55 protein-coding genes (1 of these 55 cut by a window edge) are annotated in these 56021 nt (G+C 71.9%); 10 read left to right on the forward strand and 45 right to left on the reverse strand.

Annotated elements, in window-relative coordinates:
• Nucleotides 1-150: 150 nt before the first annotated feature.
• The 5 genes from ACIRSU_RS13525 to rpsB form a co-directional block, all read right to left on the reverse strand.
• Nucleotides 151-1206 (reverse strand): phosphatidate cytidylyltransferase, encoded by a 1056-nt coding sequence (locus ACIRSU_RS13525; protein WP_403791661.1) that lies wholly within the window; start codon nucleotides 1204-1206, stop codon nucleotides 151-153.
• Between the two features lie 113 nt (nucleotides 1207-1319).
• Nucleotides 1320-1877 (reverse strand): ribosome recycling factor, encoded by a 558-nt coding sequence (gene frr, locus ACIRSU_RS13530; protein ID WP_403791663.1) that lies wholly within the window; start codon nucleotides 1875-1877, stop codon nucleotides 1320-1322.
• A 107-nt stretch (nucleotides 1878-1984) separates the two neighbouring features.
• Complete coding sequence (gene pyrH, locus ACIRSU_RS13535) at nucleotides 1985-2749, reverse strand: UMP kinase (protein ID WP_403791665.1); 765 nt, start codon at nucleotides 2747-2749, stop codon at nucleotides 1985-1987.
• Nucleotides 2750-2906: 157 nt separating this feature from the next.
• Complete coding sequence (tsf, locus tag ACIRSU_RS13540; RefSeq protein WP_403791667.1) at nucleotides 2907-3743, reverse strand: translation elongation factor Ts; 837 nt, start codon at nucleotides 3741-3743, stop codon at nucleotides 2907-2909.
• A gap of 111 nt (nucleotides 3744-3854) precedes the next feature.
• Complete coding sequence (rpsB, locus tag ACIRSU_RS13545; RefSeq protein ID WP_403791669.1) at nucleotides 3855-4742, reverse strand: 30S ribosomal protein S2; 888 nt, start codon at nucleotides 4740-4742, stop codon at nucleotides 3855-3857.
• Between the two features lie 253 nt (nucleotides 4743-4995).
• Here rpsB and ACIRSU_RS13550 point away from each other — a divergent pair, with 253 nt between their 5' ends.
• Nucleotides 4996-5469 (forward strand): peptidoglycan DD-metalloendopeptidase family protein, encoded by a 474-nt coding sequence (locus tag ACIRSU_RS13550; RefSeq protein WP_403791671.1) that lies wholly within the window; start codon nucleotides 4996-4998, stop codon nucleotides 5467-5469.
• A 71-nt stretch (nucleotides 5470-5540) separates the two neighbouring features.
• Here ACIRSU_RS13550 and ACIRSU_RS13555 read toward each other — a convergent pair whose 3' ends face one another.
• The 17 genes from ACIRSU_RS13555 to ACIRSU_RS13635 all read right to left on the reverse strand — a co-directional run bounded on the left by ACIRSU_RS13555 (nucleotide 5541) and on the right by ACIRSU_RS13635 (nucleotide 19121).
• The gene (locus ACIRSU_RS13555) at nucleotides 5541-6101 is read right to left on the reverse strand and encodes a TetR/AcrR family transcriptional regulator (protein ID WP_403792541.1); all 561 of its coding nucleotides are present in this window, start codon (nucleotides 6099-6101) and stop codon (nucleotides 5541-5543) included.
• 65 nt (nucleotides 6102-6166) lie between these two features.
• Entirely contained in the window at nucleotides 6167-7003 is an 837-nt protein-coding gene (gene whiG / locus ACIRSU_RS13560) for an RNA polymerase sigma factor WhiG (RefSeq protein WP_403791673.1), read from the reverse strand.
• 245 nt (nucleotides 7004-7248) lie between these two features.
• Nucleotides 7249-8544, reverse strand: coding sequence for a DNA-processing protein DprA (dprA, locus tag ACIRSU_RS13565; protein ID WP_403791675.1), 1296 nt, complete (start codon nucleotides 8542-8544; stop codon nucleotides 7249-7251).
• Nucleotides 8541-10169, reverse strand: coding sequence for a YifB family Mg chelatase-like AAA ATPase (locus ACIRSU_RS13570; RefSeq protein ID WP_403791677.1), 1629 nt, complete (start codon nucleotides 10167-10169; stop codon nucleotides 8541-8543). The genes dprA and ACIRSU_RS13570 overlap by 4 nt, the downstream gene beginning before the upstream one ends.
• The gene (locus ACIRSU_RS13575; protein ID WP_403791678.1) at nucleotides 10169-10678 is read right to left on the reverse strand and encodes a YraN family protein; all 510 of its coding nucleotides are present in this window, start codon (nucleotides 10676-10678) and stop codon (nucleotides 10169-10171) included. The genes ACIRSU_RS13570 and ACIRSU_RS13575 overlap by 1 nt, the downstream gene beginning before the upstream one ends.
• 146 nt (nucleotides 10679-10824) lie before the next feature.
• Complete coding sequence (locus tag ACIRSU_RS13580; RefSeq protein WP_005311352.1) at nucleotides 10825-11133, reverse strand: DUF2469 domain-containing protein; 309 nt, start codon at nucleotides 11131-11133, stop codon at nucleotides 10825-10827.
• A 56-nt stretch (nucleotides 11134-11189) separates the two neighbouring features.
• Nucleotides 11190-11690 (reverse strand): NUDIX hydrolase, encoded by a 501-nt coding sequence (locus ACIRSU_RS13585; protein ID WP_403791680.1) that lies wholly within the window; start codon nucleotides 11688-11690, stop codon nucleotides 11190-11192.
• 152 nt (nucleotides 11691-11842) lie between these two features.
• Nucleotides 11843-12592: a signal peptidase I gene (gene lepB / locus ACIRSU_RS13590; protein ID WP_403791681.1), complete on the reverse strand. Its 750-nt coding sequence runs from the start codon at nucleotides 12590-12592 to the stop codon at nucleotides 11843-11845.
• A 138-nt stretch (nucleotides 12593-12730) separates the two neighbouring features.
• On the reverse strand, nucleotides 12731-13714 hold the full coding sequence (gene lepB, locus ACIRSU_RS13595) for a signal peptidase I (protein WP_403791683.1): 984 nt from the start codon (nucleotides 13712-13714) through the stop codon (nucleotides 12731-12733).
• Nucleotides 13629-14690, reverse strand: coding sequence for a signal peptidase I (gene lepB / locus ACIRSU_RS13600; RefSeq protein WP_403791684.1), 1062 nt, complete (start codon nucleotides 14688-14690; stop codon nucleotides 13629-13631). The genes lepB (ACIRSU_RS13595) and lepB (ACIRSU_RS13600) overlap by 86 nt, the downstream gene beginning before the upstream one ends.
• The gene (lepB, locus tag ACIRSU_RS13605; RefSeq protein WP_403791686.1) at nucleotides 14683-15603 is read right to left on the reverse strand and encodes a signal peptidase I; all 921 of its coding nucleotides are present in this window, start codon (nucleotides 15601-15603) and stop codon (nucleotides 14683-14685) included. Before lepB (ACIRSU_RS13605) ends, lepB (ACIRSU_RS13600) begins: the two co-directional genes overlap by 8 nt.
• A gap of 39 nt (nucleotides 15604-15642) precedes the next feature.
• Nucleotides 15643-15993: a 50S ribosomal protein L19 gene (gene rplS, locus ACIRSU_RS13610; protein WP_362533729.1), complete on the reverse strand. Its 351-nt coding sequence runs from the start codon at nucleotides 15991-15993 to the stop codon at nucleotides 15643-15645.
• A gap of 128 nt (nucleotides 15994-16121) precedes the next feature.
• Entirely contained in the window at nucleotides 16122-16943 is an 822-nt protein-coding gene (gene trmD / locus ACIRSU_RS13615) for a tRNA (guanosine(37)-N1)-methyltransferase TrmD (RefSeq protein WP_403791688.1), read from the reverse strand.
• Nucleotides 16943-17530, reverse strand: a complete 588-nt coding sequence (gene rimM, locus ACIRSU_RS13620; protein ID WP_403791690.1) for a ribosome maturation factor RimM — start codon at nucleotides 17528-17530, stop codon at nucleotides 16943-16945. The genes trmD and rimM overlap by 1 nt, the downstream gene beginning before the upstream one ends.
• A gap of 163 nt (nucleotides 17531-17693) precedes the next feature.
• A complete protein-coding gene (locus ACIRSU_RS13625) occupies nucleotides 17694-17933 on the reverse strand; it encodes an RNA-binding protein (protein WP_056566048.1) in 240 nt (79 codons plus the stop codon).
• 2 nt (nucleotides 17934-17935) lie between these two features.
• Nucleotides 17936-18373 carry a 30S ribosomal protein S16 gene (rpsP, locus tag ACIRSU_RS13630; protein WP_403791692.1) on the reverse strand — a complete coding sequence of 146 codons (438 nt, stop codon included), beginning with the start codon at nucleotides 18371-18373 and terminating at the stop codon, nucleotides 17936-17938.
• 154 nt (nucleotides 18374-18527) lie between these two features.
• A complete protein-coding gene (locus ACIRSU_RS13635; RefSeq protein WP_403791694.1) occupies nucleotides 18528-19121 on the reverse strand; it encodes a hypothetical protein in 594 nt (197 codons plus the stop codon).
• 386 nt (nucleotides 19122-19507) lie between these two features.
• Between ACIRSU_RS13635 and ACIRSU_RS13640 the strand changes: the two genes are divergently transcribed.
• Nucleotides 19508-20245 (forward strand): class I SAM-dependent methyltransferase, encoded by a 738-nt coding sequence (locus tag ACIRSU_RS13640; RefSeq protein ID WP_403791696.1) that lies wholly within the window; start codon nucleotides 19508-19510, stop codon nucleotides 20243-20245.
• A gap of 169 nt (nucleotides 20246-20414) precedes the next feature.
• Here the strand turns inward: ACIRSU_RS13640 and ftsH are convergent, their stop codons facing one another.
• From ftsH to ACIRSU_RS13670, 6 genes are all read right to left on the reverse strand, one after another.
• Nucleotides 20415-22337 carry an ATP-dependent zinc metalloprotease FtsH gene (gene ftsH / locus ACIRSU_RS13645; protein ID WP_403791697.1) on the reverse strand — a complete coding sequence of 641 codons (1923 nt, stop codon included), beginning with the start codon at nucleotides 22335-22337 and terminating at the stop codon, nucleotides 20415-20417.
• Between the two features lie 206 nt (nucleotides 22338-22543).
• Nucleotides 22544-24097 carry a signal recognition particle protein gene (gene ffh, locus ACIRSU_RS13650; protein WP_403791699.1) on the reverse strand — a complete coding sequence of 518 codons (1554 nt, stop codon included), beginning with the start codon at nucleotides 24095-24097 and terminating at the stop codon, nucleotides 22544-22546.
• 78 nt (nucleotides 24098-24175) lie between these two features.
• On the reverse strand, nucleotides 24176-26620 hold the full coding sequence (locus ACIRSU_RS13655) for a [protein-PII] uridylyltransferase (RefSeq protein ID WP_403791700.1): 2445 nt from the start codon (nucleotides 26618-26620) through the stop codon (nucleotides 24176-24178).
• Nucleotides 26621-26707: 87 nt separating this feature from the next.
• Nucleotides 26708-27046: a P-II family nitrogen regulator gene (locus ACIRSU_RS13660; protein ID WP_128977495.1), complete on the reverse strand. Its 339-nt coding sequence runs from the start codon at nucleotides 27044-27046 to the stop codon at nucleotides 26708-26710.
• Nucleotides 27043-28401 carry an ammonium transporter gene (locus tag ACIRSU_RS13665; RefSeq protein ID WP_403791701.1) on the reverse strand — a complete coding sequence of 453 codons (1359 nt, stop codon included), beginning with the start codon at nucleotides 28399-28401 and terminating at the stop codon, nucleotides 27043-27045. The genes ACIRSU_RS13660 and ACIRSU_RS13665 overlap by 4 nt, the downstream gene beginning before the upstream one ends.
• 411 nt (nucleotides 28402-28812) lie before the next feature.
• The gene (locus tag ACIRSU_RS13670; protein WP_403791703.1) at nucleotides 28813-30282 is read right to left on the reverse strand and encodes a hypothetical protein; all 1470 of its coding nucleotides are present in this window, start codon (nucleotides 30280-30282) and stop codon (nucleotides 28813-28815) included.
• Between the two features lie 432 nt (nucleotides 30283-30714).
• Here ACIRSU_RS13670 and ACIRSU_RS13675 point away from each other — a divergent pair, with 432 nt between their 5' ends.
• On the forward strand, nucleotides 30715-31368 hold the full coding sequence (locus tag ACIRSU_RS13675) for a bifunctional DNA primase/polymerase (protein ID WP_403791705.1): 654 nt from the start codon (nucleotides 30715-30717) through the stop codon (nucleotides 31366-31368).
• A gap of 91 nt (nucleotides 31369-31459) precedes the next feature.
• On the opposite strand, the gene ftsY is transcribed toward ACIRSU_RS13675, so the two are convergent.
• Nucleotides 31460-32701 (reverse strand): signal recognition particle-docking protein FtsY, encoded by a 1242-nt coding sequence (gene ftsY / locus ACIRSU_RS13680; RefSeq protein WP_403791706.1) that lies wholly within the window; start codon nucleotides 32699-32701, stop codon nucleotides 31460-31462.
• An 87-nt stretch (nucleotides 32702-32788) separates the two neighbouring features.
• Between ftsY and ACIRSU_RS13685 the strand changes: the two genes are divergently transcribed.
• Entirely contained in the window at nucleotides 32789-34243 is a 1455-nt protein-coding gene (locus tag ACIRSU_RS13685; RefSeq protein WP_403791708.1) for a cytosine permease, read from the forward strand.
• 51 nt (nucleotides 34244-34294) lie between these two features.
• The gene (locus tag ACIRSU_RS13690; protein WP_403791710.1) at nucleotides 34295-35320 is read left to right on the forward strand and encodes an LLM class flavin-dependent oxidoreductase; all 1026 of its coding nucleotides are present in this window, start codon (nucleotides 34295-34297) and stop codon (nucleotides 35318-35320) included.
• A gap of 76 nt (nucleotides 35321-35396) precedes the next feature.
• Here the strand turns inward: ACIRSU_RS13690 and ACIRSU_RS13695 are convergent, their stop codons facing one another.
• The 4 genes from ACIRSU_RS13695 to ACIRSU_RS13710 form a co-directional block, all read right to left on the reverse strand.
• Nucleotides 35397-36830 (reverse strand): sugar porter family MFS transporter, encoded by a 1434-nt coding sequence (locus tag ACIRSU_RS13695; RefSeq protein ID WP_403791712.1) that lies wholly within the window; start codon nucleotides 36828-36830, stop codon nucleotides 35397-35399.
• 227 nt (nucleotides 36831-37057) lie between these two features.
• Complete coding sequence (smc, locus tag ACIRSU_RS13700) at nucleotides 37058-40621, reverse strand: chromosome segregation protein SMC (RefSeq protein ID WP_403791714.1); 3564 nt, start codon at nucleotides 40619-40621, stop codon at nucleotides 37058-37060.
• Between the two features lie 249 nt (nucleotides 40622-40870).
• On the reverse strand, nucleotides 40871-41086 hold the full coding sequence (locus ACIRSU_RS13705) for a hypothetical protein (RefSeq protein ID WP_352190317.1): 216 nt from the start codon (nucleotides 41084-41086) through the stop codon (nucleotides 40871-40873).
• Between the two features lie 405 nt (nucleotides 41087-41491).
• Nucleotides 41492-41773 (reverse strand): acylphosphatase, encoded by a 282-nt coding sequence (locus tag ACIRSU_RS13710; protein WP_403791716.1) that lies wholly within the window; start codon nucleotides 41771-41773, stop codon nucleotides 41492-41494.
• A gap of 154 nt (nucleotides 41774-41927) precedes the next feature.
• Between ACIRSU_RS13710 and ACIRSU_RS13715 the strand changes: the two genes are divergently transcribed.
• Complete coding sequence (locus tag ACIRSU_RS13715) at nucleotides 41928-42782, forward strand: CAP domain-containing protein (RefSeq protein ID WP_403791717.1); 855 nt, start codon at nucleotides 41928-41930, stop codon at nucleotides 42780-42782.
• A 134-nt stretch (nucleotides 42783-42916) separates the two neighbouring features.
• Here the strand turns inward: ACIRSU_RS13715 and ACIRSU_RS13720 are convergent, their stop codons facing one another.
• Nucleotides 42917-43501: a flavodoxin family protein gene (locus ACIRSU_RS13720; protein WP_403791719.1), complete on the reverse strand. Its 585-nt coding sequence runs from the start codon at nucleotides 43499-43501 to the stop codon at nucleotides 42917-42919.
• A gap of 153 nt (nucleotides 43502-43654) precedes the next feature.
• On the opposite strand from ACIRSU_RS13720, the gene ACIRSU_RS13725 reads away from it, so the two are divergent.
• Nucleotides 43655-44089, forward strand: a complete 435-nt coding sequence (locus ACIRSU_RS13725) for a winged helix-turn-helix transcriptional regulator (protein ID WP_403791720.1) — start codon at nucleotides 43655-43657, stop codon at nucleotides 44087-44089.
• Here the strand turns inward: ACIRSU_RS13725 and mutM are convergent.
• From mutM to ACIRSU_RS13770, 9 genes are all read right to left on the reverse strand, one after another.
• A complete protein-coding gene (gene mutM, locus ACIRSU_RS13730) occupies nucleotides 44079-44972 on the reverse strand; it encodes a bifunctional DNA-formamidopyrimidine glycosylase/DNA-(apurinic or apyrimidinic site) lyase (RefSeq protein ID WP_403791722.1) in 894 nt (297 codons plus the stop codon). The genes ACIRSU_RS13725 and mutM overlap by 11 nt on opposite strands.
• Before the next feature lie 124 nt (nucleotides 44973-45096).
• Entirely contained in the window at nucleotides 45097-45882 is a 786-nt protein-coding gene (gene rnc / locus ACIRSU_RS13735) for a ribonuclease III (RefSeq protein ID WP_403791723.1), read from the reverse strand.
• Between the two features lie 19 nt (nucleotides 45883-45901).
• Nucleotides 45902-46075, reverse strand: a complete 174-nt coding sequence (gene rpmF / locus ACIRSU_RS13740) for a 50S ribosomal protein L32 (protein ID WP_030195083.1) — start codon at nucleotides 46073-46075, stop codon at nucleotides 45902-45904.
• Between the two features lie 2 nt (nucleotides 46076-46077).
• Nucleotides 46078-46776 (reverse strand): YceD family protein, encoded by a 699-nt coding sequence (locus tag ACIRSU_RS13745; protein ID WP_403791725.1) that lies wholly within the window; start codon nucleotides 46774-46776, stop codon nucleotides 46078-46080.
• A gap of 123 nt (nucleotides 46777-46899) precedes the next feature.
• Complete coding sequence (locus ACIRSU_RS13750; RefSeq protein ID WP_403791726.1) at nucleotides 46900-47958, reverse strand: ATP synthase F0 subunit B; 1059 nt, start codon at nucleotides 47956-47958, stop codon at nucleotides 46900-46902.
• Between the two features lie 120 nt (nucleotides 47959-48078).
• Nucleotides 48079-48558 (reverse strand): pantetheine-phosphate adenylyltransferase, encoded by a 480-nt coding sequence (gene coaD / locus ACIRSU_RS13755; RefSeq protein WP_403792543.1) that lies wholly within the window; start codon nucleotides 48556-48558, stop codon nucleotides 48079-48081.
• Nucleotides 48559-48584: 26 nt separating this feature from the next.
• Nucleotides 48585-49211: a 16S rRNA (guanine(966)-N(2))-methyltransferase RsmD gene (gene rsmD, locus ACIRSU_RS13760; protein ID WP_403792545.1), complete on the reverse strand. Its 627-nt coding sequence runs from the start codon at nucleotides 49209-49211 to the stop codon at nucleotides 48585-48587.
• Nucleotides 49212-49232: 21 nt separating this feature from the next.
• On the reverse strand, nucleotides 49233-51386 hold the full coding sequence (gene recG, locus ACIRSU_RS13765; RefSeq protein ID WP_403792547.1) for an ATP-dependent DNA helicase RecG: 2154 nt from the start codon (nucleotides 51384-51386) through the stop codon (nucleotides 49233-49235).
• A gap of 152 nt (nucleotides 51387-51538) precedes the next feature.
• The gene (locus ACIRSU_RS13770) at nucleotides 51539-53146 is read right to left on the reverse strand and encodes a DAK2 domain-containing protein (RefSeq protein WP_403791727.1); all 1608 of its coding nucleotides are present in this window, start codon (nucleotides 53144-53146) and stop codon (nucleotides 51539-51541) included.
• A 232-nt stretch (nucleotides 53147-53378) separates the two neighbouring features.
• Here ACIRSU_RS13770 and rpmB point away from each other — a divergent pair, with 232 nt between their 5' ends.
• Nucleotides 53379-53564, forward strand: coding sequence for a 50S ribosomal protein L28 (rpmB, locus tag ACIRSU_RS13775; RefSeq protein ID WP_003957616.1), 186 nt, complete (start codon nucleotides 53379-53381; stop codon nucleotides 53562-53564).
• Between the two features lie 120 nt (nucleotides 53565-53684).
• On the opposite strand, the gene thiD is transcribed toward rpmB, so the two are convergent.
• Together thiD and ACIRSU_RS13785 are read right to left on the reverse strand one after the other, a co-directional pair.
• Nucleotides 53685-54506, reverse strand: a complete 822-nt coding sequence (gene thiD, locus ACIRSU_RS13780) for a bifunctional hydroxymethylpyrimidine kinase/phosphomethylpyrimidine kinase (protein WP_403791728.1) — start codon at nucleotides 54504-54506, stop codon at nucleotides 53685-53687.
• Complete coding sequence (locus tag ACIRSU_RS13785) at nucleotides 54503-55465, reverse strand: thiamine-phosphate kinase (protein WP_389208922.1); 963 nt, start codon at nucleotides 55463-55465, stop codon at nucleotides 54503-54505. Before ACIRSU_RS13785 ends, thiD begins: the two co-directional genes overlap by 4 nt.
• Nucleotides 55466-55710: 245 nt before the next feature.
• Between ACIRSU_RS13785 and ACIRSU_RS13790 the strand changes: the two genes are divergently transcribed.
• Complete coding sequence (locus ACIRSU_RS13790; protein ID WP_389208920.1) at nucleotides 55711-55944, forward strand: Lrp/AsnC ligand binding domain-containing protein; 234 nt, start codon at nucleotides 55711-55713, stop codon at nucleotides 55942-55944.
• A gap of 23 nt (nucleotides 55945-55967) precedes the next feature.
• Nucleotides 55968-56021, forward strand: partial view of a DUF3515 domain-containing protein gene (locus ACIRSU_RS13795; protein WP_403792549.1) — the start only. Its footprint extends 429 nt past the window's final position; only the first 54 of its 483 coding nucleotides appear in the window; it begins with the start codon at nucleotides 55968-55970; its stop codon lies beyond the right edge, outside the window.

The following is a 56021-nucleotide window of genomic DNA, read 5'->3' on the forward strand; positions in this document are numbered from 1 at the left end:
TGCGGCTCCGCCGCGTGGCGCCGCTCCCGGTCAGCCCGACCCGACGAACAACACCATCAGCAGCCACACCACCGGCGCCGTCGGCAGCAGCGAGTCCAGCCGATCCATACTGCGTCCATATGCGGCTCCGCCGCGTGGCGCCGCTCCCGGTCAGCCCGACCCGACGAACAACACCATCAGCAGCCACACCACCGGCGCCGTCGGCAGCAGCGAGTCGAGCCGGTCCATGATGCCGCCGTGACCGGGCAGCAGCGTGCCCATGTCCTTGATGCCGAGGTCACGCTTGATCATCGACTCGCCCAGGTCGCCCAGGGTCGCGCTGGCCGCCACCGCGAGGCCCAGGATCAGGCCCTGCCACCAGGCGCCGTCGTCGATCAGGAACTCCATGCACAGCGCGCCCGCCGCCATCGCGAACGTCACCGCGCCGACCAGGCCCTCACGGGTCTTGCCGGGACTGATGCGCGGCGCCAGCTTGTGCTTGCCGAAGCGCCAGCCGACCGCGTACGCGCCGGTGTCGCTGACCACCGTCAGGAGCAGGAAGGTCAGCACCCGCTGCGGCCCGTCGTCGGCGGTCAGCAGCATCGCCACGAACGTCGCCAGGAACGGCACGTAGAACGCGGCGAAGACGCCCGCCGTGACGTCCTTCAGATAGCCCTCGGGCGGCTCCGTCATCCGCCACACGAGGACGGCGAGCGCCGTGAGCGCCATCGCCACCCACGCGCCCTCCGCGCCCCGTACGTACCCGGCGACGACCATCGCCGCGCCGCCGACCGCGAGCGGGACCAGCGGGGCCTTGATGGCCTTCTTCTCCTGGAGGCGGGAGGTCAGCTCCCACAGGCCGACCACGACGGCGACCGCGATCACACCGACGAACGCCGGCTTCCAGATGAACAGCGAGGCGATGATCACCGCGCCGAGGCCCAGGCCGACCCCTATGGCCGCGCCCAGGTCACGGCCTGCGCTCTTCTTCTGCCGCGGCTGCTGCCGGGGCGAGGGCGCGGGCTGGGAGGGGCTGGACATGGGCTCCTGCGGGTGCTCGTGCGGTGTCTGGTCGTGGAACGCGGGTCCGGAGGACGCGGGGTCCCCGTACCCATGGTCCCCGTGGTCCCCGTGGTCGTGGAACGGGGGACCGCTCGGCTGAGCGGCCCCCCGACCGTGATCGTCCTGGTTGTCGCCGGCGGGAACGTCGTCGGACACGATGGGCATGGGCCGAGTCTGCGCCGCCGGGAGCCCTTCGTAGGCGGGACCCGCCGGGGCAGGCCCCTGGTCGGGCCCGCCGAAGCCGGCTGTGGCCGGGGCCCTCCAGGATGAGTCGTTCATCAGACCTCGAGGAGCTCGGCTTCCTTGTGCTTCAGCAGCTCGTCGACCTGCGCGACGAACTTTGCGGTGAGGTCGTCGAGCTCCTTCTCGGCGCGACGGCCCTCGTCCTCGCCGACCTCGCCGTCCTTGACGAACTTGTCGATGGTCTCCTTGGCCTTGCGGCGCACGGAGCGGATCGAGATCTTGGAGTCCTCGGCCTTGGTCTTCGCGACCTTGATGTAGTCGCGGCGGCGCTCCTCCGTCAGCTCCGGGAACGTCACCCGGATGATGCTGCCGTCGTTGCTCGGGTTGACACCCAGGTCCGAGTCGCGGATGGCCTGCTCGATGTTGCGCAGGGCGCTCTTGTCGAACGGGGTCACCACGGCCATGCGCGGCTCCGGCACCGAGAACGACGCCAGCTGGTTGATGGGGGTGAGAGCGCCGTAGTAGTCGGCCACGATCTTGTTGAACATCGCCGGGTGGGCGCGGCCGGTACGGATCGCCGCGAAGTCCTCCTTGGCGACCACGACGGCCTTCTCCATCTTCTCCTCGGCCTCGAGGAGGGTCTCTTCGATCACCACTAGCTCCTGCGTGTCGTCGCGTTGTGTCCTGCACGGTGTCGGCAGGGCTCTGTCCATCCCCCGCGCGGTGTCCCTCACCCGCGCGGGTCGGTTCCCGGTTCGGGTCAGGCCCGGGTGCCCTGGTCGCTCACGAGCGTGCCGATCTTCTCACCCTTCACCGCGCGCGCGATATTGCCCTCGGTGAGCAGTTCGAAGACACGGATCGGCAGCTTGTTGTCACGGCAGAGGGTGATGGCGGTGGCGTCGGCGACCTTGAGGTCGCGGGAGAGCACCTCGCCGTACTCCAGCGCGTCGAACTTCACCGCGTCCGGGTTGGTCTTCGGGTCCGAGTCGTAGACCCCGTCGACACCGTTCTTGCCCATGAGCAGGGCCTCGGCGTCGATCTCCAGGGCACGCTGCGCGGCGGTCGTGTCGGTGGAGAAGTAGGGCATGCCCATGCCCGCGCCGAAGATCACGACGCGGCCCTTCTCCAGGTGGCGCACGGCGCGCAGCGGGATGTACGGCTCGGCGACCTGGCCCATGGTGATGGCGGTCTGGACGCGGGAGACGATGCCCTCCTTCTCCAGGAAGTCCTGGAGGGCGAGGCAGTTCATCACGGTGCCGAGCATGCCCATGTAGTCGGAACGGGCCCGGTCCATGCCGCGCTGCTGGAGCTCGGCGCCGCGGAAGAAGTTGCCGCCGCCGATCACGACCGCGATCTCCGCGCCGTCACGGACGACGGCGGCGATCTCGCGCGCGATGGCATGGACGACGTCCGGGTCGACCCCGAGGCCGTGGCCCCCCGAGAAAGCCTCGCCGGACAGCTTCAGCATGAAGCGGCCGGCCTTTTTGCCGTTGTTGTCGTCGCCCTGTTCGGCGCGCTGATTCATGGAGATCTCCTCGTGCACATACCAAGAAGGCCATTGCCTGGGTTCCTTGCGGTTTCCCCTACGGCAATGGCCTCCTCGTCAGATCTGCGGCCGCCCGGCGCGAACGCGGCCGGCTGCTTCAGACCCTACCCGGGTCCGGTGTCCGTCGCGTACGGACTCAGATGCCGACCTTGATGCGGGTGAAGCGCTTCAGGGTGACACCGGCCTCGTCCAGGACCTTCTGGACGGTCTTCTTGTTGTCAAGGGCGTACGGCTGGCCGAGCAGCGTGGCGTCCTTGAAGAAGCCGTTGACGCGACCCTCGACGATCTTGGCGATCGCGGCCTCGGGCTTGCCCTCGGCGCGGGTGGTCTCCTCGGCGATGCGACGCTCGGACTCGACGACGTCGGCCGGGACGTCGTCCTTGTCGAGGTACTTCGGGGCGAACGCGGCGATGTGCTGCGCGATACCCTTCGCGACCTCGGCGTTCTCCTTGTCGAGCTCGACCAGGACACCGATCTGCGGCGGCAGGTCGGGCATCGTGCGGTGCATGTACGCGGAGACGTAGCCGTCGGCGTACTGCGCGAAGCGGTCGAGGACGATCTTCTCGCCGAGGTTGGCGTTGGCCTCGTCGACGTACGCCTGGACGGTCTTGCCGGCCTCGATCTCGGAGGCGAGCAGGGCGTCGATGTCGGCCGGCGAGGTGGCGGCGACGTGCGCGGCCAGCGCGTTGGCGACGGCGAGGAACTTCTCACCCTTGGCGACGAAGTCCGTCTCGCACTTCAGCTCGACCAGGACACCGGAGGTGTTGTCGTCGGCGATGATGGAGACCACGGCGCCGTTCTCGGCGGAGCGGCCCTCGCGCTTGGCGACGCCCTTCTGGCCCTTGATGCGCAGGGCCTCGACGGCCTTGTCGACGTCGCCTTCGGCCTCGTCCAGGGCCTTCTTGCAGTCCATCATGCCGGCGCCGGTGAGCTCGCGGAGCTTCTTGACGTCAGCGGCGGTGTAGTTCGCCATGAGTCTGTTTCTCTCTCGAAGTCTGAAAGATCGGGCGGGTCCACGGGTGGACGGCGGGGGCTTTTTGGGCCCCCGCCGTCGTCACCCGAAGGTCCTCAGGGACCGGAAGGGTCAGGCCTGCTCGGCGTCGGCGGCCGGCGCCTCGGTGGCCTCGGCGGCCGGAGCCTCGGCAGCCGGAGCCTCGGTCGCCTCGGCGGCGGCCGGAGCCTCGTCAGCCTTCTTCTCGCCCTCGAGCAGGTCGCGCTCCCACTCGGCGAGCGGCTCGCCGGCGGCCTTCTCGCCCGGCTTCGAGTCGCCGGTCGCGGCGCCGGAACGGGCGATGAGGCCCTCGGCGACGGCGTCGGCGATCACGCGGGTGAGCAGGGTGACGGAGCGGATCGCGTCGTCGTTGCCCGGGATCTTGTAGTCGACCTCGTCGGGGTCACAGTTGGTGTCGAGGATCGCGACGACCGGGATGTTGAGCTTGCGAGCCTCGCCGACGGCGATGTGCTCCTTCTTGGTGTCGACGATCCAGACGGCGCTCGGCACCTTCTGCATCTCGCGGATACCACCAAGGGTCTTCTCCAGCTTGGCCTTCTCGCGGGAGAGGACCAGGAGCTCCTTCTTGGTGAGGCCCGACGCGGCCACGTCCTCGAAGTCGATCTGCTCGAGCTCCTTGAGGCGCTGCAGACGCTTGTAGACGGTGGAGAAGTTGGTGAGCATGCCGCCCAGCCAGCGCTGGTTGACGTACGGCATGCCGACGCGGGTCGCCTGCTCGGCGATGGCCTCCTGCGCCTGCTTCTTCGTACCGACGAACATGATGGAGCCGCCGTGCGCGACGGTCTCCTTGACGAACTCGTAGGCGCGGTCGATGTACGACAGCGACTGGAGCAGGTCGATGATGTAGATGCCGTTGCGCTCGGTGAAGATGAAGCGCTTCATCTTCGGGTTCCAGCGACGGGTCTGGTGACCGAAGTGGACGCCGCTCTCCAGCAGCTCCCGCATCGTGACGACGGCCATGGCCATCTCCTTGGTTTTCTCGGTTGTTTTCCTGACGCCCCGACGCGCCGTGCCACAAGGGACCGAAAGGCGCTGCCACCCGTCACGAGGACCGGTGGCGGGGCGTGCGAAGTCGACCCAGTGACCCGGGTCGCCATGGAAAGTGTACGGGACCCCGGGAGCGCCGGGTGACGGCGTTGTCCACAACCGGCAGGTTGTCCACAGATTCCGGCACCGCCGGTCACCCGAGATCCGCGCCGGGCACTCTGCCGTCATGAACCTCTACGCGACCAGCCTCTTACTCGCCGTGGCCACCACGGTCTGGCCCGTCGGCCCACCCCGCCCCGAGATCCTCCGCGGCTGGGAACCCCCACCGGGCCCCTACGCCGCCGGCCACCGCGGCCTCGACCTCGCCGCCCCACCGGGCACCGCGGTCCGCGCCCCGGCCCCCGCCACGGTCACCTTCGCGGGCCCGGTCGCCGGCCACGGCGTCCTCACCCTCACCCTGACGGGCACCGGACTACCGCCCCTGCGCACGACCTACGGCCCGGTGGAACCGCTCGTGCGCGTGGGCACGGTGGTACGGACGGGCGACATCGTCGCCCGGGTCGCCCCGGATGGCGACCACTGCGAGGTGAGCTGCCTCCACTGGGGCCTGCTGCGCGGCGAGACGTACCTGAACCCGCTGGGACTCCTGGGCGGAGGCCCGTCGAGGCTGCTACCGGTGTGGGGACGCGCGCCTGAGTGACGCACGGGGACGGGGGAGGAGGGGAGGGGGGGTGGGGGGTGGGGGGGAGGGAGGGGGCCCCGGGAAGCGGTTCAAGTGCCGTGGATGCCGCCGAGGGCCATCGAGACCGCCGCTTCCGCGATCGTGGCGGGATCTTCGGCGGCGCCGAGTTCGAGGCGGCGGACGGCGGCGTCGACGATGCCCTGGAGGAGCATGGCTTCCAGGCGGGGCTGGGGGCGGGCGAGAGCGGTGAGGGCGTCGACGATCATGGTGACGAGGGTGCCGTGGGCGGCGCGGATCTTCTCGCGGGCGCCGTCGTCGAGTTCGCTGGCGGAGATGGCGACGACGGCTCGGTGGCGGCGGTCGCCGACGAGTTCCAGCTGGGTGCGGACGTACGCCTCGACCTTGCCCGCGGCGGTGTCGGCGGCGGCCATGGCGGCTTCGACCTCGGCGGCCCAGACGGGGAAGTCGACGGCGCAGAGTTCCTCGACGACGGCGGCGCGGGAGCGGAAGTACTCGTAGACCGAGGAGCGGGCGAGGCCCGTGCGCTCGGCGAGGGCGGGGAAGGTCAGCGCTTCCGTGCCGCCTTCGGACAGCAGGGAACGCGCGGCGTCCAGCAGGGCGCCGCGCTGCATGGTCCGGTGCTCGGCCACCGAGGCCGCTCGAATCCTTGGCACGGCTCCACTGTACGGCGGCGGGGCCCGTGCGGTCAGTGGGGTCAGCGGCCCACGTCGGCGAGCTTGGCGCGCAGCTGGAGGACGGATTTGGTGTGGATCTGGCTGACGCGGCTCTCGGTGACGCCGAGGACGTGGCCGATCTCGGCGAGCGTGAGGCCTTCGTAGTAGTAGAGCGTGACGACGGTCTTCTCGCGTTCGGGCAGGGTGTTGATGGCCCGGGCGAGGAGCCGGCGCAGCTCGCGGTCCTCGGCGACCTCGACGGGGTTGTCGGCGGCGGTGTCCTCCAGGGTGTCCATGAGGGAGAGCCGGTCCCCGCCCTCGCCGCCGACGTGCAGCAGTTCTTCGAGGGCGACGACGTTGGCGAGCGACAACTGGCTGAAGACGGAGTGGAGTTCTTCGAGGGTGACGCCCATCTCCGCGGCGACCTCGGCCTCGGAGGGGGTACGGCGGAGTTGCGCTTCGAGGGTGGCGTAGGCGCGCTCGACGTTGCGGGCTTTCTGGCGGACGGAGCGCGGGATCCAGTCGAGGGCGCGGAGTTCGTCGATCATCGCGCCGCGGATGCGGGTGATGGCGTAGGTCTCGAACTTGATGGACCGCTCGACGTCGAACTTCTCGATGGCGTCGATGAGTCCGAAGACCCCGGAGGAGACGAAGTCGGCCTGCTCGACGTTGGAGGGCAGGCCGACGCTGACACGTCCGGCGACGTATTTGACCAGCGGCGAGTAGTGCAGGATCAGCTGTTCCCGCAGTCGCTCGTCGCCGGTGTCCTTGTACGAGCGCCACAGCTCGTCGAGCGTGGTCGGTGCGGGTGGTCGCACGGTGCCCCGGGCTGCTGGGGGCACCACAGCGCGGTCAGACCCGGAGGTGTGCTGGGGCATACGTCGCCTTGAGCCGTTCTGCCGTCGGGTGCGTAGGGGTCGGTCCGGTTGTCGGGCGGGGGATCCTCGTGAGCGTAGCGTGAGTGGGCTGTCGCGGTGCGCGAACGTCTGTGGATCGCGCCGGTCCGGGTGGCTGCTCTCGCCCGCATCTTCGAACGGGGGTCGTGGCGCGGGTCGACCCCTCGGGTGTGGCCGAGAGCACTCGGTTCCTCATCTGCTTCACCATTTCACCCGAATGCTCCGGGTCAAGTACCGCCATGCCGGGCGTTCGAGGGTTTGGTGCGTCTGTTCGTCAACTGCCAGTCGTCCTGTCGGCGTTCGACGAACCCGAGGGAGTGGAGTTCGTACAGCTTGGCGAGGGTGTGGTCGGGGTGGGTGCCGGCGCGGGCGGCGATGTCGGTGAGGGGCGCGGGGCCGTGGCCGGGGAGGGCTTCGAGGACGCGGGCGGTGTCGGGGGCGAGGAGGTCGCGGGGCAGTACGGGGCCGCGGCGTGGCGGGGCGAGCTGGCCGATGTCTCCGACGAGTTCGATGATCTCGGCCGCGTCGGTGACGAGGGTGGCCTCGCCGCGCAGGAGTTCGTGGACGCCGGCGGAGAGTCCGCTCGTGACGGGGCCGGGGACGCCCATGGTGTGGCGGCCTAGGCGGGTGGCGGCGCGGGCGGTGACGAGGGAGCCGCTGCGGTGTTCGGCTTCGACGACGACGGTGCCGCGGGTGAGTGCGGCGATGACGCGGTTGCGGAGGACGAAGCGGCTGCGGGTGGGGTGGCCGCCGGGTGGGAGTTCGCCGAGGACGAGGCCCTGTTCGGCGATGCGCGTGATGAGGCGGGCGTGGCCGCGGGGGTAGGGGACGTCGACTCCGCAGGCGAGGACGGCGATGGTGGCACCGCCGTTGCCGAGGGCGCCGCGGTGGGCGGCGCCGTCGATGCCGTAGGCGGCTCCGGAGACGACGACCCAGCCTTGTTCGGCGAGGCCGGCGGCGAGGGCGCCGGCGGTGTGGGCGCCGTAGGGGGTGCAGGCGCGGGCGCCGACGACGGCGACGGAGCGCAGGGCCCAGGCCCGGAGGTCGGCGGGGCCGCGGGCCCAGAGGCCGATCGGGCGGGCGTCGCCGAGGTCGTCGAGTTGCCGGGGCCATTCGGCGTCGCCGGGGACGATGAAGCGGCCGCCGATCCGGGCGAGGTGGTCGAGGTCGCGTCGGGGTTCGGCGGTGGCGGCGCGCCGTCGCCAGCTCGCGAGGCGCTGCTCGCCGATGCCGGGGAACGCCTCGGCGTCCCGGGGCCCGGGCCGGGGTTCGGGGCTGCCGCCGGAGCGGAGACCGGGTCCCGGTTCGAGGCCAGGAGCGGGGCCGCGGACGGCGCCGGCGGTGGCGGGGGCCCACAGGGTGGGTTGTGCCGCCCCGCCGCCGGCGTGGAGGAGGCGGAGGAATCCGATGGCGCCGTGTTGTCGGAGGACGTGGCCGGCGTGTTCGTCGCCGGGTTCGACGATGTGGCAGAGGGCGGCGCGGGCGAGGCGTTCGTCGTCGGGCCCGGAGTCGTACCGGCTCATGTCCACTCCCCCGCGGCGACCGGGACGCCTCGGGCGATGCCGGTGCGCAGTTCGAGGGCGAGGGCGAGGTCGTCGGCCTGGGGGCGGTCGTGTCCGGCGAGGTCGGCGATGGTCCAGCCGACGCGGAGGACGCGGTCGAGGCCGCGGGCGGTGAGCAGGCCGCGTTCGATGTCGCGTTCGGCGGCGGCGAGGGCGCCGGGTGCGGCGTGGAAGCGGGTGCGCAGCTCGTGGCCCGGGATCTCGCTGTTGACGGTCCAGGGGGTGTCGGCGAGGCGGGCGGCGGCGCGGGCTCTGGCTTCGCGGACGCGGTCGGCGACGGTGGCGCTGGGTTCTCCGCGGCCGCCTTGGCCGAGGAGGTCGGAGCGGGTGACGGGTTCGACCTCGATGCGGAGGTCGACGCGGTCGAGGAGGGGGCCGGAGAGTCGGGCCTGGTAGCGGCGGATGACGGCGGCGGGGCATTCGCAGCCGGTGCCGAGGAGGGTGTGGCGGCCGCAGGGGCAGGGGTTGGCGGCGAGGGTGAGGAGGAAGCGGGCGGGGAGCCGGACGACGCCGGCGGCGCGGGCGATGACGACTTGGCCGGATTCGAGGGGCTGGCGCAGTGCGTCGAGGGATTTGGTGGAGAACTCGGGCGCTTCGTCCAGGAACAGAACTCCTCGGTGGGCGAGGGAGACGGCGCCGGGCCGGGGCAGTCCGTTGCCGCCGCCGACGAGGGACTGCATGGTCGCGGAGTGGTGGGGTGCGCAGTAGGGCGGGTGGTGGACGAGGGGTTCGCCCGGCGGGAGGATGCCGGCGACGGAGTGGACGGCGGTGACTTCGAGGGATTCCTGGCGGGTGAGGGGCGGGAGGATGCCGGGGAGCCGTTCGGCGAGCATGGTCTTTCCGGCGCCTGGTGGGCCGGTCAGCAGGAGGTGGTGGCTGCCTGCGGCGGCGATTTCGAGGGCGCGGCGGGCGGTGTGCTGTCCGGCGACGTCGGCGAGGTCGGGGCGGCCGTCGGTGGGTTCTCCGGCGGGTGCGGCGGCGAGGCCGGTGCCGACTCCGGCGCCGGGGACGAGGAGTCCGGCGAGCATGGGGTCGGGGCGGCCGTCCTCGTGTGGTTCTTCCTCGGGGACGGGTTCGTCGGCGAGGACGGCGATGAGCTGGCGCAGGGTGCGGACGCCGAGGACGGAGATGCCGGGGACGAGGGCGGCTTCGCCGGCGGTCTGTTCGGGGACGACGACCTGTTTGTATCCGGCGTCGGCGGCGGCGAGGACGGCGGGCAGGACGCCGCGGACGGGTCGGACGCGGCCGTCGAGGCCGAGTTCGCCGATGAGGACGAGGTCGGCGATGGTGCGGGGGTCGATGCGTTCGGCGGCGCCGAGGACGGCCGCGGCTACGGCGAGGTCGAAACCGGATCCGCCTTTGGGGACGGAGGCGGGGCTGAGTCCGACGGTGAGTTTCTTTTGGGGCCATTCGGCGCCGGAGTTGACGATGGCGGCGCGGACCCGGTCGCGGCTTTCGACGAGGCTCTTGTCGGGGAGGCCGACGAGGGTGAAGGCGGCGACGCCGGCTTCGAGGTCGGCCTGGACCTCGACGACGACGCCTTCGACGCCGACGAGGGCGACGGAGCAGGTGCGGGCGAATCCCATCACGCCACCCCCTGGGCGTGGGTGACGACGGGGGCGCCGCGGCGGGGCAGGACGATGCCGACGAGGTCGATGCGGACGCCGCCGAAGCCGGGCGGCAGGCCGGGTGGTCCGGCCGAGGGTCCGCCGGGTTGGTCGGCCGACGGTCCGCCCCCGGGCCCGGCCGAGGTGCCGCCCGAGGAGCCGCCCGAAGGCCCGCCCGCGGGGGCGCCGAGCGGCCGGCCCGGAGGCCCGCCGGCTGGTCCGCCGTGGCGGTCGAGCCAGCAGGCGGCTAGGCGGCGCAGGCGCTCGGCCTTGCGTGGGGTGACGGCGGCCATGGGGTGCTCGAAGGCGCCCTCACGGCGGGTCTTGACCTCGCAGATGACGAGGGTGTCGCCGTCGCGGGCGACGATGTCGATCTCTCCGGTGCGGCCGCAGCGCCAATTCCTGGCGAGGACGTGCAGGCCGGTCGCGGTGAGGGTGCGGACGGCGAGCTCTTCCCCGTACCGCCCGAGTGCTCGTGTGGCGTTCATTCGGTACCACCTCCGGCACCGACTGTGACGCACCGTGACCCCGCGTGTGCGGGGCTGTGGACAGGCGGGCGGTTGTGGAAAACCGGGCCACCCTCACGGGTGGTTTCACACGGGTGGTTTCACACAGCTGGTCTACACAGGTGGTATCAGCTGCCGGGAAGCTCCAGGTCGCTCTTGTTGAGCTCCTCGATGTTCACGTCCTTGAAGGTGAGGACGCGGACCTGCTTCACGAAGCGGGCCGGCCGGTACATGTCCCAGACCCAGGCGTCGGCCATGGAGACCTCGAAGAACACCTCGCCCTGGACGGAGTGCACCTGCATCTCGTAGTCGTTGGTGAGATAGAAGCGCCGCTCGGTCTCGATGACGTATTTGAACAGCCCGACGACGTCGCGGTACTCCCGGTAGAGCTTCAGCTCCATCTCGGTCTCGTACTTCTCGAGGTCCTCGGCGCTCATGGCATGTTCCCCTATCAGCCGTGCGTCCCCCTATTGTGCGCCAGTCACCCTGGCCCCTAAACGATTTCGGGGGCGAGAACGAGCGGCGTGCTCGGGGGTCCTTCGTCGAGCAGCCGGTGCAGCAGCTCGGCGAGTCTGTTGGGGTACACCGTCTCACGGGCCGCCGACAGTTCGGCGGAGGTCCACCATCTGAGGCCGGCGACGCTGCGGGCCTCGAGTTCGGTGAGGGCCGCCGGGGCGGCGACGGTCTGGGTGGTGCGGGCCAGGTAGTACCACTCGTCCTGGTCCCAGCGGCGCCCGTCGAAGGGGAAGGAGCAGTAGCGCTGCCAGACCACGGGCCCGAGTTCGACGTCGGTGATCCCGGTCTCCTCGACGAGTTCGCGCAGCGCGGCCTGTTCCCGGGTCTCGTCGCCCTCCAGGCCGCCGCCGGGCGTGAACCACCAGGTCTGGGCCGGGTCGTCGGGCTCGTAGCCGTGGATGAGCAGGATGCGGTCGGCGGGGTCGAGCAGGATCACCCGCGCCACCTTCCGGGCCTCCGCAGCCTCCGAGACCTCCAAGACCTCCGAAGCAGCCGAGGCCCCCACGGCCCCCGAGTTCTCCGAAGCCCCCAAGGCCCCCACGGCCCCCGAGTTCTCCGAAGCCCCCAAGGGCCCCGAAACCCCCGAGATCTCCGAAGCCTCCGCGGCCTTCGAGGCCTCCGCACCCTGCGTCACGCGCTCACCCGCTCCCTCGCCGCCGTCGGTGCCGCCGCCGCGGCCTTCGGGCGCAGCAGCCGGGCCAGCGGCCCGTACGCGGCGCCGGCCAGGATCAGTACACACCCTGCGCCGATCGCGTAGAAGAGGGGCATGACGGGGCCGGGCCGGGAGATGCCGCCGGGAAGGGCGGCGAAGCCGGTCGGCCGGGCGAGGAGGCCCTTGGCGGGCCAGACGACGGCGTCGACGCGGCCGATGACGGAGGAGCGCGGCACGGAGCCGTGGGCGGCTTCCTGGAGGTGGGCGCGGGAGTCCAGGGAGGTGTGCCGGTCGTCGCCGAGGAGGAAGAGGTTCCCGGCGGGCACGGTGGCGGAGAACCGCTCGCCGGGGACGGGCTGCCCGGCCGGCAGATACGGTTCCTCGACCGGCCGGCCGTTGATGGTGAGGCGGCCGTCGGTGCCGCCTGTGACGGTGTCTCCGCCGATGGCCACGACCCGCTTGACCATGGTCACGTTGCCCCAGGCCGGGTCCTGGAAGACGACGACGTCGCCGCGCTTGACGTCGGCGCCGTCGACGCGCTGGGCGAGGACCTTGGAGCCGACGTCGAGCGTCGGGGTCATCGAGTCGGTCGGAACGGAGAACGGCTGGTAAAGCACCGCCCCGACGACGAAGCCGCCGAGGAAGAGCACACAGCCGACGGCCACGGCCAGCCCCGACAGGACACTGCCGAGGCGGCCGCGGCCGTCCTTCGTACGAGCGCTCGACATGCTCGACGTCGTGCTCGATGCGCTCGATTTACCCGATGCGCTCGACGCGCTCGATGTGACGCTCATGGGCATGGCACCTCGGAAGTTCCGCCTGGCCGTCCGTGCGACGGTCCGGGACGGCACCCTACCCGCGGGTCGCTACTCGGCGGTATGGCGCGCGGCGCGCTTCTTGCGCCGCCACAGCACGAGCGGGAGCGCACCGGCGACGCCCATGGCGCCGGGGGCCACGGCCAGCGCCTGGTTGAGGCCGGGCTGGTCGAAGGTGTCGGGCACGGGCAGGGTGGACCAGCGGGTCACCGGCCAGGCGATGACGACGGCCCGGCCGACGACCTCGTCGTTGGAGACGGTGCCGCCGCCCGCGAGCTCCATGTGGAAGCGCGAGTCGAGCGAGTTCTGCCGGTTGTCGCCCATGACCCAGATGCGGCCCTTGGGGACCTTGACCGGACCGAAGGCCGGGTCGCAGGGCACCGAGCCGGGGCGGAGGTAGGTCTCGTCGAGCTCCTTGCCGTTGACGACGACCTTGCCGCCCTCCTTGCAGGAGACGGTGTCGCCGCCGACCGCGATGACCCGCTTGATCAGGTCCTTCTCCTCGGCGGACGGCATCAGGCCGATGAAGCTGAGGACCTTCTGCAGCACGTTCGGCTGCGGGGTCGGCTCGCCCTCCAGCCAGCCGCCCGGGTCGTGGAAGACGACGACCTCTCCACGCTCGGGCTCGGAGCCGAACCACGGGGTGAGCTTGTCGACGAGGACCCGGTCGCCGCGCTGCAGGGTGTTCATCATCGAGTCCGAGGGGATCGAGAACGCCTGCACCAGGAAGGTCTTGATCAGCAGCGCGAGGACGAGCGCGATGCCGATGAGGAGCGGCAGTTCCTTCCAGAAGGAGCGCTGCTGCCGCGGGCGGCGGCCGTCGCCGGCGCTCTCCTCGCCGGACTCGCTGTCGCCGTCGCCGCCTCCGGTGCCCTGGGCGCCCGCGGGGCCATCGCCGTCCCCGGCGCCCGCGTCGCGGGGCGCGCCGGGCTCCGGCCGGTCCGTGGAGTCATCGGTCATGGCCGCCGCCGGCGGGTGGGGCCGCTGGGGCCTCTCCTCGGGCTCGCCGTGTCCGGAACGTGCGCCGACGGCCACATCCCCCACATCCACTCCTCAGTCCGTGCGCTCGCCCGTCCCGGAACAGGGACAGGCCCACCACTCCCATAACGAGCAGAAGTTCCGCCGGGGTCGGGAGCGGGGGCATTCCGTTCAGATTCCGCTGGGACACACTATGCGACGGACCTGTGGCCGCCGACTGCGCCACGGCCTGCGGCACGGACGCGAACGTCGACCGTTCCTCCAGCCGCCGCCAGTGGCCGAACGGCCAGGCGATGACGACGGCGCGGCCCACGATCTGCTCCTCGGAGACGGTGCCGTGGTCCGGTTCGTCGAGGTGGTAGCGCGAGTCGGCCGAGTTCGACCGGTGGTCGCCCATGACGAAGATCCGCCCCTGCGGGACCTTCACCTCGAACGGGATCTTCGAGGGCGGGTTCCCCGGGTGCAGGTACGGCTCGTCCAGCGGCACTCCGTTGACCGTGATCCGGCCGTCCTCGCCGCAGCACTTCACCGTGTCGCCGCCGACCGCGATGACCCGCTTGATCAGGTCCCGTTCGTCGGCCGAGGGCATCAGGCCGATGAAGGTCAGGGCCTGCTTGAGCTGTTTGACGCCCACCGGGTCGTCGGCGGGCGGCGCGGTCTCCTGCTGGAGCCAGTTGCCGGGGTCCTGGAACACGACCACGTCGCCGCGCTGCGGCTGCGCGCCGAACCACGGCGTCAGCTTGTCGACCAGGACCCGGTCGTCGATCCGGATCGTCTGCTCCATGGAGCCGGACGGGATGACGAACGCCTGGACCAGGAAGGTCTTCAGGACCAGGGCGATGAGGACGGCGACGCCGATGAGGACCGGGATCTCGCGGACGGCGGAGCGCTGCCGGCGCCGCTTGACCTTGCGGGCCAGCTTGCGCCGCTCGGCCCGCCCCGGCAGCGGTGCACGCGACTCGTCGTCCGGCCCCGTGCCCGTACCCGCACCCGAAGCGCCCCGGCCGGCGGGGGCCTTGCCGCGCCTACCCATGGGCGTGCCCGCTCCCCGAACTCACGGGCCCGACCCCGTGCCCGCTCCCCGGACCCGCGGACCCAACCCCGTGGCCGCTCCCCGAACCCGCGGGCCCGACCCCGTGGCCGCTCGCCGTCCACTCCGGTACGGCGTCGAAGGCGTCGGTGTCGGCCACCGTGGACCAGCGGCCGAACGGCCAGCCGATCCAGTCGGCGCGGCCGATGACCTTGTCGACGGGGACCATCCCGCCGCCGGGCTGGCCCAGGTGGTCGCGGGAGTCGGAGGACTGGCTGCGGTGGTCGCCCATCACCCACAGGGTGCCGTCGGGGACGACGATGTCGAAGGGCACGCGGGACGGCTGGTCGCCCAGCATCACGTACGTCTCCTTCACCGGCACGCCGTTGACGCTGATCCGGCCGTTCTTGTCGCAGCAGACGACCCGGTCGCCGCCGGTGCCGACGACCCGCTTCACGAAGTCGGTCTCGTCGGGCTCGGCGAGACCGAGGGCCGCGGCGGCGGCGTGCAGGGCGCCGGTGATCGGGTTGCCCGCGGGCTGCTCCTCGACGAAGGAGCCGGTGCCGTCGAAGACGATCACGTCGCCGCGGCGCGGCTCGCTGCCGAAACGGTACGCCAGCTTGTTGACCAGGATGCGGTCGCCGACCTGGAGGGTGGGCTCCATCGAGCTGCTCGGCACCAGGAAGGGCTGCAGCACGAAGTGGCTGAACAGCAGCAGGAAGACCATGCAGGCCACACCGAGCAGCCCGGTGCGCCGCCAGGTCAGGGTGCGCTCCGGAGCGGCCGCTTCACCCTCGGACTCGGTGTCCCCGGAAACCCCGTCGGGCTTGGTGTGCCCGGAAACGCGCGCGGAGCGCGACCGCTCCTCCTCGCCGGAGGAGCGATCGCGCTCCGTGTGCTGTGCTTCGGTGTCCATCGGGGGCAGAGCTTATCCCGCCACCCTGTGGGACCGAGCTCAGTTGTCGCGCTTCTCCTTGATCTTGGCAGCCTTGCCGCGCAGCTCACGCAGGTAGTAGAGCTTGGCGCGACGGACGTCACCGCGGGAGACGAGCTCGATCTTCTCGAAGATCGGGCTGTGCACCGGGAAGGTGCGCTCGACGCCGACCGAGAACGAGACCTTGCGGACCGTGAAGGTCTCGGAGACGCCCGAGCCCTGACGGCGGATGACGACACCCTTGAACTGCTGGATACGGGAGCGGTTGCCCTCGATGACGCGAACGTGGACGTTCACGGTGTCGCCGGGGCGGAAGGCCGGAACGTCGGAGCGCAGCGAACCGGCGTTGACCTGGTCGAGCAGGGAGGCCATGGAGGTCTCTTTCCTCGCTGATGCCACAGGTCATCAGCGGTACGTACGAATAGATGGAGATCGTCGTGCGTCTGAGGCGGGCGTCCTCCCCCTGTGGCAGGGGCGCGCGCCGGACGTACGACAGCGGCCTATTCTTCCACGGCCTCGGGCCCGCGCCAAAATCGGCCGCCGGGCTCGGGGGCCCAGCCCAGCATGGAGAGGATCTCCCGGTCCTTCTTGTCGAAGGCCGCCGGGTCGGTGCGCTCGATCAGGTCGGGCCGGTTGGCGACGGTACGCCGCAGGGCCTCGTCCCGGCGCCAGCGCGCGATCTTGCCGTGGTGCCCGCTGAGCAGCACGTCCGGGATGTCGCGGCCGCGCCACACCGGGGGCTTGGTGTAGACGGGGCCCTCCAGGAGGTTGGCCATGGCGCCCGGGGCGAAGGAGTCGTCCTGGTGGGACTCGGCGTTGCCGAGGACGCCGGGCAGCAGCCGGGCGACGGCCTCGGTGATGACGAGGACGGCGGCCTCGCCGCCGGCGAGCACGTAGTCGCCGATGGACACCTCGTACACGGGCATCCGGGTGGCGTACTCGTCCATCACGCGCCGGTCGATGCCCTCGTAGCGGGCCGGCGTGAAGATCAGCCAGGGCCGCTCGGAGAGTTCGACGGCGAGTTCCTGGGTGAAGGGGCGGCCGCTGGGCGTGGGCACGACGAGGACCGGGCCGTGGGCGCCGGCCTCGAAGCCGTCGGCGATGGTCTGGTCGAGGGCGTCGCCCCAGGGGTCGGTCTTCATGACCATGCCGGGGCCGCCGCCGTACGGGGTGTCGTCGACGGTGTTGTGCCGGTCGTAGGTCCAGTCGCGCAGGTGGTGCACGTGGACGTCGAGCTGTCCGCGGGCGCGGGCCTTGCCGACGAGCGAGACGTTCAGCGGTTCGAGGTACTCGGGGAAGATCGTGACGACGTCGAGGCGCATCAGACGGCGTCCTCGCCCGCGTCCCCGGAGGCTTCCGCTTCCGCCTCGGCGTCCCGCGCGGAGGCGACGACGGCCTGGCTGTCGTCGATCAGGCCCGGCGGCGGGGTGATGACCGCGCGCTGGTTCTCCAGGTCGATCTCGGTGACGATCTCCGAGACGAAGGGGATCATGACCTCGCTGCCGTCCGGCCGCTCGACGATGAACAGGTCCTGGGACGGCAGGTGGGAGATCTCGGAGATCACGCCGATCTCGGTGCCGTCGGCGAGGACCACGTCGAGGTCGACCAGCTGGTGGTCATAGTACTCGTCCTCCTCCTCGGGCAGCTCGTCGGGGTCGACGTCGGCGATGAGGAGGGTGTTGCGCAGGGCCTCGGCGCCGTTGCGGTCGCGGACGCCCTCGAAACGCAGCAGCAGCCGGCCGCTGTGCACCCGGCCGGACTCGATGGTGAGGGGCCCGGCGGAGGCCGGGTCCGTGTGCAGGACGGCGCCGGGTCCGAGCCGCAGCTCGGGCTCGTCGGTCCGCACCTCGACGGTGACCTCGCCCTTGATCCCGTGGGCCCGGCCGATCCGCGCGACTACCAACTGCACTGGTGAACTCTCCCCTTTTTGCGGCTAAACCGCCGCCGCTCTCGCGGAGGTGGTACCTCTCCGTCGTGGTTGCTCAATTAATGGTTGCTCTTGCCGGCGGGCGAAACGACTCAGGCCGGGGCGGGCGCGTGCGCCCTCCCCGGCCCGTGCCGGTGTCAAACTTTCAGCGGACCTGGTCCACGTCGACGAGGTCGACGCGGATGCCGCGGCCGCCGATGGCACCCACGACGGTGCGCAGCGCACGCGCGGTGCGGCCGTTGCGGCCGATCACCTTGCCGAGGTCGTCGGGGTGGACCCGGACCTCGAGAACGCGGCCGCGACGCAGGTTGCGCGAGGCGACCTGCACGTCGTCGGGGTTTTCGACGATGCCCTTCACGAGGTGCTCGAGAGCCTCCTCGAGCATGATCAGGCCTCGGTCGACTCGGTGGACTCGGCCTCAGCCTCGTCCGCCTTGGCCTTCTTGGCCTTCGGGGTGATGGCCTCACCCTTGGCGTCGTCGCCCTCGAGAGCCTTGGCGAACTCGTCGAAGGTGGCGCGCTTGGCTTCCTTGGTCGCCGGGGCGAGCAGCGGCTTCTCCGGGGCCGGGAGGCCCTTGTGCTTCTGCCAGTCACCGGTGAGCTTCAGGATGGCGAGAACCGGCTCGGTCGGCTGGGCGCCGACGGACAGCCAGTACTGCGCACGCTCGGAGTCGACCTCGATACGCGACGGGTTGTACGTCGGGTGGTAGATGCCGATCTCTTCGATCGCGCGACCGTCACGGCGGGTGCGGGCGTCGGCGACGACGATGCGGTAGTGCGGCTGGCGGATCTTGCCGAGACGCTTGAGCTTGATCTTGACTGCCACTGGAGTGGTGTCTCCTGAACTTGACGTGGTTGGGCACTTGAGATGCCACGTGGGGTTGCGGTACTCGGGTGCCCGATGGACGCGTCAGCCGGAGGAGAGAGGGGTCCTGTGCGACTGTCGAGTACAGCTAGCCATTGTGCCACACGCCTGGGCCTCAGCTTGCGGCGCCCACCGTCTCCGGGATCCGGAAGGGCTTGCCGCAGCCGCCGCAGACGATCGGCGCCTGGGCGAGCACGGACGGGACGACGCGCACGTTCCGCCCGCAGTCGCAGACGGCCTTGACCCGCACGCCGCCTCCGGAGGAGCCGTGCCGGGCGGCCGGTCCGCGGAAGGTGCGCTTGGTGTCGGCGGCGGTCGCGACCGTGTGGGCCTTGAGAGCGCGCTGCAGCCGCTCGATGGTGGGCCGGTAGCGGCGCCTGGCCTCCGCGTTCAGGGTGACCAGGGAGAAGCCGCTGCTGGCGTGCGGTTCCTCGGGATGGTCCAGGCCCAGCTCCTCGGCGATCGCCAGGAATCTGCGGTTGTGGTAGCGGCCGGCGCGGGAGGTGTCGCGGACGCCTCGGGCGGCGGCGATGCCATGGACTGCCTCGTGGAGCAGTCGCTCGAAGGAGAGCTCGGCGCCACAGGCGGACGAGGACTCTCCGATCAGGGACTCGGGCGCGGCAAGGTCCGGCAGCTCGGGGTGGTGCCGCTGAATGTCGGCCCACGCCTGCGCCAGTTCTGCGGCGAGGACAGGTGGTGTCGTGCTCACGTCGGGTACAACGACGCGGATCCCCTCCGGGTTCCATTCCGGGGCAACTCAAATATTTTGCACGTACCCGTCAGTCGGTGCGGAGGTGTGGGGAGCCGGTACGTCTCGTACGTACGGCGCATACGCCCCGGCGCGCGGGATGGTCACGCACGCGGGGGGCGGTGCGGAGGGACGGGCGTGGGAGGGACAGTACCGGGTCGTGCGCCCGTTCCGGACCGTGGCCCCCGTCTCCGGGCGGCCCGCGCGCGGAGGTTGGCCGGGGGCCGTACGAAGGTTGGCCGGGGTCCGTCGGCCGCGAGCACTGGACGGGGGCCGCGATGCGCAGTTCCCTGGCTACGGGGGGCTGTCCAGGGGGTTGTCGTCAGGCACGGATTGGGGCGCTTTCCATGACACCTACGCTCGTCCCGCACCACCCCGCGCGCGACTGGGCCGAGATCCAGGAACGCATGCTCGTCCCGCTGTACGAGGCGGTGTACGACCGGCTCGGCGTGGGCGCCGGGTCGCGGGTGCTCGGCCTGGGCTGCGGCTCCGGCCTCGCCCTGCTCATGGCGGCGGCGCGGGGGGCGCGGGTGGCCGGCGTCGACCGGGACCGCGCGCGCCTGGCGCTGGCCGCGGAGCGGCTGCCCGGGACGCCGCTGGGCACGGACCCGGCGGACACGGGGGTACGGGAGGCCGGCCCGTACGACGTGATCACCGCGTTCCACGGGGCGGCGGGGCTGGCCGACGTCACCCGTCTGGCCGAACCCGGCGCGGCTGTCGTGGTGGCCGGCTGGGGACCGCCCGAGCGCTGCGCGACGGCGTCGGTGCGGCGGGTCGCGGCGCGGCTCGCGGGCTGGCACGCGGCGGAGCACGACGCGCTGCGGGACCGCCTGGCGGAGGCGGTCGGCGGGGCGGGGCTGCGGCCGTCCGGCTCGGGCCGGGTGGCGTGCCCGTTCGGCTACGCGGACCGGGACAGCGCGGTGCGCGGGCTGCTGTCGACGGGCGAGTTCGACGCGGCGGTCCGGGTGACCGACCCGGACCAGGTCGAGAAGGAGCTCCTGGAGGCCCTGGAGCCGTACGCGCGCCGGGACGGCACGGTGTGGATGCCGAACGTGTTCCGGTACGTGGTGGCGCGGGTGCCGTAGGCCGGTGAACCGGGTCGCGTGAACCGGGCTCCCGTGAACCGGGTTCGCGCGAACCGGGCCGCGGGCCCCCGTGAACCGCGTTTGCCTGAACCGGGTGCGGGAACGGCGGTAGTACGTCAGCTCCGCGCGGGTTTCCCCGCAGTACGTCAGCTCTGCGCGGGTTTCGGCGTCAGCTCTCCTTGTCGAGCCGCGGGATGCCCGCCACCCGGTACGCCTCCGCCTCCTCCAGGGTCTCGTTCTCCAGGAGGGCGTCGGCGAGGGCGTCGAGCTTGTCGCGGTGCTCGCGCAGCTGCCGCAGCGCGCTCTCGTAGCACTCGTCGACGATCCGGCGCATCTCCGCGTCGACGCGGTCGAGGGTGGCGGGCGCGGCGGAGAGTCCGTACGCCTGCTGGGCGTCGCCGGGGATGGCGGTGAGGCGGCCGACGTGTTCGCTCATGCCCCAGCGGCCGGCCATGCCGCGGGCGATGTTGGTGACCTGTTCCAGGTCGTTCTCGGCGCCCGTGGTGATGACGCCGAAGACGACCTGCTCGGCCGCCATGCCGCCGAGGGCGCCGATGATCCGGCCGCGCAGATAATCCTCCGTATAGGCATATTTATCGGACTCGGGTGTGGACAACGTGACGCCGAGGGCGCGGCCGCGCGGCACGATGGTGATCTTGCGGACGGGGTCGGCGCCGGGCTGGAGCATGCCGAGCAGGGCGTGGCCGCTCTCGTGGTAGGCGGTGCGGCGGCGTTCCTCGGCGGGCATGACGAGGGGGCGTTCGGCGCCGAGCTGGACCTTTTCCAGGGCGTCGGAGAGGTCGGACCGGGTGACGGCCGGCTGCTGGCGCTTGACGGCGAGGAGGGCGGCCTCGTTGGCGAGGTTGGCGAGTTCGGCGCCGGTCATGCCGGGGGTGGTCTTGGCGACGTGCTGGAGGTCGACGTCGTGGGCGAGCGGGATCTCCCGGGTGTGGATCCTGAGGATGGCCTCGCGGCCGCCGCGGTCGGGCGGGTTGACGTGGACGATCCGGTCGAAGCGGCCGGGCCGGGTGAGGGCGGGGTCGAGGACGTCGGCGCGGTTGGTGGCGGCGAGCACGATGACGCCCTCGGAGCCGGTGAAGCCGTCCATCTCGGTGAGGATCTGGTTGAGGGTCTGTTCGCGTTCGTCGTGGCCGCCCATGCCGGCGCCGCCGCCGCGGGCCCGGCCGATGGTGTCGATCTCGTCGATGAAGATGATCGCGGGGGCGACCTTGCGGGCCTCGGCGAAGAGTTCGCGGACCCGGGAGGCGCCGACGCCGACGATCATCTCGATGAACTCGGAGGCGGAGGCGGAGAAGAAGGGCACGCCCGCCTCCCCCGCCACCGCGCGGGCGAGCAGCGTCTTGCCGGTGCCGGGCGGGCCGGCGAGCAGCACGCCGCGGGGCATCTTGGCGCCCATGGCGCGGTAGGCGCCGGGGTTCTTCAGGAAGTCGACGACGTCGTTGAGCTCGCCCTCGACCTCGTCGATGCCGGCGACGTCGGCGAAGGTGGTGCGCTTGCCGCCCTCGGCCAGTTCGACGGGCTTGGGCGGGGCCTTGCGGCCGAGCATGCCGCCGGCGCCGCCCATGCCGGCGCTCATCCGTCGGGCGATGAACACCCACAGGAGGACGAGCAGCAGCATCGGGGCGAGGGAGATCAGCAGGTTGGCGAGGAAGCTGCGTTCCTGGACGACGGGTTCGGCGGTGACGACGACGTTGTTCTTGGTGAGCTGCGTCCACAGCTGGTCGTCGGCGAAGGCGGGCCGCTGGGTCTTGAACTTGGTGTAGTCGCGGTCGCCGTTCGGGACGGGTTGTTTGTTCTTGAGCTGGCCCTGGATGGCGTCGCCCTTGGAGTAGATCTTGGTGACGTTGCCGGCCGCGACCTGCTTGTCGAACTCGGTGTACGAGATGGTCGCCTCGTCGCCCTTGTTGAAGAAGGACAGGAAGAGGTTGGCGATCAGGTAGACGACGAGCGCCGTGAGGATGAGCCCGCCCCAGCCGCCGGGCATCTTCTTCTTCGGCGGCGGGGGCGGCGGGGCCCCTTCCGAGCGCCAGGGCTGGTCGGTCCGCTCGCGCGGGGGCACGGAGTTGGCCACGGGCTCTCCTCGGGGGCTGGCAGTGGCCCCAGTATCGAAGAGCGGGACGATCACGGCATTACGGGCGGGCCGACCTGATGAAAAGGGGCCCGCGGCGGTTTCGTACCGCCGCGGGCCCCTGAGGAACTCCGGGGACTCCGAGGCTCCGGGGACTCCGAGAACTCCGGAGACTCCACGGACTCCGGGGCTCCGGGATTTCCGGGGACTCAGCCCATGAACTTCTTGAACTCGTCCGGGAGCTCGAACTCGCCCGGGCCCTCGCCCGCCGCCGGCAGTCCGAACGCGCCGCCGGCCTGCGCCTGCTCGCGGCGCTCGGCCGCGGCCTGCTCCTCGGCCTTCCGCTTCATCGGGTTGCCGCTCTTGCGCTTGCCCTTGGCCTGCTTGACCTGCTTCTTCTGCCGGCCGGGGCCGCCGCCCATGCCCGGGATCCCCGGCATGCCCGGCATGCCGCCGCCCTGCGCCATGCGCGACATCATCTTGCGCGCCTCGAAGAACCGCTCGACCAGGCCCTTGACGGCGCTGACCTCGACACCGGAACCCTTGGCGATACGGGCGCGGCGCGAGCCGTTGATGATCGTCGGGTCCTGGCGCTCGGCCGGGGTCATCGACTTGATGATGGCGCCGACGCGGTCGACCTCGCGCTCGTCGATGTTGTTGATCTGCTCCTTCATCTGCGCCATGCCGGGCAGCATGCCGAGGAGCTTGGAGATGGAGCCCATCCGACGGACCTGCTCCATCTGGGCCAGGAAGTCGTCGAGGGTGAAGTCCTGGCCCTTCTTGGAGGCCAGCTTGGAGGCGACCTTGGCGGCCTCCTCCTGGCTGAAGGTCTGCTCGGCCTTCTCGATGAGGGACAGGATGTCGCCCATGCCGAGGATGCGGGACGCCATGCGGTCCGGGTGGAACGCGTCGAAGTCGTCCAGCTTCTCGCCGTTGGAGGCGAACATGATCTGCTTGCCGGTGACGTGCGCGATGGAGAGCGCGGCACCACCGCGGGCGTCGCCGTCGAGCTTGGAGAGGACGACGCCGTCGAAGCCGACGCCGTCGCGGAAGGCCTCGGCGGTGTTGACCGCGTCCTGACCGATCATGGCGTCGACGACGAAGAGGACCTCGTCGGGGCTGACGGCGTCGCGGATGTCCGCGGCCTGCTGCATCAGCTCCTGGTCGATGCCGAGGCGGCCGGCGGTGTCGACGATGACGACGTCGAAGAGCTTGGTGCGCGCGTACTCGATCGAGTCCTTGGCGACCTGGACCGGGTCGCCGACGCCGTTGCCCGGCTGCGGCCCGTAGAAGCCGACGCCGGCGCGGTCGGCGACGACCGAGAGCTGGGTGACGGCGTTGGGGCGCTGGAGGTCACAGGCGACGAGCAGCGGGGTGTGGCCCTGGGCCTTGAGCCAGACGCCGAGCTTTCCGGCGAGGGTGGTCTTACCGGCACCCTGGAGACCGGCGAGCATGATCACGGTCGGCGCGGTCTTGGCGAACCGCAGGCGGCGGGTCTCGCCGCCCAGGATGCTCACCAGCTCGTCGTTGACGATCTTGATGACCTGCTGCGAGGGGTTCAGCGCCTTGGAGACCTCGGCGCCGAGGGCCCGCTCCTTGACGTTCTTGATGAACGCCCGGACGACCGGCAGGGCGACGTCGGCCTCGAGGAGGGCGATACGGATTTCCCGAGCCGCGGTATCGATGTCCTGCTCGGAGAGGCGACCTTTACCCCGGAGGGACTTGAAAGTCGCGCTGAGGCGGTCGGAAAGCGTATCGAACACGGTGGTCGCGATTCCTCGGGTCGGGGTGGGCAGTCACCCAAGGGTATCCGGCCCGTACGGGACCGGGTGGGCGCCCGGTCACCGCAGCGCCTCCTCCAGCGTCTTCGCCAGCCCCGCCGCCTCCTCCGATCCGAGCAGCGAGCCGTCCGGCCGCGTCACGTACAGCGTGTCGACGGCGTTCGCGCCGAGCGTCGAGACGTGGGCGCTGCGCACCCTGACCTCGGCGCCCTCCAGCGCGCGGCCGATGCGGTGCAGCAGGCCGGGGGCGTCCTGGGCGCGGACCTCCAGGACGGTGGCGAGGCGGGATTCGGCGGCGGCGACGGTGACGCGGGGCGGCGGGGCGGCCACGCCGCGGCGGCGCGGATAGGCGGCGTCGCGTTCGGCGAGGCGGGCGGGGACGTCGAGGGAGCCGTCGAGGGCGCGGACGAGGTCGGCGCGCAGCCGGTGGGCCTCGGGGAGCGAGCCGTACTCGGCGGCGACCCGCCAGTCCAGGACGAGCACCGGGCCGTCGCCGATTTCCCGGGGCAGGGCGACGGCGCGCAGGTCGGCGGCGCGGACGGTGAGGCGGTGCAGGGCGAGGACGCCGGCGACGGCGGGGAGCACGCCGGGGCGTTCGGGGAGGGCGACGAGGAGTTCGACGCCGACGGGCTCGGGCTCCTCGGCCTCCGCCGTCGGCTCGTGGGCGTGCAGGGTCAGGACGGGTTCCCCGGTCCGCAGCGCCTCGATGGCGAGCCGTTCCTGTTCGGCGCTGGGCGCGGCGGCCTCCGGGTCGGGCGGCTCCTCCCCCGCGAGCACGCCGGAGACGCGTTTGACGAGGTCGGCGACGAGGGAGGCGCGCCAGGCGGACCAGGCGGCGGGGCCGGTGGCGAGGGCGTCGGCCTCGGTAAGGGCGTGCAGGAGTTCCAGGGCGTTCTGGGTGCCGACGGCGGCGGCGACGGTCTGGACGGTGGCGGGGTCGTCGAGGTCGCGGCGGGTGGCGGTCTCGACGAGGAGCAGGTGGTGGCGGACGACGGTGGCGAGGACGGCGACGTCGGCGCGGTCGAAGCCGATGCGGGTGGCGAGGTCGCGGGTGATGGTCTCGCCGGCGACAGAGTGGTCGCCGGGCCAGCCCTTGCCGATGTCGTGGAGGAGGGCGGCGACGAGGAGGAGGTCGGGGCGGTGGACGCGGCGGGTGAGGGAGGCGGCGCGGACGGCGGTCTCGACGAGGTGCCGGTCGACGGTCCAGGTGTGGACGGGGTTGCGCTGGGGGCGGCAGCGGACGCGTTCCCAGTCGGGCAGCAGGCGGCTGATGATCCCTTCGGCCTCCAGCGCCTCCCAGACGGGGACCGTGGACTCGCCGGCGCCGAGGAGGGTGACGAGGTCCTCGCGGGCCTCGGCGGGCCAGGGCACCGGCAGCGGGCTCGCGGCGGCGGCGAGGCGGCGTACGGCGTGCGGGGAGAGCGGGAGTCCGGCCTGGGCGGCGGCCGCGGCGGCGCGCAGTGGGAGGACGGGGTCGCGTGCGGGGAGGGCGGTGAGGGCGAGGACGGCCTCGCCGTCCATCTCGACGACGCCCTCGGCGAGCGGGGTGCGGGTGACGACCGGTTTCCCGGCGCGGCCGCCGAGCAGGGAACGCAGCCGGGGCGGGCGGGCGGCGCGGGCCTTGAGGACGCGGCCGACCTCGCGCCAGGTGACGTCGGAGGCGTACGAGATGGTGCGCGCGGCCTCGTACACCTCGCGCAGCAGGGTGTCGGCGTCGAGCAGGCCGAGCCGGTCGGCGACGGCGTCCTGGTCCTGGAGGGCGAGCCGGTCGGTGGCGCGGCCGGTGGCGAGGTGGAGGGCGTCGCGGGCGTCGAGGAGGCGGCGGCGGGCCTCGTCGAGGCCTTCGCGGGGTGCGTCGGCGAGCCAGGAGGCGGCGACGGCGCGCAGGGCCTGGGCGTCGCGGAGGCCGCCGCGGGCTTCCTTGAGGTCGGGTTCGAGGAGGTACTGGAGTTCGCCGGCGCGTTCGGCGCGGTCGCGGCAGAGCTCGGCGAGTTCGGGGAGGCGGCGGGTGGCCTGGTTGCGCCAGTCGGCGAGGACGGTGCTGCGCAGGGCGGTGGCGAGGGCGGTGTCGCCGGCGACGGTGCGGGCGTCGAGGAGGCCGAGCTGCACCTTGAGGTCCTCGCCGGCGGTCCCGCGGGCCTCGGTGGTGGTGCGGACGGAGTGGTCGAGGGCGAGGCCGAGGTCCCAGACGGGGTACCAGATGCGGTCGGCGAGGGCGGCGATCGCGCGGGCGTCGGCGCTGCCGTCGTGCAGGAGCAGCAGGTCGAGGTCGCTGCGCGGGGAGAGTTCGGCGCGCCCGTAGCCGCCGACGGCGACGAGGGCGGTGCCGGGCGGGGGTGCGGCGGCCTCGAAGAGTCCGGCGAGCCAGCTGTCGGTGAGGCGGGCGAGGGCGGCGCGGCGCGGCGGCCCGGGCCGCTCCTCCTGGTCGAGGAGGCGCAGCCGGGCCGCCGCGTAGCCGCTGGGTCCGGTGTCTTCGGTGTCGTCACGCACGTCGATGTGGGTCACCAGCGGCTCCTTACAAGCTCGGTGCAGGACAAGCTCGGCGCGAAGACGAGCTCGGCGCGGGACGAGCTCGGCGCGGGCTCGGTCGCTCTACAGGGCGTCCGGTCCGCGTTCGCCGGTGCGGACGCGTACGGCGGTCTCGACCGGGACGCTCCACACCTTTCCGTCACCGATCTTGCCGGTGCGGGCGGCCTTCACGACGACTTCGATGAGCTGTTCGGCGTCGTCGTCCTCGACGAGGACCTCGATGCGGATCTTGGGGACGAGGTCGACGGTGTACTCGGCGCCGCGGTAGACCTCGGTGTGGCCGCGCTGGCGGCCGTATCCGCTGGCCTCGGTGACGGTGAGCCCGTGGACGCCGAAGGCCTGCAGGGCCTCCTTGATCTCGTCGAGCCGGTGCGGCTTCACGACCGCGGTGATCAGCTTCATGCGTCGACCTTCTTCTTGTTCTCAGCCGATGTCGATACGGATGCGGTGGCGGCGGAGGTGGTGCGTCCGGCGATGCCGCCGCCCGCCCCGCTGAAGTCGTACGCGGTCTCGGCGTGCTCGACCTGGTCGATGCCGGAGATCTCGTCGTCCTCGCTGACCCGCATGCCCATCGTCCTGTCGATGACGAACGCCAGGACGGCGGAGACGATCAGCGAGTAGGCGAGGACGGAGAAGACGCCGACGGCCTGCTTGCCGAGCTGTTCGAAGCCGCCGCCGTAGAGGAGGCCCTTGGCCTTGGACTGGACGCCGCCGGTGGCGAAGAGGCCGACGAGGAGGGAGCCGACGACACCGCCGACGAGGTGGACGCCGACGACGTCGAGGGAGTCGTCGTAGCCGAACCTGTACTTCAGGCCGACGGCCATGGCGCACAGCAGACCGGCGATGGCGCCGATGGCGATGGCGCCGAGCGGGGAGCAGGAGCCGCCGGACGGGGTGATGGCGACGAGGCCGGCGACGGCGCCGGAGGCGGCGCCGAGGGTGGTGAAGGAGCCGTGGCGGAGCTTCTCGTAGGCGAGCCAGGCGAGCATGGCGGCGGCGGTGGCGACCTGGGTGTTGACGAACATGACGGCGCCGACGCCGTCGTCGTTGCCGAGCCACGAGCCGGCGTTGAAGCCGAACCAGCCGAACCAGAGCAGTCCGGCGCCGAGCATCACGAGCGGGAGGCTGTGCGGGCGCATCGGGTCCTTCTTGAAGCCGACGCGCTTGCCGATGACGAGGATGACGCCGAGGGCCGCGGCACCGGCGTTGATGTGGACGGCGGTGCCGCCGGCGAAGTCGATGACGCCCATGTCGAAGAGCCAGCCGCCGGTGCCCCACACCCAGTGCGCGACCGGGAAGTACACGATCGAGACCCACAGCGTGATGAAGAGGGCCCAGGCGCTGAACTTGACCCGGTCGGCGAGGGCGCCGCTGATGAGGGCCGGGGTGATCACGGCGAACATCAGCTGGAAGACGGCGAAGACGTACACCGGGATGGTGTAGCCGTCCCAGAGCTCGGTGAGGCCGATGCCGCTGAGGCCGACGTAGTCGGAGGACCAGGCGAGGACGGAACCGATGTCGGTGCCGAAGGCGAGGCTGAAGCCGAAGAGCACCCACAGGATCGTGACGATCCCGAGGCTGATGAAGCTCATCATCAGCATGTTGAGGGTGGACTTCACTCGGACCATGCCGCCGTAGAAGAAGGCGAGGCCCGGGGTCATCAACATGACCAGGGCGGAGCAGATGAGCATGAACCCGGTGTTGGCGGCGGACAGCGTGGGCGCGTCCGCTGCCAGGGTCGTGATGGCTGCTGCCATCGGCGTCTCCTCGTCGTCGTTGCGGCCTGTGCGGGGCGGGGCCGAGGGGGCGGGGCCGGGCCGCGGGCCGTGAGGGGGGCCGGGGCCGGGGGCCGGTTATGCGCCAGAGATTCGCGCAGGCCGGTTTCCGCCGATGCCGCTCGATGTTTCGCCGCAGTGACGAAGGCGCCGGGCGTGTTACGCGGCCGTGAACGGCCGGGGCGCCGCCGGCCACCGCTGGACGCGGGGCGGGCGCGGGTGGACGCAGGCGGGCGCTGCCGGACACGGGTGAACGCGGGCGGACGCGGGGCGGACGCCCGTACACGCAAGCCGGCCGCGTCGGCCGTCCGTGTGTCCGTGCGGCGGGGGAGCCGAGTCGGGGTTACGGGACGGCCGGCGCGGCCGGGGTCTTTGCGGTGCTGAGCGCGACGCTCAGACGGCCTCCGCGGTCTCGGGGAGCAGGGAGGTGAGCCGGTCGGTGAGGTGGACGACCTCGGCGACGTCGCCGAAGTCGCGGGCGGCGGTGTCGACGGTCTTGCGCAGCCGGGTGTTGACCCGCTCGGAGCGGACCTTGCGGGCGATGCCGAGGGCCTTCTCGGCGAGCACCACGGACTGCTCGGGCTCGCGCTTGAGCAGGTGGACGGTGGCCATGCCGATGAGGTTGAGGGCGTACGAGCGCTGGTGCTCGGGGTCCTTCTCGAAGAGCTCGACGGCCCGCTCCATGACGGGCTCGGCGAGCGAGGCGTAGGTCGGGGAGCGTCCGGCGACGTAGGCGAGGTCGCGGTAGGAGTGCGAGTTCTCGCCGTTGAGCTCGGCCTCGGAGAAGAAGCGGATCCAGTCGGGCTCGGGCTCGCCGTCGAGGCCGACGTCGGAGAAGGTGTCCTCGGCCATCCGCACGGCCCGCTTGCACTTGGAGGGCTGGCCCATGTTGGCGTAGGCGCGGGCCTCCATCGCATACAGCATGGCCTGGGTGCGCGGTGTGGCGCAGTCCCGACTGCCGTACTGGGCGAGGTGGATGAGTTCGAGGGCGTCGTCGGGCCGGCCGAGGTGGATCATCTGGCGGCTCATGCTGGAGAGGATGTACGAGCCGAGGGGCTTGTCACCGGCTTCCTTGGCGGCGTGCAGGGCGAGCACGAAGTACTTCTGGGCGGTGGGCTGGAGGCCCACGTCGTAGCTCATCCAGCCGGCGAGTTCGGCGAGTTCGGCGGCGCACTTGAAGAGGCGCTGGGCGACGGCGCCGGGCTGCGGCTCCTGGAGCAGGTCGGTGACCTCGTGGAGCTGGCCGACGACGGCCTTGCGGCGCAGTCCGCCGCCGCACTGGGCGTCCCACTGGCGGAACATCGCCGTGGTCGATTCGAGCAGGTCGAGCTCGACCGGGGAGAGCCGGTGGGTGCGCCGGTCCTCGGCGGGCGCGGGCTGCGGCTCGCCGACCGGGGTGGGCACCAGCCAGCGCTGCATGGGCTCGATGAGGGCGGGGCCGGCGGCGAGCGCGAGCGAGGAGCCGAGGAAGCCGCGGCGGGCGAGCATCAGGTCGCTGCGGGAGAACTCGCTGAGCAGGTTGACGGTCTGCGGGCCGGCCCAGGGCAGGTCGACGCCGGACACGGACGGCGACTGGTGGGCGGTGCGCAGGCCGAGGTCCTCGACGGCGACGACGGAGCCGAAGCGCTCGGAGAACAGCTCGGAGAGGATCCGCGGGATGGGCTCGCGGGGCTGTTCGCCGTCGAGCCAGCGGCGCACCCGGGAGGTGTCGGTGGAGATGTGGTGCGCGCCCATCTGGCGTGCCCGGCGGTTCACCTGGCGCGCCAGTTCGCCCTTCGACCAGCCGCTGCGCACGAACCACGAGCTCAGCTGCTCGTTGGGGCGCTTGCCGGCAGTCGTACCGTCTGCGCCGTTGCCGCCCACTGGAACGCCCCCATCCACCTGATGCCTTGCGAACCCCTGACAGGATGCCGTGTTTCGCGGTGCTCGTCCGGCGTTTCTACTCCTCCGAACAGAAAACCGGGTTGCCTCCGGCATACCCAACCGTGCAAAACACCCCGGGTTCGTGTACCGAAGGTAATCCTACGATCACCCGTCCGGGCATGGCGTTTCAAGAAACGCCACCATTCGCCACCCCTTCGAATGAACTCGCCGCGCGGGGAACACGATTCACTTGACATGTGACAGGACGGGGTCGGTGAACCGGAGCGCGAGGAGGCGCGCGTGACGGTTCGCACCACCCGCCGCACGACCGCACGCCCCTGCCGAGGGAACGACCGGCGCGGGACCGTGGCGGACGGTAGCGGTGCTCCTCCGGTCCGTAACCACCGGCGCGTTCGACCCGTTGGAGGGGGCATGGGCTTCACGATCGGCGGCATTCGTGAGATGCGGTCCGGCTCGCGTCGCCGCGTACGCACCAATGAGTGCACCGCGGTGGCGGAGTACACGGGCCTGTGGGGCTGGGACGCGGTGCCGGGGGCGCGCGCGATGGCCGGCCGGTGCTCCTGCGGCGATCCCGGCTGTACGGCTCCGGGGGCGCACCCGCTGTCCTTCGCCGAGCCGGTCCCGGCGGGCGCGGGGCTCGACGTCGCGACCAAGGCGTGGTCGGAGTACCCGGGCGCGGCGATCATGCTGCCGGTCGGCCGGGCCTTCGACGTGATCGAGGTCGCCGAGGCGGCGGGCCGCCGGGCGCTGGTGCGGCTGGAGCGCATGGGCCTGCCGCTGGGGCCGGTGTGCGCGACGCCGACGGGCCGGGCGCGGTTCTTCGTGGCCCCGGGCGCGGCGGCCGAGCTGCCGCAGCTGCTGTACCGGATGGGCTGGGACGACGCCGGCCTCGACCTGCACGGCCTGGGCGCGGGCGCGCACATCACGGCCCCGCCCTCGGATCTCGGCGGCCACGGGCCGGTGCGCTGGCTGCGGCCGCCGACGCTGGACACGGCGGGCGCGCCGCCCCAGGCGCGGCTGCTGCTCGGGACGCTGGCGTACATCTGCCACCGCACCCACTACTGACCGGCGGCCGCCGACCGGGTCCGGTCACGGAGAAGGGCCCCTGCCGTTGAGCTGCGGCAGGGGCCCTTCTCGTACACCGTGCGGAGGCGGGTCAGTCGCCGATCAGGGCGTCGACGAACGCGCCCGGCTCGAACGGGGCCAGGTCGTCCGGGCCCTCGCCCAGGCCGACCAGCTTGACCGGGACGCCCAGCTCGCGCTGGACGGCGACGACGATGCCGCCCTTGGCGGTGCCGTCGAGCTTGGTCAGGACGATGCCGGTGATGTCGACGACCTCGGCGAAGACGCGGGCCTGGATGAGGCCGTTCTGGCCGGTGGTGGCGTCGAGGACGAGCAGCACCTCGTCGAGCGGGCCGTGCTTCTCGACGACGCGCTTGACCTTGCCGAGCTCGTCCATGAGGCCGGTCTTGGTGTGCAGCCGGCCGGCGGTGTCGATGAGGACGACGTCGGCCTTCTCGGCGATGCCCTCCTTGACCGCGTCGAAGGCGATCGACGCCGGGTCGCCGCCCTCCGGGCCGCGCACGGTGCGGGCGCCGACGCGCTCGCCCCAGGTCTGCAGCTGGTCGGCGGCGGCGGCGCGGAAGGTGTCGGCGGCGCCGAGGACGACGGACTTGCCGTCGGCGACCAGGACCCGGGCCAGCTTGCCGGTGGTGGTGGTCTTGCCGGTGCCGTTGACGCCGACGACCATCACGACGCCCGGGGTGTCCTCCGGGCTCTCGGTCTTCACCGCACGGTCGAGGTCGGCGCCGAGGAGGGCGATCAGCTCCTCGCGCAGCAGCCCGCGGAGCTCCTCGGGGGTGCGGGTGCCGAGCACCTTGACGCGCTCGCGCAGCCGCTCGACGAGCTCCTGGGTGGGGGCGACGCCGACGTCGGCGGTGAGGAGGGTCTCCTCGATCTCCTCCCAGGTGTCCTCGTCGAGGTGCTCGCGGGACAGCAGCGACAGCAGCCCCTTGCCGAGCGAGTTCTGGGAGCGGGCGAGCCGGGCCCGGAGCCGTACGAGACGTCCGGCGGTCGGCTCCGGGACCTCGATCTCGGGAGCGGCGGGCGCCTCGGGAGCGACCGGCTCGGCGACGGGCTCCTCGACGACGACCGGGGCCTCGGCGGCCTCGGTCGCGGTCGGGAGCTCGACCTCCTCGACGGTGCGGCGTGGTTCTTCCCGCGGCGTCTCCGCCTCGTCGCCGACGTGCGGTTCGGCGGGCGGAGCGGTGATGGTCGGGGCGGTGGACGGCGGCTGGGCGGGCGGCAGCTGCTTCTTCTTGCGGCCGCTGACCACGAGCCCGCCCGTCACGGCGACCGCGACGACCAGAGCGATGACTACAGCAAGGATGAGTTCCATAACCGCACCAGTATCGGCCACGCGGCGGCGGAACGCGGAGCACGTACGCTAGGTGGTTCCCCCACATCTGTACGACGGAGTACCCCTATGCCCCACGTGTCCGAGTCCGAAGGCGCGCCGAACGGCGGCGCCCTGGAGAGCCGCGGCCTCGAACCCGTCCCCGACGCCGAGCGGACCGGCCGGGTCCGCGAGCTGTTCCCGACCTGGGTGGCGGCCAACATCAGTGTGCTGCTGCTCACGATGGGCGCCGGCCTGGTCGTCTTCAACGGCCTGAACTTCTGGCAGGTCCTGCTGGTGGCGGCGGTCGCGCCGGTGCTCTCGTACGGGATCGTCGGTGTGATCTCGATCGCGGGCAAGCGCGGTGGGGCGCCCGGCATGGCGCTGTCGCGGGCCGTGTTCGGTCAGCGCGGAAACCTTTTTCCCGGGGCGCTGATCTGGGTGGCGCGCTGGGGCTGGGAGACGATCAACGCGGTGGCGGGCGCGTACGCGGTGCTCACCGTCCTCGACCTGCTTCTCGGCGTGAAGTCGAACACGTTCCTGATCGTGGTGACGCTGCTGGTCTTCGTCTCGCTCACGTTCCTGGTGTCCGGGCTCGGGATCAACGCGCTGCGGGTGTGCAGCAAGTGGTCCACGTACCTCTTCGGTGCCTTCTCGGTGCTGGTCCTCGCCTATCTGGTGGCGGACACCGACTGGTCGGCGGTCTTCGCCAAGCCGGCCGGTTCGACGGCCATGCTGGTCGCCGGCATCGGCACGATCGCGGCGGGCGGCATCAGCTGGGTGCCGTCGGGCCCCGACTTCACCCGCTATCTGCCGCGCACCGCCTCCTCGAAGGGCGTGGTCGGCTCGACCGTCGGCGGCGCCGGGATCGTGGTGCTCCCGATGGTGCTGATGGGCGCGGTGATGGCGGTGTCGACGCCGGACCTGGCCTCGGCGCAGGACCCGGTGTCGTTCATCGGCGAGCTGCTGCCGATGTGGATCTCGGTGCCGTATCTGCTGATCGCGCTGATCGGGATGCTGCTGATCAACTCGATGTCGATGTACTCGGCCGGCTTCACGGCGCAGACCCTGGGCATCAAGGTGCCACGGGCGGCGGCGGTCAGCGTGAACGCGGTGATCAGCCTGGTCTTCGGCTTCCTGCTGATGGTCGTGGCGAGCAGCTTCATCGGCTCGTTCATCTCCTTCCTGACGCTGCTCGCGGTGGCGTTCTCGGCCTGGATCGGCGTCTTCGGCGTGGACATGCTGCGCCGCAGGTCGTACGACGCGGCGGCGCTGATGGACACGACCCGGACCAGCGCGTACTGGTACCGGGGCGGTTTCGCCTGGCAGGCGATGACGGCGTGGGGCGTGGCCCTGGTGGTGGGCCTGCTGTTCACGAAGGTCGACTGGTTCGCCGGGCCGCTGGCCTCGTCCTGGATCGGGCGGAACGGGCTCGGCTGGGCGGCGACGATCGTGCTGGCGGCGGTGCTGTACGCGGTGCTGCCGCGCACTCCCGAGAAGGTTCCGGTGGAGCCGGTCCCGGCCCGCGAGACCGTTTCCATCTGACGCCACGTCAGCTAACGTCCCTCTCCGACATCCAGCGGAGGGGGACTTTCCATGCCGTTCACCGTCGTCCGGTTCAACCTCGTCGACCCGCACGCCGATCCGGTCTCCCTCTCGGCCCGCTACCGGGCCGCCGTCGAGATGGCCGTATACGCGGACGCGCACGGCGTCGACACCGTGCAGACCGAGGAGCACCACGGCGCCGTCAACAACTGGCTGCCCTCGCCCTTCGCCTTCGCGGGCGCGGTGTTCGGGGCGACGACGGGAGGGGCGGCGCGCAGCGCCTCGGTGAGGGGTGGTGGTCGGGCGACGGGCGGGCGGATAGCCGTGACCGTCTCGGCGATCATCGGGCCGCTGCACGACCCGCTGCGGCTCGCCGAGGAGATCGCGGTCCTGGACCTGCTGAGCGCGGGCCGGCTCGTGACGGTCGCCGGGATCGGCTACCGGCCGGAGGAGTACGAGGAGCGCGGCGTCGACTGGGGACGGCGCGGCAAGCTGCAGGACCTGCTCCTGGAGACGCTGCTGGCCGCCTGGTCCGGCGAGCCCTTCACGTATCAGGGCCGTACGGTACGGATCACCCCGCGGCCCTTCACCCAGCCGCACCCGCTGCTCCTGGTCGGCGGCTCGTCGCGGGCGGCGGCCCGGCGGGCGGCGCGGCTCGGGCTGCCGTTCTTCCCCAGCGCGCACCTGCCGGAGCTGGAGACGTACTACCAGGAGCAGTGCGCCGCGTACGGGACGGAGGGCTGGACGATGATGCCGGCCCGCGAGACCCCGCTGCTCCATGTGTCGGAGGATCCGGAGCGGACCTGGGCGGAGTACGGGGAGCACTTCCTGCACGAGGCGCGTACCTATGCCTCCTGGCAGTCGAAGGACATCCGCTCGGCGGTCCGGTCGACGGCGGCGACGGTGGCGGAGCTGCGGGCCGAGGGCGTGTACCGGGTGGTGACGCCGGACCAGTGCGCCGAGCTGGGGCGGGAGCTGGAGAGCCTGGTGCTGCATCCGCTGTGCGGCGGGATGCCGGTGGAGGAGGGCTGGCGGAGCGTGCGGCTGTTCTGCGACGCCGTACTGCCCCGGCTGTGAACACGTACCGCCCCGGATCGAGGCATGGGGCCTCGGTCCGGGGCAGTTCCGTGTGTGAGGAGAGGGGCAGCGGGGTTTAGCCCATCTCCTCCAACGCCTTGCCCTTGGTCTCCTTGACGTACCTGAGCACGAAGGGGATCGAGAGCACGGCGAAGATCGTGTAGATCACGTAGGTGCCGGAGAGGTTCCAGTCGGCGAGCGACGGGAAGCTGGCGGTGATGGCCCAGTTGGCGATCCACTGGGCGGAGGCGGCGACGCCGAGGGCCGCGGCGCGGATCCGGTTCGGGAACATCTCACCGAGGAAGACCCAGACCACCACGCCCCACGAGAGGGCGAAGAAGAGCACGAAGACATGGGCGGCGACGAGCGCCACGACGCCCTGGGTGGTGGGCAGCTTGCCGTCGACGAGGTCGGCGGAGAAGGCCCAGGCCTCGACGGCGAGGGCGATCGCCATGCCGGCGGAGCCGACGAGGGCGAGCGGCTTGCGGCCGACGCGGTCGACCAGGACCATCGCGATCACGGTGCCGATGATGTTGATGATCGACGTGGTGAAGGAGTAGAGGAACGAGCTCGACGGGTCGATGCCGACGGACTGCCAGAGCGTCGCGGAGTAGTAGAAGGCGACGTTGATGCCGACGAGCTGCTGGAAGACGGAGAGTCCGATGCCGACCCAGACGATGGGCAGCAGCGCGAACCGGCGGCCGGCGACGAGCAGGTCCCTGAAGGTGGACTTGTGCTCGCTGCGCATGGCCTGGTCGATCTCGGCGACCCGGCGGTCCAGGTCGACGCCGTGGCCCTCGACCTCGGCGAGCACCTCCTTGGCCTTCTCGGTGCGGCCGACGGAGATGAGGAAGCGCGGCGACTCCGGGATCGCGAAGGACAGCAGGCCGTAGAGGACGGCGGGCACCACCATCACGCCGAGCATCCACTGCCACGCCTCCAGGCCGCCGATCTCGCCGCGCTGCTCGCCGTCGGCGAGCTGGAGGATGCCGTAGTTGACCAGCTGGGAGATGGCGATGCCGACGACGATGGCGGCCTGCTGGAAGGAGCCGAGCCGGCCGCGGTACGCGGCGGGGGCGACCTCGGCGATGTAGGCGGGGCCGATCACGGAGGCCATGCCGATGGCGAAGCCGCCGACGATCCGCCAGAGGGCCAGGTCCCAGAGGGCGAAGGGCAGCGCGGAGCCGACGGCGCTGACGGCGAAGAGCACGGCGGAGATGCGCATGCACTTGATGCGGCCGATGCGGTCGGCGATCCGGCCGGCGGTGGCGGCGCCGATGGCGCAGCCGATCAGGGCGATGGCGATGACCTGGGCGAGGCCTGCGGACCCGATGTCGTAGCGGTCGCGGATCGCCTCTACCGCGCCGTTGATGACGGAGCTGTCGTAGCCGAAGAGGAAGCCGCCCATCGCGGCGGAGGCCGTGATGAAGATGACGTGTCCGATGTGGTCCGGATGGGCCGATCGGCCTTCGGACGAAGGCGGTGTGGGCGCCTGCGCGGTGCTGGTCACAAGGACTCCTCGGGGCTCCGGCAGCGTCGCCGGGCGGTGGGGGGCGAGCCCTTCCAGTGGCGCACAACTTCACGCCGCCCACCACTTGAAGGTAAAAGCAACGTTGCAGAGACTATGCCTTCATGTTTCGAAGTCAATAGTCGATGTCGTATGACTTGAACCTCATCATGAGATGGCTTGTTTTCAGAGGTTGAACTCAGCTGGCGAGCACAGGGTGGATACGGGGCTCAGCGCAGCCGCTGGCTGATCACCTTCGACACGCCGTCGCCCTGCATGGACACGCCGTACAGCGCGTCGGCGACCTCCATCGTGCGCTTCTGGTGCGTGATCACGATCAGCTGCGAGGACTCCTGGAGCTCCTGCATGATCCGGATGAGCCGCTGCAGGTTGGTGTCGTCGAGCGCGGCCTCGACCTCGTCCATCACGTAGAACGGGCTGGGCCGGGCCTTGAAGATGGAGACGAGCAGCGCCACGGCGGTCAGCGAGCGCTCGCCGCCGGAGAGCAGCGAGAGCCGCTTGACCTTCTTGCCCGGCGGGCGGGCCTCGACGTCGACGCCGGTGGTGAGCATGTTCTCCGGGTCGGTGAGCACGAGCCGGCCCTCGCCGCCCGGGAAGAGCCGCGAGAACACGCCCTCGAACTCGCGGGCGGTGTCCCGGTACGCCTCGGTGAAGACCTGCTCGACCCGCAGGTCGACCTCCTTCACGACCTGAAGGAGGTCCGCGCGGGTCTTCTTCAGGTCGCCGAGCTGCTCGGAGAGGAACTTGTGGCGCTCCTCCAGGGCGGCGAACTCCTCCAGGGCGAGCGGATTCACCTTGCCGAGCTGCTGGTACGCCCGTTCGGCCGCCTTGAGCCGCTTCTCCTGCTCCGCGCGGACGAAGGGGCGCGGCTGGTTGCGCGGGTCCTCCGGGTCCTCGGGCAGCTGCTCCTCGCCCTCGGCGGGCGGCGACGGCGGTACGGGCTGGTGCGGGCCGTACTCGTCGACCAGTACGGCGGGCTCCACGCCCAGCTCCTCCAGGGCGCGGGCCTCCAGCTGCTCGATCCGCAGCCGCTTCTCGGCGCCGAGGACCTCGCCGCGGTGCACCGAGTCGGTGAGCTTGTCCAGCGCCGCCTTGAGCTCCCGGCCGTGGGCACGGGCCGCGGTCAGGTCCTGCTCGCGGGCCGCCTTCGCGGCGTCGGCGAGGGCGCGCTCCCGCTCGGCGCGGACCAGGGACACCTCGGCGTGCGCGAGGAGCTGGCGGGCGCCGGACGCGACGGCGGCGGCGACCTCGGCCTCGTGGCGCAGCCGGGCGCGGCGCTGTTCGGCGCGGGCGCGGGCCTCGCGTTCGGCGCGGGCGGCGCGGTCGAGGGAGTCGGCGCGGCCGGCCAGGCCCTTGACGCGCTCCTCGTGGGTACGGACCTGGAGGCGAGCCTCCATCTCGGTCTGGCGCGCGTTGGAGCCGTCGATCGCGAGCCGGTCGCGGACGGAGCTGTCGGGCTCCTCGTCGGCCGGCGTCTCCTCGGCGACGAGCAGCCGCTCGGTCAGCTCCTCGGCCTCCACGAGCGCCTTCTCCAGGGCCTCCTCGGCGCGCGCGGCGGCGGCGGCCGTCCGCTCGGCCTCGCCCGCCGCGCCCCTGGCCTGTCCGGCGAGCCGGCCGAGCTGCTGGGCCACCGCCGACTTCTCCCGCTCGGCCGCCCGTCGCTCCTCCGCCAACTCCTCGACGAGCCGGGCGGCTTCCCGCCGCCGCTCCCCCGCAGCCTCCCGCGCGGCGAGGAGTTCGGCGCACCGCACGTCGAGTTCGGCCAGCTCGGCCGCCGCCTCGTCCACCGACGCCTGCACTTCGAGGAGGCTGGGCACGCCTGCGGACCCGCCCTGCGCGAAGTGCGCCCCGAGCAGGTCCCCTTCGGCGGTGACGGCGGTCAACGAGGGGTGCGCGCGCACGACTTCGACGGCCCGGTCGAGCGAGTCGACGACGACGACATCGCGCAGCAAGCGCCGTACGGAGCCGCTGAGTTCGGCGGGACCGGTGACGAGGGAGGCGGCGGGCAGCGCGCCCCCGACATCAGGGGACCGCTCCTCCTCGTGGTCGTCGGCGCCCGCCAGCAGCAGCGACGCCCGGCCCGCGTCCTGTTTGCGGAGCAGGCGCAGGGCCTCGGCCGCGGCGCTCGGGTCCGTCATGGCGAGCGCGTCGGCGGCGGCGCCGAGGGCGGCCGCGAGGGGGGTCTCGTAGCCCGGGGTGACGTGGAGGAGTTCGGCGGCGGGGCCGAGGAGGCCGGTGAGGCCGGCGGCGAGGAGGGTGCCGGTGCCGTCCTTGCGGCGCAGGCCGAGGGCGAGGGCGTCGTGGCGGGCGCGGGTGGCCGCGCGGGCGCGGTCGGCGTCGGCGGCGGACTCGCGGGCGGCGGCGAGCGCGGCCTCCGCGTCGGCGAGTGCGCGGCGGGCGCCCTCGTACCGCTCCCCCAGTTCCGTGTCGTCCGCGTCCAGGCCGTCGACCTCGGCCTTCAGCTGCTCGTACTCCTCCTGCGCGGCGGCCGCCCGCTCCCGCGCCTCGTCGCGCGCGGCGGCGAGCCGGTCGATCTCGGCCTGGGCGGACGCGGCGCGCGAGCGGGCCGCGTTGACCTGCCCGTGGAGGCGGGCCAGGCCCTCGCGGCGGTCGGCGATGGCCCGGGCGGCGTCCTTGAGGCGGCGCTCCTCGACGGCGAGGGCGCGCTCCAGTTCGGCGCGGTGGGCGACGGTGTCGTCGAGCGCGCGCTCGGCGGCCTCCAGGGCGGCGGCCAGCTCGGCCTCCTGCTCGCGGACGCGGGCGGCCTCGCGTTCCATGCTTTCAGGGTCCCTGAATCCCGGGCCCCGCCGCTCCTCCGCGGGCTGTGCGGTGGCGCTCTTGACGCGCGCGTCGGCGAGCGAGACGGTGCCGCGCACCCGCTCGGCCAGCTGCGACAGCTCGTACCAGGTCTGCTGGGCCCGCTGGAGCCGCGGCACGAGGCGCCGCACCTCGTCCTCCAGGCCGGCCTCCCTGGCGAGCGCCGCCTTCAGTTCGGCCTCGGTCGCCTCCTTGCGGGCGAGCAGCGCGGCCTCGTCGGCGATCTCCGCGTCGAGCGCCTTCCGGAGGCGTACGAGGTCGTCGGAGAGCAGCCGCAGCCGCGCGTCGCGCAGGTCGGCCTGGATGACGGCGGCGCGGCGGGCGACGGCGGCCTGCCGGCCGAGCGGCTTGAGCTGGCGGCGCAGTTCGTCCGCGAGGTCCTGGACGCGGGCGAGGTTGGCCTGCATCGCGTCGAGCTTCCGCAGCGCCTTCTCCTTGCGCTTGCGGTGCTTGAGGACTCCGGCGGCCTCCTCGATGAAGGCGCGGCGGCCCATCGGGTCGGCGTGCAGGACGGAGTCGAGCTGGCCCTGGCCGACGATGACGTGCATCTCGCGGCCGATGCCGGAGTCGGAGAGCAGGTCCTGGATGTCGAGCAGCCGGCAGGTGTCGCCGTTGATCTGGTACTCGCTGCTGCCACCGCGGAACATGATCCGCGTGATGGTGACCTCGGCGTAGTCGATGGGCAGCGCGCCGTCGGAGTTGTCGATGGTCAGCGAGACCTCGGCGCGGCCGAGCGGGGGCCGCCCGGTCGTGCCGGCGAAGATGACGTCCTCCATCTTGCCGCCGCGCAGCGACTTGGCGCCCTGTTCGCCCATGACCCAGGACAGCGCGTCCACGACGTTGGACTTGCCCGAGCCGTTGGGCCCGACGACGCAGGTGATTCCCGGTTCGAACCGCAGGGTGGTGGCGGAGGCGAACGACTTGAAACCGCGGAGCGTCAGGGCCTTGAGATGCACGCCTGCGGACTCTACCCGGGGTCCCGGGTTTCACCCATGAACGCGCTGGGCACACCCTCCCCCAAGGAACCCACGGCGCGTGGGACACGGGGGGCACGGGAGGGGAACCCAGGAGCGGCACCGGACGGGCACGGCCGGCGCAAGGAAGAGGCGCAAGAAGGGGCGCAAGAAAGAAGGGACGCCTGGGCGTCCCTTGCATATCTAGCTGTGCTAGCGAGAGTGTTTCTCACCCGGCCCCGGCACGGGGCGTCAGGTGAGCGCAGGCTCCGCCTTGGGAACGTCGAGGTCGATGCTGTCGAGCAGCGACTCGCCATGCTGTGCGGCGGCAGCGTTGAGCGCGTCGTTCTCGGACTGGATCCGAACCAGCTCGGACTCGAGGTCCTGGACGCGCTGCTGAAGCCGTCGCATCTCGGCGAGGAGTCGCGGGTCGGAGCCGCCGACGTAACCGAGAAGCGCCTTTGCCATGATGGATGGTCCTCCACACTGAGTGACCGACCGAAGCGGTGTGGGTCGTGAGGGATTCGCACCCGCGGTGCCCGACCTTGCTCTTTGTCGTGCCGGTTCCCACGGTCGAACAACTGAGGTGCGCGGGGGCTTCCAGAGTCTCACCAAAAAGTTTGACGGTCAACACGATCACGCCCTGCATCAAGGGGCCACCGGGGGTTCGCGGCCGTTCAGAACACGGCGGCGCCTCGCAACTCGGTGCCCGAGGGGGCGTGGAGATCATCCTTGCTCGTCGAGCCTCACAAGGCAAGTGCTTCTCGGCAACGACCAGGCATTCTTCGTCGCCGGGAGCGCTCCCCGAACGCCCGCCCGAGGGTCGTGCGGACCCTCGGGCGGACCGCCGGGAACAAGATCGTCAGAGCGTGCTCAGCGGATCTCGAAGGTGTCGTAGATGCCGCGCGGGGTGGCCCAGATCTCAGTCACGCCGTCGACGCGTCCGGGCGTGTCGCCCTCGCGGAGCCAGTCGAGCAGACGGTGGCAATTCTCACGCGACCCCTCGGCCACGACCTGGACCCGCCCGTCGTCGAGGTTCAGCGCGAAGCCGGTGAGCCCGCCGATCTCCAGCGCGTTTGCCCTGGTGAACCAGCGGAAGCCCACTCCCTGTACCCGGCCGCGCACCCAGGCGGTCATCCGTACGTCCTCATCCATGGCTGCACGCTAGCGGTCGGATTACGGAAGGAGCACGTCAGCCCCTCGTGTCATGGCGTACAGTCCCGACGGAACGGGGCTCACCCGGTTGGCCGAGCCCCGGCGACCTCATCCACAGAAGCAAAGATCAGCAAAGGTCAGGGAGGCAGAGCAGATGGGACGGCATCGCGGCGCACGACGCGGCGCACCCGTACGCACCGGGCTGCTCGGTGTCTCCACGGCGGTCGCGGTCGGCGCGATAGCCGTCGCCTCGGGCCTGCTGCCCGGCGGCGAGACCTTCACCCTCGGCGGTACGAGTGCGAACGAGCAGAAGATCGAGGCCGCCCAGCAGCCGCCGAGCCTGAACACCCAGGGCGGCTCCTCGGCGACCCCCGAGACCCCCGCCGTGCACGTCGCCCCGCCGGCCGGCAAGGCCAGGGCCGCGTCGCCCTCGAAGGCTCCGGCGCCGAAGCCCTCCGCCTCGAAGGTGACGGCGACCCCGAGCCCCGCGCCCAGGACGCCCAAGGCGCCGAAGGCTTCGAAGCCTTCGAAGGCCCCGGCGCCGAAGCCGACGCGGACGGTCCGCCCCACCGAGGCCCCCAAGGCTCCCGTCCCCGCGCCGACCGCCACCGTCCGCTCGCTGAGCGCCCGCGAGGCGGCCGCCGAGGCCGAGGTCGTCCGCCTGGTGAACGTCGAGCGCGCCAAGGTCGGCTGCCCCGTCGTCCGCTCGGACGCCGACCTCGCCGCCCTCGCCGGCGCCTTCAGCGCCGACATGGCCGCCCGCAACTTCTTCGACCACACCGACCCCGACGGCGCCACCCCGTGGACCCGCGCGACGAAGGCCGGCATCACCGGCCTCGGCGCCGAGAACATCGCCCTCGGCCAGGTCGACGCCGCCGCCGTGATGCGGTCGTGGATGGCCAGCGACGGACACCGCGCGAACATCCTGAACTGCGACTACACGGCGATCGGCGTGGGCGTGCACTTCGGCGCCGGCGGCCCGTGGTGGACGCAGGACTTCGCCTACTGAGCACCCGCAAGCGCCGAGGCCCGAGCCCGTAGGCCCTGAGCCCCTGAGCCCCTGAGCCCGAGCCCGTACGTGAGAGGGCCCCGTCACCACACCGGTGACGGGGCCCTCTCGCACAGTCCGACGCATCCCTGGGGTCAGGCGGCGGCCTTGCCCAGCGCGAAGGTGCGGGCGGTCTCGGCGACGCGGCGGCCGAGGTGCTCGGCGGTGGCCACGTCGGCCTTGTGGACGGCCTCCGGGCCGAGGTCGCTCGGGGTCTGGGCGGCGGCGCCGGAGAAGAAGCCGAGGCGGTTGATGTCGTTCTCGGAGGCGGTGCTGCTGTTCCAGCCGGGCTTCAGGCCGAGGTTGACCCAGGTCATGCCGTGCTGGCCGGCAAGGGTCTGGAAGAACTGCAGGGTGTGCAGCTTGTCGCCGCTCTTCGAGGCGGAGTTGGTGAAGCCGGCCGCGAGCTTGTCCAGCCAGGCGTCGGTGAACCAGCGCTTGGAGGTGGCCTCGGCGAACTGGTGGAAGGCGCCGGACGCGGTGCCCATGTAGGTCGGCGAGCCGAAGACGATCGCGTCGGAGGCGTCCAGGAGCTCCCACTCGGCGTCGGTGATCTCGTCGACCTTGATCAGGTGGACGGTGGCACCGGCGTCGGCGGCGCCGTCGCGGACGGCCTCGGCGATGACGGCGGTGTGGCCGTAGCCGGAGTGGTAGGCGATGGAGACGACGGGCGTGGTCACAGAGGACTCCTCGGGCGGCTGGAACAGCTCGGAGGAGGTGCAGGGGAACACCTCCCGGGGACACCAGAAGTAGAGCACTAACTTTTCGAAAGCGCAAACCCCTGGTGAGCGCATGCGTGGAAGTAAGCGCTGTACGGGAGTACGGTGGAGGGCATGACCGACGCCGACGACCTCGCCTATGACGTGTTCGCGCGCGCCTGTCCCTCGCGCGGCACGCTGGAGCACGTGACGGGCCGCTGGGGCAGCCTGACCCTGGGCGCGCTGCACGACGGCACGTTCCGTTTCAACGAGCTGCGGCGCCGGGTCGACGGCGTGAGCGAGAAGATGCTGTCGCAGACCCTGCACGCCCTGGAGCGCGACGGACTCGTCCACCGCGAGGCGCAGCCGACGAACCCGCCGCGGGTCGACTACCGGCTCACCCCGCTCGGCCGCGAGGTCGCCGAGCGGCTGCTCGGCCTCATCCACCTCGTGGAGGGCCGGATGGACCAGGTGCTGGCCGCGCGCGAGCGTTACGACGCGGAGCGCGCCGAAGCCACGGGCGCCGCCGAAGCCCCGGGCGCCGCGGAAGCCGCAGCCGTCACGCCGTGACGCGGGGCGGGCGCTGGCAGCGCGGGCAGAAGTAGCTGGACCGGTTCATCCACGGGCGCCGGCGTATCGGCGTACCGCAGCGGCGGCAGGGCTCGCCCTCCCGCCCGTAGGCGTCCAGCGACCGGTCGAAGTAGCCCGACTCGCCGTTCACGTTCACGTACAGCGCGTCGAAGCTGGTGCCGCCGGCCGCGAGGGCCGCGTTCATCACGTCCCGGACGTGGCCGAGCAGCTCCGCCGAGCGCGGCCGGGTCAGGCTCGCGGTCGGGCGCTCGTAGTGCAGCTTGGCGCGCCACAGCGCCTCGTCCGCGTAGATGTTGCCGACGCCGCTGATCAGGGACTGGTCGAGCAGCGCCCGCTTGATCGTCGTGCGCCGCAGCCGCAGCGCCCGCTGGAAGGCGGCGTCGTCGAAGGCCGGGTCGAGCGGGTCGCGGGCGATGTGCGCGATGACGTCCGGGAGCCCGTCCGTGCTGTCCGGTGCGGTGTCGTGCAGCGAGAGTCCGCCGAAGGTGCGCTGGTCGACGAAGCGCAGCTCGGTGCCGGCCCGGCCCGCGGCGGAGTCGCTGTCGGATGCGGTGAAGCGGATCCGGATGCGCAGGTGCTTCTCGTCGGCCGCGTCCTCGGGCTGGACGAGCAGCTGGCCGCTCATGCCCAGGTGCCCGAGCACCGACGCCTCGCCGCCGGCGAGCGGCAGCCACAGGTACTTGCCGCGCCGCCGCGCGACCCCGAAGGTCTGTCCCTTCAGCCGGGCCGCGAAGTCCGTCCCGCCTTCGAGGTGGCGCCGCACGGCCCGCGGGTGGAGGACCTCCACCTCGGCGATGGTCCGCCCGGCGACCCAGCGCTCAAGACCGCGTCGGACGACCTCGACCTCGGGCAACTCGGGCACGGGACTCCTCCGGACGGGCTCAGGACGGGTACTGCCGGAAGCCTACAACCGCCCACCGACACCCCGGACAGCACGATGCCCCCGTCCCGCGCGGGGACAGGGGCATGGTGCGAGGAAGCGCAGGTCAGGCCGAAGCCTGGTCCTTCACGGAAGAGGCGTCGGCGGCCTCTCCCGCGGTCGCGGCCCGGGCCGCCGCCGCGCGCTCGTCCGCGGCCGCGCGAATCGCACGCCACGCGGACTCCGCCGCCTGCTGTTCCGCTTCCTTCTTGCTGCGGCCGGTGCCGGTGCCGTACGAGACACCACCGACGCGGGCAGCAGCAGTGAAGACCTTCTCGTGGTCCGGGCCCTCCTCGCTGACGAGGTACTCCGGAACGCCGAGACCCTCGGCCGCGGTCAGCTCCTGGAGACTGGTCTTCCAGTCCAGGCCGGCGCCGAGGTTGGAGGACTTCTCGATCAGCGGGTCGAAGAGCCGGTGCACCAGCTCGGACGCCGCGTCGAGGCCCTTGTCGAGATAGACCGCGCCGATCACCGCTTCGAGCGTGTCGGCGAGGATGGAGGCCTTGTCCCGGCCGCCCGTGCCTTCCTCGCCCCGGCCGAGCCGGATGAAGGAGCCCAGGTCGAGGCCGCGGCCCACCTCCGCCAGCGCCCGCGAATTGACCACCGCGGCCCGAAGCTTGGCCAGCTGGCCTTCGGGCAGGTCGGGGTGGGTGCGATAGAGCGTGTCCGTGACCACCAGGCCGAGCACCGAGTCCCCGAGGAACTCGAGCCGCTCGTTGGTGGGCAGACCGCCGTTCTCGTACGCGTACGAACGGTGGGTGAGCGCACGCACCAGAAGGGCGGACTCGAGCTGATACCCGAGCCGCCCTTCCAGAAGCGTGTGGGACGAGGCTGAGTTGACGTGGTCAGACATCGTGCCTCTCACCAGCCTCTCAGACCGAGAGGACCTGGCGCTTGTTGTAGGTGCCGCAGCTCGGGCACGCGATGTGCTGCTGCTTCGGCTCCTGGCAACGCTCGCACGAAACCAGGGGGGTGACCGCAGCCTTCCACTGCGACCGGCGGTGGCGCGTGTTGCTGCGCGACATCTTCCGCTTCGGAACAGCCACGGCTACTTCTCCTGCTCTTCGTCGACACCGGTTGCGGCGCCGCTCATGTTGTCCTTCTCATCGGTTCCCAGCGAACCGGTGAGTTCCTGCAATGCCGCCCAACGGATGTCGACGGCGTCGTGGTGGTGGTCCGGGTTCTCGTTCAGGTTGATTCCGCATTCGGAACACAGACCCTCACAGTCCTCCCGGCACACCGGCTGCATGGGCAGTGCGAGCACCACCGCATCGCGCAGCACGGGCTCGAGGTCGAACATGCCGTCCTCGAGGGGGATCATGTCCTCGTCGTCCTCGGCTTCGTCGTCCGCGGCCGCCTTCGAGCGGCCCCGGTCGTCGGAGTCGGGGTACGAGAACATCTCCTGGAAGTCCGCGTCGAGATCGAACTCGACGGGCTCCAGACACCTTACGCACTCCCCCTCGGCCGATGCACGGGCGGTGCCTGTGACAAGCACCCCTTCCATGACCGACTCGAGACGGAGCTCGATCTCCACCGGATCGCCCTCGGGAACCGCGACGACCCCGGCGATCCCCAGATCAGCGGGGGCGTCGACCGTGCGGGAGATCCGCTGCATGGCACCAGGACGCCGCCCCAGCTCGTGTGTGTCGAACACGAGGGGGTTGCGGTGGTCGAGGCGCGTGCTCAGGGCTCTTCCTGCTTTCGGATCGTTCACATACGTGAGGGGGCTGCCGGATACGGGCAGCACGGACCGCGGAGATACGCGCGACCGAACAGCCAGAATACTGGACGCTTCGCTCAGGGCCCAATCCGGGTCGGAACCCGGGTCGGAACCCGGGCCGGATCCGGGCCGGGATCCGGTCGGGACCGGTCAGTGGCCCTGCTCGTAGCGGCGCAGCTGCTCCAGATCGATCATGCTCGTGTCGAAGAAGCTGGTCTCGTCGAGCGAGGCGGCCTGCTGGTGCTGGACCGGCTGCTGGTGCTGGACCGGCTGCTGGTGCGGGACGGGCTGCTGCTCGTAGCCGTACTGCCCCTGGTAGGCATAGGGGTCGCCCTGGGGCTGCTGGTACGCGTAGGGGTCCTGCTGCTGGTACCCGTACGGGTCCTGGACCGGCTGCTCGTAGCCGTACGGGTCCGGCTGGGCCTGCTGCGCCGGGATCTGCACGGGCTGCACGGGCTGCGCCGCCGGTACGGGCTCGGGGTCGGCCAGCTCCGCGAGGCCGGCCAGGTAGTCGGCGTCGCTGGTGTGCAGCGGGGTGCCGGCCGCGTCCTGGGCGGCCATGTGCTCGCCGAGGGCGTCGCTGGCGATCCGGCCCTGGAGCTTCTGGCGGCCGCGGCCGACGGCCTCCAGGGTCTTGCTGAGGACGGCCTCGAAGGCACCCAGCTTGGCGTCCACGTAACCGTCGGCGCGCTGGATCAGGGTCTGCGGGTCCGCGCTGTACTCGGGGGCGTCCTCGTCCGCGTACCCCTCGGCGTCGAGGCCGGGGCCGCGGCCGAGCAGCTTCTCGCGGCCGCGGTCGACGGAGGCGATGGTCTTGTTGAGGACGACCTCGAAGTTGGCCAGCTTCGAGTCGACGTAGTCGTCGGCCTCGGCGCGGATCTCCTCGGCCTCCCGGCGGGCCTCGGCGAGGATCCGGTCGGCCTCGTCCTGGGACTGGCGGGCGACCTGGGAGTCGGAGACGATCGAGCCGCGCTCGGCGTGCGCGGCCTCGATGATCCGCTCGGCCTCCTGGCGGGCCTGCTCGACCATCTGCTCGCGCCCGCCGATCAGCTCCTGCGCCTGGGCGAGGGAGTCCGGCAGGGCCGCGCGGACCTCTTCGAGCAGGGCGAGCAGTTCGGCCCGGTTGAGCACGCAGGACGCCGACATCGGCATGGAGCGGGCGCTTCTGACCGTCGTGACGATCTCGTCGAGCTTCTTCTGCACGTCCACCGGGGCTCGCCACTCTCTACAGCTGGATGGAGACGGACGGGACGACTGTAAGGCCAGTCGGGCCCGTTCCGTGACCTGGTGACGGAGCGTCAGTGGCGGTGGCCGGGGGTCACCGCCGGGTCACTTCTGGCGCAGCCGCTCGGTGAGCCGGCCGAGGACCTGCGGCGGCACCAGGTGGGAGACGTCGCCGCCCCAGGCCGCGACCTCCTTGACCAGGGAGGACGACAGGAAGCTGTAGGTCGGGTTGGTGGGCACGAAGAGGGTCTCGACGCCCGAGAGCCCGTTGTTCATCTGGGCCATCTGGAGCTCGTAGTCGAAGTCGCTGACGGCGCGGAGTCCCTTGACGATGGCGGGGATGTCGCGCTGCTTGCAGAAGTCGACGAGCAGTCCGTGGAAGGACTCGACCTCGACGTTGCCGAAGTCGGCGGTGACCTCACGGATGAGCTCGATCCGCTCGTCGACCGTGAACAGGCCCTTCTTCGACTGGTTGATCATCACCGCGACATGCACGACGTCGTAGAGCTTGGACGCGCGGGCGATGATGTCGAGGTGTCCGTTGGTGATGGGGTCGAATGACCCCGGACAGACGGCGCGGCGCAACTTGGGTCCCTCGCTCTCCGGTCCGGTCATCGTGCGTCTTCGCACGTAGAGGCGGCGCGACCGTACCAAAACGTTCCCTCGCCGTAACGACGGGACCGCAGGGGTTCGAAGCCCTCGGGCCAGCCGAACTCCCCGCCTCGCGTGCTGCGCTCCACGGTGACGAGGGCATCCTCGCCGATCCAGCCCCCTGACCGCAGTGTGAGGAGGATCTCGCGAAGATCGTCGTCTGAGACGGCGTACGGGGGGTCGAGGAAGACCAGGTCGTACGGCTCGGCCGGGGCGGGACCGGCGGCGATCTGCTCGGCCTTGCCGGTGCGCAGTTCGGCGCCGGGCAGGCCGAGGGAGCGGATGTTCTCCCGGACGGTCTTCGACGCGCGCGGCTCGGCCTCGACGAGCAGGGCGTGCGCGGCGCCGCGGGACAGCGCCTCCAGGCCGACGGCGCCGGAGCCCGCGTACAGGTCGGCCACGCGGGCCCCCTCGACGCCGTGGAAGGCCTCCCAGGTGGAGAAGAGCCCCTCTCGCGCACGGTCGGAGGTGGGCCGGGTGCCGTTGCCGGGCGGCACGGCGAGTCGGCGTCCGCCGGCGGTGCCGGCGATCACGCGGGTCATGTGGGTTCCTCGTCTCCATAACCTGTTGCGTACGCAATAGCTTATGGCGATCCCGGACCGCTGGTGTCAGCCCTTCTCCAGGTACTCCTCGCGCTCCTTGTCGAGGAGCGCGTCCAGGGCGGTGCGCAGCTCCGGGTGGGCGGTGAGGTCCGGGTCGGCGAGGACGAGGGCGGTGGCCTCCTCGCGGGCGGCGGCGATGACCTCCTCGTCGTCGATGACGGCGAGCATCCGCAGGGACGAGCGGGCGCCGGACTGGGCCTGGCCGAGGACGTCGCCCTCGCGGCGCTGTTCCAGGTCGATGCGGGAGAGCTCGAAGCCGTCGAGGGTGGCGGCGACGGCGTTCAGGCGCTGGCGGGCCGGGCTGGCCTCGGGCATCTCGGTGACGAGCAGGCACAGTCCAGCGGCGGAGCCGCGGCCGACGCGGCCGCGCAGCTGGTGCAGCTGGGAGACGCCGAAGCGGTCGGCATCCATGATCACCATGGCGGTGGCGTTGGGCACGTTGACGCCGACCTCGATGACGGTCGTGGCGACCAGGACGTCCACCTCGCCGGCCGCGAAGCGGCGCATCACCTCGTCCTTGTCGTCCGGGTGCATCCGGCCGTGCAGCACCTCGACGCGCAGCCCGGCGAGCGGGCCGCGGCGCAGCTGCTCGGCGACCTCGACCACGGCGAGCGGCGGGCGCTTCTCGGCCTCGTCCTCCGGGCTGGGCTTCCGCTTGGCGCTCTGCTTCTGGTCCTCCTCGTCGCCGATGCGCGGACAGACCACGTACGCCTGGTGGCCGGCCTCCACCTCCTCGCGGACCCGCTCCCAGGCGCGGGCGAGGAAGTGCGGCTTGTCGGCGGCCGGCACGACATGGCTGGCGATCGGGGAGCGGCCGGCCGGGAGCTGGTCGAGGACGGAGGTCTCCAGGTCGCCGAAGACGGTCATGGCGACCGTACGGGGAATGGGTGTGGCCGTCATGACGAGCAGGTGCGGGGGTTGCTTGCCCTTGCCGCGCAGGGCGTCGCGCTGCTCGACGCCGAAGCGGTGCTGCTCGTCGACCACGACCAGGCCGAGGTCGTGGAACTGCACCTTGTCCTCGATCAGCGCGTGGGTGCCGATGACGACGCCGGCCTCGCCGGTCACCAGGTCGAGGAGCGCCTGCCGGCGCGCGGCCGTCCCCATGGACCCGGTCAGCAGCACCACCTTGGTGGCGTTCTCGGCGCCGCCGAGCATGCCGCCCTCGGCGAGCTCGCCCATCATCTCGGTGACGGACCGGTGGTGCTGCTGCGCGAGCACCTCGGTGGGCGCGAGCATCGCGGCCTGTCCTCCGGCGTCGACGACGGCGAGCATGGCGCGCAGCGCCACCAGCGTCTTGCCGGAGCCCACCTCGCCCTGGAGGAGGCGGTGCATGGGGTGTTCGGTGGCCAGGTCGTCGAAGATCTCCTTCGACACCTTCTGCTGGCCGTCGGTGAGGGTGAACGGCAGCTTCGCGTCGAAGGCGGTGAGCAGCCCGTCGGCGGCGGGGCGGCGGGCGACGGCGTGGAGCTGGGTGTCGGCGTGGCGGCGGCGGGCCAGGGCGACCTGGAGGACGAACGCCTCGTCCCACTTGAGGCGGTCGCGGGCGTCCGCGATGTCCGCCTTGGTGCGCGGGCGGTGGATCTTCATCAGCGCGTCCGGCAGGTCCGTGAGGCCACGGCCCTCGCGCAGCGCGGGCGGCAGCGGGTCGACGAGGCCCTGCCACGCGGTGGCCGCCATCGAGTCCAGGGCGATGCCGACGGACTGCTCGATGGTCCAGGACTCCAGCTGTTTGCAGGCCGGGTAGATCGGCAGCAGCTCGTTCGCGAAGGCGCGGACGGTCTCGGTGCTGCTCTCGGCGTCGAGCAGCTTGTACTCGGGGTGCGCGAGCTGGAGGCGCCGGTTGAACAGGCCGACCTTGCCGGCGAACATCGCGCGGCGGCCGGGCAGCAGCTCCTTCTGGTGGAAGTGCACGGTGCGGCCGAAGAAGACCAGCTGCATCCGGCCGCTGCCGTCGGTGATCGTCACCTCGAGGCGCTGCCCCTTGCCGCGGCCGCCCTTGTTGAACGTGTGCACGCGCGCGTCGGCGACCTGGGCGACGACCGTCACGTGCTCGTCCAGCGGCAGGTCGGCGAGCGCGGTGAGCTCGCCGCGCTCGGCGTACCGGCGCGGGTAGTGGTGCAGCAGGTCGCCGACCGTGTGCAGGTCCATGTGCTCGGCCATCACCTTGGCGGTGGCGGCGCCGAGCAGTTTCTTGAGGGGTTCGTCGAGCGCGGGCACGAACCCATTGCACACCACACCACTGACACCCGTCGCCCACCGGCGACGGGAAGTCCCCCGTCGCGGCGGCCTGACGCCCCTGCCCCCGTACTCCCCTACTCCACCCCGATCAGCAGGGGCGGCGCGCCCTCGCCCGCCTGGTACGTGGTGGTGTCGACGGCCAAGTAGGTGGCGCGGACGTGGCGTTCGAGGGTGGGGGCGAGGGCCGGCGGGGTGTCGGCGGCGGTGACGAGGGTGACGAGTTCGCCGCCGGCGGAGAGCATGCGGTCGAGGACGGTGCGGGCCGTGGTGGTGAGGTCCTGGCCGATGACGGCGACGTCGCCCTCGATGAGGCCGAGGACGTCGCCGGCCTGGCAGACGCCGGCGGAGGTGAAGGACTGGTGTTCGGCGACGGCGAGTTCGGCGTAGCGGGTGGCGCCGGCGGCGGCCGTCATGGCGACGACGTCCTCGTCGAAGCGGCGGTCGGGTTCGTGGACGGCGAGGGCGGCGATGCCCTGGACGGCGGCGCGGGTGGGGATGAGGGCGACGCGGATGCCTTCGGCACGGGCCTGTTCGGCGGCCTCGGCGGCGACGGTGCGCAGGTCCGTGTCGTTGGGGAGGAGGACGACCTCGTGGGCGTGGGCGCGGCGGATGGCGTCGGCGAGCTCCGCGCCGGTGGGGGGCTCGCCGGGGCGGGCGAGCAGGGTGGTGGCGCCCGCCTCGGCGCAGAGGCCGGCGAGGCCCTCGCCGGGGACGACGGCGACGATGGCGCGCCCGGCGCGCTCGGCCGGCTCGGCGTGCTCGGCGTGCTCGGCGTGCACGTCGAAGTGGGTGATGCGGATGCGGTACGGGCGTCCCGCCTCGACTCCGGCCTCCACGGCGGCGCCGGCGTCGTCGACGTGGACGTGCACGTTCCACAGCCCGTCGCCGCCGACCACGACCAGGGACTCGCCCAGCTCGTCGAGGCGGGCCCTCAGGCGGTCCACGGCGGCGTCCCGGGCCTCCAGGAGGTAGATCACCTCGTACGCGGGCCCGGCCCCGCCCTCGCAGGCGACGTCTTCCAGGACCGGGTGGCGCACGGGGCCGAGGGGGTGCTCGGGCGGCTCGCCCGTGAGCGTCTCCACGAGCGCCCCGAGCACCGCCACCAGGCCCCGTCCCCCGGCGTCCACGACGCCGGCGCGTTCGAGCGCGGCCAACTGCCCGGGGGTCGCGTCCAAGGCCGTCCGGGCCCCCTCGTAGGCCTTCCTGGCCACCGTCGCGAGCCCCCCGCCCGTCCCGCAGGCGTCGGCGGCGGCGCGGGCGACGGTGAGGACGGTGCCCTCGACGGGGTGGGCGACGGCGGCGCGGGCCGCGTCGGCGGCGCCGGCGAGGGCGCGGGCGAGGTGATCTCCGTCACCGCCGTCGGCGAGGACGGCGGCCATGCCGCGCAGCAGCTCGGAGAGGATCGTCCCGGAGTTGCCGCGGGCGCCGAGCAGCGCGCCGTGCGCCATGGCCCGTATGACCTCGGCCACTCCCGCACTCCCGGGGACCTCGTCGACCGCCCGGGCCGCCGACTCCACCGTCAGGTACAGGTTCGTACCGGTGTCCCCGTCCGCGACGGGATAGACGTTGATGGCGTCGATCTCCTCGCGCTCCCGGCCGAGCGCCGCCAGCGCCCCTGCGCACCAGGACCGGACGGCTTCGGCGTCGAGGATCTGCGGGGCTCGCGGCGTCGGGTGGGGCAACGCGTGGTCCTCCTGTGCTCTGCGCTGGGTTCACCGCAGCGTAGACCCGGGCTCACCAGGGGCCCGGGGCGGGGGCCGGGCGGAACATGGTAGTTTCGTTCCACCGAAGCGGACGTTGTATGCTGCTTCGGTTGCCCGGCACCGTCGGGCCATTCCCCGGCAAACCACTTCAGATCCTCGATCCGATCCGGTGCGCCGGATTCCTGTAAATCTGAAGTCTTTGGAGTGACCCGTGGCTGCCAACTGCGACGTCTGCGGCAAGGGGCCGGGCTTCGGCAACAACATTTCGCACTCGCACCGCCGTACGTCTCGTCGCTGGAACCCGAACATCCAGCGTGTGCGTGCCGTGGTCGGTCGGACGCCGAAGCGGCTCAACGTCTGCACCTCGTGCATCAAGGCCGGCAAGGTCTCGCGCTAATTGGTGCTCCCCCGCGTCAAGCGGGGACAGCCCCGCCGACGTTTCGTCGTAGCGCAGCCCCTGCGGTTGCCTTGAGAGGCCGGTTCACCTCGGTGAACCGGCCTTTTGCCATGCCCTGACTCAGTTGCGTGCCTGCCTGCCCTGGCGCGTGCGCCACGCGTGGTCGACCGGGCCGATGCCCGAGCCCAGCGCGAACCCCGCGGCGATCGCGCCCGTCACGTACGCCTTCGCCTCCCGTACCGCCTCCGGCACCGCAAGCCCCTTCGCGAGGCCCGACGCCACCGCCGAGGCGAGCGTGCAGCCCGTCCCGTGCGTGTGCCGGTTGTCGTGGCGCGGGGCCCGGAACCAGTGCTCCTCGGTGCCGTCCGTCAGGAAGTCCACCGCTTCCTCACCCGAGGCGTCGAGGTGGCCGCCCTTGATCAGCGCCCAGCGCGGCCCGTACGCGAGGATCGCGTCGGCCGCCCGCCGCATGCCGTCCTCGTCCTCGACCACGACGCCCGTGAGCTGCGCCACCTCGTCCAGGTTGGGCGTCGCCACGGTGGCGGCCGGGAGCAGCTTCGTACGGACGGAGCCGAGCGCGGAGGCGGCGAGCAGCGGGTCGCCGTGCTTGGAGACGCCGACCGGGTCGACGACGACGGGGGCCGCGACGGTGGAGAGCAGTTCGGCCACCGTCTCCACCAGCGCGGCGGACGCCAGCATGCCGGTCTTGACGGCCTGGACGCCGATGTCGTCGGCGACGGCCCGGAACTGGGCCCGTACGGCCTCCTCGGGCAGCTCCCAGGCGCCCTGGACGCCCCGCGAGTTCTGCGCGGTCACGGCCGTGATCACGCTCATGCCGTGGACGCCGAGCGCCAGCATCGTCTTGAGGTCGGCCTGGATGCCCGCGCCGCCGCCGGAGTCGGATCCGGCGACGGTCAGGACGAGAGGAGGCCGGGTGCTCACTCCGTACCGCCGAAGTGGTCCCAGCCGCCCTTGCTGTGCCAGGGCGCGCCGTCCACCGTCACCTGCGGCAGCGCGGACGGGTTGAGGACCTCGCCGATGACCTTCCAGCGGGCCGGCAGCTTCACGTCCGGCGGGAAGGTGGCGACGATCGCGTGGTCCTCTCCCCCGGTGAGCACCCACTGGAGCGGGTCGACGCCGACGGCCTGGCCGATGTCGTGCATCTGGGTCGGGATGTCGATGAGGCCGGAGCGCAGGTCGATGCGGACCTTGCTGGCCTCGGCGATGTGCCCGAGGTCGGCGATCAGGCCGTCGCTGACGTCGCACATGGCGGTGGCGCCGAGGCCGGCGGCGGCCGGGCCCGCGTGGTACGGCGGCTCGGGGCGGCGGTGGGCCTCGACGAAGGCGCGCGGGGAGCGGAAGCCGCGGGAGAGCACCGCGTATCCGGCGGCGGACCAGCCGAGCCAGCCGGTGTAGGCGACGACGTCGCCGGGCTGGGCGCCGCCTCGGGTGACCGGGTCGTGGTTGCGGAGGTCGCCGAGGGCGGTGATGGAGACCATGATCGTGTCGCCGCGGACGACGTCGCCGCCGACGACCGCGGCGCCCGCGACCTGACATTCGTCGCGCAGTCCGTCCATGAGTTCCGTCGGCCAGGTGACCGGGAGTTCGGCGGGGACGACAAGCCCGAGCAGCAGCGCGGTCGGGACGGCGCCCATGGCGGCGATGTCGGCGAGGTTCTGCGCCGCGGCCTTGCGGCCGACGTCGTACGCCGTCGACCAGTCGCGGCGGAAGTGACGTCCTTCGAGCAGGATGTCCGTGCTGGCCACCACCCGCCGGTCGGGGGCGGAGACCACGGCGGCGTCGTCGCCGGGGCCGATCCGCACCGCGGGGGTGGAGGTGAGCCGGGAGGTGAGCTCCCTGATGAGCCCGAACTCGCCCAGCTCTCCGACTGTGCCCTTCACCGCGTGTCACCTCGTGTCGTCGTGCCGGCCGCCGCGCCGCTCCGCCGCTCCTCGCCGTGCGGGTCGCGGGCCGTCACCGTGCCGGATACCGTCAAGTTAACCGTCAAGCCGACCGTCAACTTCTCATCTGCCTGCGCCACACCGCGGGCGCCTCCGGGCCCGGAGGTCTCCCCGCGGCCCGCGGCGACGCGGTACCGTGGCGTCTCTTTCTCCCACAAGATCCTCGTGGCCGCCCTGGAGGTTCCGTGGTACAGGCGTACATCCTTATTCAGACCGAGGTGGGCAAGGCGTCGACCGTCGCCGAGACCATCGCCAAGATCACTGGAGTCATCCAGGCCGAGGACGTGACGGGTCCCTACGACGTGATCGTCCGCGCCGAGGCCGACACCGTGGACGCGCTCGGCCGCATGGTCGTCGCCAAGGTCCAGCAAGTGGAAGGCATCACGCGCACCCTCACCTGCCCGGTCGTGCATATCTAGCCCCCGTCTACCCTTGGCCGGTGATGTCTTCCCACCGGCCTTTCGGCCTGTCCGTCTCCGCCGCCGCGGGCGGCGTG

It is taken from the genome of Streptomyces sp. NPDC101160, assembly GCF_044768205.1.
Lineage (GTDB): Bacteria > Actinomycetota > Actinomycetes > Streptomycetales > Streptomycetaceae > Streptomyces.

Bases quoted from the DNA above. Each gene is read 5' to 3' on its own strand.
- lepB (WP_403791681.1), bottom strand. From the start codon at position 12,592: ATGTCGAGCGCTCGTACGAAGGACGGCCGCGGCCGCCTCGGCAGTGTC.
- dprA (WP_403791675.1), bottom strand. From the start codon at position 8,544: ATGAGCCGGTACGACTCCGGGCCCGACGACGAACGCCTCGCCCGCGCC.
- ACIRSU_RS13685 (WP_403791708.1), top strand. From the start codon at position 32,789: ATGCCCCACGTGTCCGAGTCCGAAGGCGCGCCGAACGGCGGCGCCCTG.
- ftsY (WP_403791706.1), bottom strand. From the start codon at position 32,701: ATGGAACTCATCCTTGCTGTAGTCATCGCTCTGGTCGTCGCGGTCGCC.
- pyrH (WP_403791665.1), bottom strand. From the start codon at position 2,749: ATGAATCAGCGCGCCGAACAGGGCGACGACAACAACGGCAAAAAGGCC.
- ACIRSU_RS13550 (WP_403791671.1), top strand. From the start codon at position 4,996: ATGAACCTCTACGCGACCAGCCTCTTACTCGCCGTGGCCACCACGGTC.
- lepB (WP_403791684.1), bottom strand. From the start codon at position 14,690: ATGGGTAGGCGCGGCAAGGCCCCCGCCGGCCGGGGCGCTTCGGGTGCG.
- ACIRSU_RS13665 (WP_403791701.1), bottom strand. From the start codon at position 28,401: ATGGCAGCAGCCATCACGACCCTGGCAGCGGACGCGCCCACGCTGTCC.
- rplS (WP_362533729.1), bottom strand. From the start codon at position 15,993: ATGGCCTCCCTGCTCGACCAGGTCAACGCCGGTTCGCTGCGCTCCGAC.
- ACIRSU_RS13570 (WP_403791677.1), bottom strand. From the start codon at position 10,169: ATGGGATTCGCCCGCACCTGCTCCGTCGCCCTCGTCGGCGTCGAAGGC.
- ACIRSU_RS13640 (WP_403791696.1), top strand. From the start codon at position 19,508: ATGACACCTACGCTCGTCCCGCACCACCCCGCGCGCGACTGGGCCGAG.
- ACIRSU_RS13575 (WP_403791678.1), bottom strand. From the start codon at position 10,678: ATGAACGCCACACGAGCACTCGGGCGGTACGGGGAAGAGCTCGCCGTC.
- ACIRSU_RS13710 (WP_403791716.1), bottom strand. From the start codon at position 41,773: ATGGATGAGGACGTACGGATGACCGCCTGGGTGCGCGGCCGGGTACAG.
- recG (WP_403792547.1), bottom strand. From the start codon at position 51,386: ATGGCCGAGCACATGGACCTGCACACGGTCGGCGACCTGCTGCACCAC.
- rpsB (WP_403791669.1), bottom strand. From the start codon at position 4,742: ATGGCCGTCGTCACGATGCGGGAGCTGCTGGAGAGCGGCGTCCACTTC.
- ACIRSU_RS13690 (WP_403791710.1), top strand. From the start codon at position 34,295: ATGCCGTTCACCGTCGTCCGGTTCAACCTCGTCGACCCGCACGCCGAT.
- ACIRSU_RS13580 (WP_005311352.1), bottom strand. From the start codon at position 11,133: ATGAGCGCCGAGGACCTCGAGAAGTACGAGACCGAGATGGAGCTGAAG.
- ACIRSU_RS13715 (WP_403791717.1), top strand. From the start codon at position 41,928: ATGGGACGGCATCGCGGCGCACGACGCGGCGCACCCGTACGCACCGGG.
- ACIRSU_RS13525 (WP_403791661.1), bottom strand. From the start codon at position 1,206: ATGCCCATCGTGTCCGACGACGTTCCCGCCGGCGACAACCAGGACGAT.
- rnc (WP_403791723.1), bottom strand. From the start codon at position 45,882: ATGTCTGACCACGTCAACTCAGCCTCGTCCCACACGCTTCTGGAAGGG.
- ACIRSU_RS13625 (WP_056566048.1), bottom strand. From the start codon at position 17,933: ATGCTCGAGGAGGCTCTCGAGCACCTCGTGAAGGGCATCGTCGAAAAC.
- ACIRSU_RS13705 (WP_352190317.1), bottom strand. From the start codon at position 41,086: ATGGCAAAGGCGCTTCTCGGTTACGTCGGCGGCTCCGACCCGCGACTC.
- ACIRSU_RS13660 (WP_128977495.1), bottom strand. From the start codon at position 27,046: ATGAAGCTGATCACCGCGGTCGTGAAGCCGCACCGGCTCGACGAGATC.
- lepB (WP_403791686.1), bottom strand. From the start codon at position 15,603: ATGGACACCGAAGCACAGCACACGGAGCGCGATCGCTCCTCCGGCGAG.
- ACIRSU_RS13725 (WP_403791720.1), top strand. From the start codon at position 43,655: ATGACCGACGCCGACGACCTCGCCTATGACGTGTTCGCGCGCGCCTGT.
- trmD (WP_403791688.1), bottom strand. From the start codon at position 16,943: ATGCGCCTCGACGTCGTCACGATCTTCCCCGAGTACCTCGAACCGCTG.
- whiG (WP_403791673.1), bottom strand. From the start codon at position 7,003: ATGCCCCAGCACACCTCCGGGTCTGACCGCGCTGTGGTGCCCCCAGCA.
- tsf (WP_403791667.1), bottom strand. From the start codon at position 3,743: ATGGCGAACTACACCGCCGCTGACGTCAAGAAGCTCCGCGAGCTCACC.
- ACIRSU_RS13675 (WP_403791705.1), top strand. From the start codon at position 30,715: ATGGGCTTCACGATCGGCGGCATTCGTGAGATGCGGTCCGGCTCGCGT.